The following is a 56,710-nucleotide window of genomic DNA, read 5'->3' as shown; positions in this document are numbered from 1 at the left end:
GCGCTGGCAAGCGACGCCATCCATCTCCTCATCGACTATCAGGGGCCGGGCTACGCGCGGCTCTATATCGACCGTCTGCGGCGCTTCATCGGCAAGCAGGGCGTCGACGATCAGATGCTGGCCGACATTGCCCGCCTGATGGCAGTGCGCATGAGCTATGAGGACCCGATCCGCATCGCGCAGCTCAAGCTGGCCGAGCTGGAAGACCGCCCCAATGCGGCCGGGTCCGTCGATGTCAGGAAATTCAGCCTCGATGAACTGATCGGCGCGCTGCCGGCCGTGATCGCCGAGTACATTCTCGACGCGCTCGACTGGCTGGGCTGGACGCGCCGCATGCGCGTCTCGATCCGTTTCAGCACGAAGAGCCGCTTCAGTATCCGTCGTCTCAAGATGGAGGCCGGGCTGCGGCGCTGGCGGCTGTTTTCGGTGCGCTACGCCAAGGAGCGGGTCTGGGTCGAGCGCTGGCTGCACATGATCGATCGCAGCCTGATCAAGCAGCCCCAGGCGGCGCCGGCGATCATTCGCACCGCGACCATGATCGTGGGATATGGCGACGTCTACCGGCAGGGCATGGCGGACTGGAACGCGATCATCGACGGGCTCGCCAAGCCGACTTTCGACGGCGTGCTGCCACTGTCAGATCTTGCCGGCGCGGTGGCTGAGGCGCGCGATGCCGCCGTGCCTGACCCGCGGCAGGCCGCGCTCAAGCGCAAGATCGCCGAGATTCGCGCGCGGGCGACGGCCAGCGCGTATGCGACGGTGCCGCAGTCCAGTTAGTGGTTGCTCCCACCCTCAAGGACGTCGCCAGGGCGGCTTCGGTTGGAAGCGGGCCTTCAGGCTTTCGACAAAATGCGAAACGCGAGCCGAGACCCCGCGGCGCGTCGGCACCAGCGCCAGGATGTCGGCGCCTTCGAACTCATAGCCGACCAGCAGCCGGCGGAGCTCGCCGCGCTTGACCGACGGGGCCACGTCCCATTCGGACCTGAGAGCTATGCCTAGCCCCGCGACCGCCCACTCGCGGACAACCTCGCCATTGTTACTCGTCAGCGCCGGGCTTATGCGAAGCGCCTCCGATCGCCGGGATGATGCGCGGCCGTCCTTGTAGCGCCACAGGGTCACGTCCTCCTCGTTTTCGCGAACCGAGAGACAGGCATGCTCCGCCAGCTCCCGCGGGTGCGCCGGCGTTCCGCATCGTCGAAGATAGCCCGGACTGGCGCAGACCCAGCGCGCGTTGCGGGCCAGCAGATGAGCAACCCACGAGGAATCCCGGACCGTTCCGATGTGGATGACGACGTCGGCCTCGACATGGCTGTTCCACGGCGCCTCGGAAAGGTCCAGCGTCGCGCGCACCTGCGGGTGGTCCCGAATGAACGCCGCCATGACGGGCGCGACATGGACCCGGCCGAAGCCGAACGGCGCGACAACCCGCAACGGCCCGGCAAATACGCCGCCGCTGAGACTGTCCGCCAGGCTGTCGACACGCGCCAGCAGTGACTGGGCTTCGTGAACGAGCTGTTCGCCTTCCGGCGTGAAGCGCAGCCCGCGGGAGTTGCGAACGACAAGGCTGGCGCCGAGAGCGGCCTCCAGCTTCTTCAATCGCATGGAAAGCGCCGGCGGCGTGACATCGAGCGCCCGCGCCGCCGCGCTCAGCGAGCCGGTTCGGCTCAGGGCGACTACGAACCGCAGATCCTCGAGGGCGATCATTCAATTTTCCTGAAGGAAAGAGATAATCTCACTTAAACACAACTGATCATCGGGATGATAGGGATTTGACATGACCATGCCCCGCGCCGTCCTTTTCGATCTTCTCACCGCTCTGCTCGATTCCTGGAGCGTCTGGAATGACGCCGCGGGATCCGAGGCCTCGGGCCGGGCCTGGAGGGCGGAGTATCTCCGCCTGACCTATGGCTGCGGGAGCTATGTCCCGTATGAGGATCTGGTCCGCCAGGCCGCACGCGCGACCGGTCTCACGCCGTCGGCGGCAGACGCCCTCGAAGCAAATTGGCCGTCGCTCCCGGTCTGGAGCGGCGCGCAGGCCGCGCTCGATCATCTGGCCGGACGAACGCGCCTTGCCGTCGTCACCAATTGTTCGACGCGCCTTGGCCGAATGGCCGCCGCCCGCCTCCGCACGCCATGGGATGTCGTGATCACCGCGGAGGAGGCCGGCTTCTACAAGCCCGACACCCGCCCCTATCGTATGGCCCTTGACAGGCTCGGTGTGCTGCCCGCGGACGCCGCGTTTGTCGCGGGCTCCGGCTACGACCTCATCGGCACCTCGGCCGTCGGACTGCGTACATACTGGCACAATCGCGTCGGCCTCGCGCGTCCCGATGGCGCGCCGGCAGCCGAGCACGAATCTGCTGATCTCGATGGCCTTATTCCGTGGCTGGAGGATTTTTCATGATATTGCGCACGTTGGCGGCCCTGCTTGCGGTCGCACTGAACATCTCCGCGGCAACGGCTGAGGGATTTCCCGAGCGGCAGTTGACGCTGATCGTTCCGTTTCCCGCCGGTGGCCCGAGCGATGCGCTTGGCCGGGCCGTGGCGCAGGCGATGGCTGCCCACCTGAAGCAGGCCATCATCGTGGAAAATGCCGGCGGCGCGAGCGGCACCATCGGCTTGACCAAGCTATTGAAGGCGCCGGCGGATGGATATTCGCTCGGCTTCGGCACCATCGGCACGCATGTTGCGAATGTCGCCCTCTTCAAGCGGCTGCCTTACGATCCGCTCGGCGATTTCGAGCCTGTGGGACTCGCCGGGATGGCCTTCACGCTTCTTGTCGCGAAGCCCGGCTTGCCGGTATCCAATCTGCAGGACTTCGTCACCTATGCCCGTGCCAACCGCGAAAAACTCACCTATGGCAGCGCCGGCGTCGGATCGATCTCGCACTATGCCTGCGTTCTGCTGCTGTCGAACCTGAAGCTGAACATTACCCATGTTCCGTATCGTGGCGTTGCCCCGGCGATGAACGACCTGATGGGCGGGCACGTGGATTTCATGTGCGACCAGACCATCACCGCGCTGCCTCAGGTGCTCGGCGGCACGATCAAGGCAATCGCGGCGCTGAGCGATCAGCCGCTGCCGCAGGCGCCTGAAGTGTCCACTGCGGCAGCGGCCGGCTATCCGGGCGTCAACCTCCGTTCCTGGAACGCGATCTTCGTGCGCAAGGGAACGCCCGCGCCGGTGCGGCAGAAATTGAATGATGCCTTGCGCGCGGCGCTCGCCGACCCGGATGTCATGCGGCAGATGGCGGCGGTTGGCGTCGAACTGCCACAGGGCGCGGATCTCGAGCCTGCCGCGGTCAGCGCGCTGATCGCTCACGGGCTCGAGCACGACGTCCCGGTGCTGCGCGCCAAGGGCGAATATCTGGATTAGGCATGACATCTCTTTCCGATATCGAAACGCCCGCCGCGGTCGTCGACGTCGCGCGTACGCAGCGCAATATCGCCCGCATGCAGGACCGCATGAACGCCCTGGGTGTCAGGTTCCGTCCGCACATCAAGACGACCAAGTGCGTCGCTGTTGCCGACCGGCAGCGCACCGCGGGCGCAAGCGGCATCACCGTTTCGACCCTGCGCGAAGCCGAGGAATTTTTTGCCGCGGGCTACGACGACATTCTCTACGCGGTCTGCATCGCTCCGCACCGGCTCGGCCGGGCGCAAGCATTGCGCGATCAGGGCTGCCGTCTCAAAATTCTGGTCGACTCGCTCGAGGCTGCGCAAGCCGTCGTTGAGGCGCAGGCGCAACGCGACCCTTTCGAAGTCCTGATCGAAGTCGACACGGACGGACACCGTTCAGGTGTGGGCCCTGAAGATGGGCGTCTCATCGAAATCGGCCGCATTCTTCACAGCGGCGGTGCCACGCTTGGCGGCGTGCTGACCCATGCCGGAAACTCCTATGAACTCAACGATCCCGAGGCCTTGGCGCGCCTTGCGGAGCAGGAGCGCGCCTTGAGCGTGCGCGCGGCCGAACGGCTCCGCGCCGCCGGTCTTCCCTGCCCGGTCGTGAGCGTCGGATCCACGCCGACGGCGCTGTCCGCCCGCACACTGGACGGCGTTACGGAAGTGCGCTCCGGCGTGTATGTGTTCTTCGATCTGTTCATGACGAATGTCGGCGTCTGCACGATCGACGATATCGCCCTTTCCGTGCTGACGACCGTGGTCGGCCACCAGGTGAAAAAAGGCTGGGTCATCGTCGATGCCGGATGGATGGCGATGAGCCGGGACCGCGGCACCGCCCGCCAGCGCCGCGATTACGGCTACGGGATCGCCTGCGACGTGAATGGAAAGCCGCTCAAGCAAGAGCTGGTCATGATCGCGGCAAATCAGGAGCATGGAATCCTCGCCGCGGCGAGCGGACGTCTCGCTTCTCCTGAAGAGCGCTTCCCGATCGGCACGCGGCTTCGAATTCTTCCCAACCACGCCTGCGCCACCGGCGCGCAGTTCTCCGAATACCGGGCCGTCACGAAGAACGGCATCGAGACATGGCGAAGGTTCAATGGCTGGTGACATCGATTACCTCAGACCTCGGGGAATGGCGGCTCCTGGCGGGCACTACAGTCATGCCGTGAGAGCCGGCCCTATCAATTGCCGATCGCCGCCGATGGTGCGCGGCTGGCTGACAAGGACTTTCAGACGCAGGCGCGTCAGGCATTGGCTAATCTCGAGGCGGCCCTGGCGGCGGCAAACAGCGCCGCCGACAGGCTCATTCATGTTCGCGTCTACGTCACGGACATCGATGACTGGCCGGCTTTCGACAAACTCTATTCCGAATGGATCGCCGGCCCGCGCGGTCGTTCCGGTTCCTGCGCTGCACTACGGCTTTCGTATCGAGATCGAAGCAGTGGCGGCCACGATTTAACAGCATAGGGCGAGGGCCGAGGTACGGGCGTTGACAGCAATCGCTCGATAGCGACGGCAATCGCTTTGGCGCAGCCGCAGCCTCGATCCGCTACACCGTCACGGTGCCCACATCCAACCGGACGGAGAAAAAGATGATCTGGAACAGCATCGATACCCCCGTGCGATCACGGCGCCTTCCGCGCGCTGGTCTGGTTTTGTCCGCAGGACGACTGCGACGGTTTCCGACTTCGTCGGCATCGTTCACAACCAGGTTCTGGATATCGGCGACAGCTATCGGCCCGAGCTGCACTACATGCGCGGCCCAGGCCCGAAATGGCGCGCCAAGAACAAAGCGTAGGGTTGGCGAAGCACGTATCCGCCGTGCCCGACCCGCGGCAGGCCGCGCTCAAGTGCAAGATCGCAGAGATCCGCGCGCGGGCGACGGCGGGCGCATCTGCCGCAGTTGTATCGAGCTGAGACGCGTAGGGCGGGCGAGTGGAGCGGAGCGCAGCGGGTCCCCGTTTACGGATCGAGTCATTTGGAATCGGCTAGCAACCTTCCGGCGCTCCGCGCGCCACGCGGGGAAACGCCGAAGCGGGCCCGGAATAGTCGGTTGAAATGCGAAATATCGGAAAAGCCGACCTCTAGCGCGATGTCGGAAATTCGCTGCGCACTGCTGTGAGGCTCCATCAGTAACGCGAACGCCCGCTGCAGCCGCAACTCGTTCACGCATTCCGTGAACGAAGTTCCGGACGATGTCATCAGGTGCTGCAGGTAACGAGGAGAAATGCCCTGACAACGGGCGACCACCTCAAGGCTCAGCTCCGGGTCCTGGAAATGCCCCACGATGTGGTCGAGGGCGGCGCTGTGGCGCGCCGCCACAACGGCGCTCGCGCTGCTCTCGCCTAAAGCAGCGCAATCGCTGATTGCGAGTGCCACGAGATCATGGATGTGAGTCACGACCACATCACGCAGCTTGGGGGCAGCCAGAGCGCCCTCCTTCAATGCAGACTTCAGATAAGCCACGAGAAGGCGAAGCGCTTCGGCTCGGCGAGGAATCGGCCGCATGGTCAGGCTGTCGACATTCGTCACACGCTGCGTCAGTGCCTCGCGCGGCACGGACAGACCAAATTGCAGTCCTTCTGCATAGGTGACAACCGCAGGTTCCGAATGCAGAAGCCCGACTGCATCGCCGGCGCGAAGCTCGACGTCCTGGCCGCGCTGCGATAGCTGACTCTTGCTGGGAGAGCAAATGATGAAGCCAATCGAGTCGTCACCATCAGCAATGTTCGTGTGTGAACGCTTGAAGCGCATGGCTGAACCCTGCCATGCGAGCGTGCGCAAACCCGGAAGTGCTTGCAGCGTTGCCTCGACGCGAAACGGAACGCCCGATGAAGGCTCGATGTCGACATGGACGACGCATCGCCCAAACTCCTCGCGCCACATGGGGATGCGCATCCGCTCCGGAATCGCGCGTGTCGAGAATCGAAGTGATGTAAAATCCGCTGTACACGCTGGCATGCTAATCTCCCAGCATTGATAAGCGTTCGTCCAAAGTACCCCGACAAGTTGTCGTCGGTGTCTTTAGTTTGCAATTCGCGCACCGAGCTTCTGTTTCGTCGTGCGCAGAAGTCCAAGAAACGACAGCGTCCGCCTGTTAGTCTCACTCATTATGATAAAGGCCGCATGTGAACTGGCTCACGCCGCGGCAAAACAATCAAGCTAATGTCATTACGAAAGTGATGGTGCTAAAAATCTCTTTTAAGACGAGATCGCCATGATGAACCGATTTCTAGTTGTTACGATCGCAGTCGTTTTTAAGACTTGCTGGTCCAACGGCGCAACCGCAGGGGCCTGCTTCACTCGTTGATCGCAGTCGATCGAAATCAACGATCCGCGGAGCGATCGACCTGCAGCACTTGGATGTTTGGTCCTCTGATATTAACGTTATGCCGTACGTTCGGCATCAGACTGAGATCGTCAGCAACAAATTCCCGCGCGCTATCGATTGTGTGCCGCGGGCGCATTGGTGGGAAACGATCGCCTGGGAAGTGGTAATCAAGCGAGGGTTCGATCATGTCCACGATACTCGACCTGCTTTACCGCGAATATTGCCGTGCCCGCCTCGCCGAAATGCGGAAACAGCTTCTGCTCTCGGCCGCCAACGATGGAACCGCGACAGCAAATTGGGATGCCGGCGGTCTTGACGATCGAGACCGCGCGGGTGAGGACACCGCGAGCAATTCCCAAACATCTGCTATCGGCATCGGCTCGGTCGACGAGGTGCTCGGTATCGGCACACCTTTGGAGCGTCACGGGTAACTTGAAGGCACTGATCGGCGAGCTACTGCCGGACGGGTTCGGCAGCAACCCACGCATCGATGCCTGCCGTGACGGCGTGACGCTGGATCAGGCGCTACGCTTGGGTGTGCCGGTCTTCAACAGGCCCTCGAGTTCCTTGATCGTCTGTTCTTCGGAGATTCCGTCCACCAGCGCGATTTCCCCGCAGAGGCGGTTCAACGCCGACACGTATAATTGTCGTTCGCTGAAGCTCTGCTCGGATTCGCCCGGTCGGAAGAGATCGCGAGCGACCTCCGCGACCGCGACGATATCTCCGGAGTTGATCTTGCCTTCGTACTCCTGCGCAAGCCGGGACCAGTTGCCACGGCTTTTCCGGGGAGATTCGCTCAGAACCCGCTTCGCTTCCTGGACCGTAGAGAGAGCCGATAATTTGCGCATTCCAACGTTCGCAGCTTTCCCGACGGGAACGCGGACGGTCATCTTGCTCTTCGTGAAGTAGATCACGAAGAATTCCAGGCTTGCTCCGGCAACGGTCTGATTTTCAATCGAGAGGATCTGTCCTGCGCCATGCGCTGGATAGACGACAAATTCCGTCGCCTTGAATTGCAATGGAAGACTTCCGTTTTCCCGCGCATCCGATGGCGCCGAGGCTGCGTCCGCCTCCGGGAAACGATCGGATTTCGCTGTTTGACCGTCCAAGCTCATGTCGCGGTTCGACTCCTTCGGATGTTGCACCGACTGATCGCCAAATCACGCGGCAGATTACTTGAACGTTCCAGTCGCTGCGGCGCTTCGCGCCGTCTTCGCTAATACAACCTCATTAAGCCGGCGAAGCTGACATCGCCACGACAATGATCGCGCGCACCGGAATCCCATCGAGTCATGTGGCTTATCGGCAACTTGTTCCGCACAGAAACGAGGCTGTTACCCACAGGCGAGTTCGCTGTTCGATCGCGCAGCAGCGCGAAGCCAGAGTGTCGTGCCTCCGCGATCTTCCTTTTTATGTTCGGGCGGCATGACCGCCCGCATTATCGAGGTTTCCGCTTACCGCTAACGGATGCGCGAACACGTTTGGTTTTGTCCGTGCGCTTCTGCGTGGAGCGCGTGGTGCGAGAGGGACTCGCGCGCTTGGCGCCGGGCTTGTCGTTGCGAACCGGATCGGGTAGCGATTCAACACGCTGGGGCTGCGTATTGCGGACCGCCTCGGCCAACATCCGGAGCAGGTCAGCCTTGGTCGGAGCGGAGGGCTTTGTCATCTGCCGCTATTCCTTTTGAAATCGCGCACGTATCTTGAGCTGACGATACCGCAGCAGCGGCGCGCCGCGGTGAAAACCACCGGTTAAGCTTGCCAATTAGGTTTAATCGACGCCGGTCAATGCGCATACGCGTAAGGTAGACAAGGTAGCGCTGACGACGTGTCCACCAGCTCTATACACGGGCGTATCTGATGTTGTGCACGCCTTCGCTCTTCGAGCTACGGCGGACAAGTCGCTTCGCTGATCCTACACCGACGCTCACGCGCTCTGCGCGGTCTTCACGACCACGACCTTGTCATCCTGCGCGGCGTGGCGCTTGAGATGCTCGCGGCGCAGGGTGATCTCGTCACGGACGAATTCATAGCCGAGTTTGAAGGTATCGAGGCCGTCGCTGGAGATAGTGCCGTCGCGCAGCCCGATCACCACGCCGCGCAGGACGCCTTCCAGCTCGTCCTGCAGCTCGTCGAGTGCATCGAGGGTATCGGCGAATTCCATGCGTTCGCCGATGTCGAGAATGGCGGTGGCGAGCTGGCTGGCTTTTTCCGGTGCGACCCGTGTGACCTTGGCGTAGATCGCCGCAAACATCGTGCCGATGATGCTGAGCGCGGCCAGCGCGACATACATCAAATCGCTGTAGCGCTCGACGAACGACTTGATTTCGTCGTTGATATATTCGGCTGCGCCCGGATGCGCCACGATGAAGGCGTCCTTGTCGGTCGCCGCCGGCTCGATCTTGGAAGCGAAGCCGTCGGGCAGCGCGAGCTCGGCCTTGTTCTCGTAGATGATCCGCGCAAGGTCGCTGACGGTCGCGGTCGGAAGCTTGGATTGGGCGACCAGCAGCCATTCGAGCCCGATCGTGTCGACGTCTTCTGCCGGGAGGGCAGGGGAGGCGGACAGCATGCCGGTCGCCACCGTTTCCTCCGAGATCGCCGGGTATTTTCTGGCGATCGCCTTGGCCGATTCGATCGCATTCAGCGTGAGGCCGCCGCGCCTGGCATATTGTTCGTAGCTCTTGTCCTTTACGATCTGCGAAGCGTGCGCGATCTTGATCACGGCGGTAAAGCCGGCGGCGAATAGATGGTCAAAGCTCTGGTTCGGCGGCGCCGGCTGGACCCGCGTGGTCGCGTCCGGATTGTCCGACAGTTCGAGAAGGTTGCGCACCAGCACGGCACCGCTGTCGCTGTCGGCGACGACAGCGATCTTCTTTTTCTTGAGCTCGGCGATTGATTTGATCTTCTTGCCGCTGGGGCTGACCAGCAGAAGCAGGTCATGCTCTAGGATCGCAATCGAGCGGGCGCGGGGCGGGATGCGGGCGTCGGTGCGCAGGATCGCAAGGTTGGCTTCCTTGCGGTCGAATTGCGACAACGCCTTCGTATTGTCGCCATTGGGCACGATTTTGAGCCGCAGCCGCGAGGAATTATTTTTCAGCACCACCGCCAGCCGGGCGGCGAAGCGCGCCTCGGGGCCGTTGCCGTCGCCGACGGCAAACACCAGCGTTTCGGAATTGCGCAGCAAGGCCCGGCCGCCCCACACAACTGCGGTGGTCAGGACCAGCGTCAGGATGGAAAACAGCAGGATCTGGGCGCGGTTACTCTTGACGGTCCGAACACGGCGACGCGGCATTCTCGGATGCGGCGTTGGGGCCTCAGCGCTCATGGCTCGTACCCGGAGGTAAGGGACGTGCCGCCCGCCGAACTGGCGCCGCGGGCCGTCCGAATGAATTCGTAAATGCCTAGAAAAGAACGATAATTTTGCCCGCCGGGCAATGATAGCCCCCTCCTATCGGATTGCAAACCGGGCCCGGCGGTAACCTTACCCAAGACGTCTGCCAAGACCGGCTGCCAAGGCCCGCTACACGCTTGGCCGCAGTATCGCAGTTCCGCCACACCGTGCGATTTTCAGACTACCAAGAGGTGCATTCCGGTAAAGGAGATGTCATAAATAAAGGCAACGTTCGAATAGTCCGGGTTTGAAAAGAACATTGCGCTGACAGCCTAGGCCCCGGTTTTTTCGCTACCTCGTCAGTCCCAGCCAAAGGGCGTCAGCTTTGCTGTTTCCTTCGATGTCGTCCTCGATCGTGGTAGGTGCGCTGGTCGGATGGATGCTGCTCCTTACGGTGAAGCACGTCATCGCCGACTTCATGCTGCAGACGTCCTGGATGGCGATCGGCAAGGATCAAAAGACAGGCTGGGCGCTGCCGCTGCTGGCGCACTGCCTGGTGCATCTTGCGGTCTCGCTGGTGTTGATCCTGATCGTCTCGCCGCGTTTCTGGTTCGTCGCCTTTATTGATTTCTTCATTCATATCACGGTGGACCGCCTCAAGGGGATCATCGCTTCCCGATTCGGCGTGACGCTGGAGAACGAGCATCCCTGGTTCTGGACCCTGATCGGCGTCGATCAGGCGCTGCACCATCTGACTGGCTTCGGCCTTTCCATCTACATGGCCGCGAACTGAGCCTCGGCATCGGCTTCGCTGTTTCGATTTACCCCTCCGCGCCCGCTCGGCACGCATTCCGTGCCGCGCAAAGCACCTCGCTTCCGATTCGGTTGTGACTGGCAAGTTCCCCGGAATAGTACTGCTGGGCGTGGTTAACTCTTCATTAGAGAATTACGCGGCATCTTTCGGAAAGGGGAGAACCGCAATGTTTTCAAGCCGCGACGCCTTCGAGAACGATTTCTGTCCAGTCCGGGACGAGCTGCTTGGCGAGATGTATCGCGCCAATCCGCACGGTCTTGCGCTGCTGGTGGAAAGCGTCTCGCCCGACGTCCGCGCCATGCTGGCGCTGTTCTGCTACCGCCGCAGCCATCTCCACACGCTGGCGCTCGCGATTGCTGCAAGCTGCGCCGAGCGCGAGCTGGTCCATTTCGGCGGCCGGGTCGGCTCCACGCTGTATGCACTGTCGCGCGAACCCGCCGCGCGTGCAGCCTCGTCGTCCGGCAGCGGCGGCCGCAAGCCGATCACCCTCTCGACCAAGCCGCTCTCGACCTTCAAGCCGATTGAGGATGACGTCGACGACGAAGAGTTTGCGGACGCGGTGACGGTTTAGAGACCCAAACTCTCCGTCGTCCCTGCGAAAGTAGGGACCCATAACCACCGGCCGTGGTTGGTTATCCCTGGGTTAGCCATTCTGCCCTATCGATAGATCACGCGGTATGGGTCCCTGCGTTCGCAGGGACGACAGGAAGTGCCGGCAATCCATGCCGCTTTCGCGCCATCGCGCATTCGGCATCTCCGGGCATGCAGGTGCGGCACACTTCCGGCCGCATCGCATAGATCAGGCATGAGGTCGTCTCGCCGACCTTGCCCGACAGCGCCGAGCAGCGGTCGCCGTCGCAGCGCATTCCAGATAGGCGCTCGTTGACGAATCTTTCCGGGATCAGGTCGAGCGCCGCATCTTCCTCGATGGTGAAGCGCGGCCAGTTCTGCGAGTAGCTGCAGCAGGCGCCGCAGGTCTGGCACGGGCTTTCATTCTCGGCGGCGCTTCGAGGCATGGTGAGCGTTTAGCGCCAAACGGCCGCCGCGACCAGCGCTGGCATCACGTATCCTTCGGCGCTTCCCAGACCAGGCTGCGCCGCCACTTCGCGCGCAGGATATCGCGCCTCTCGGGGTATTTTTCCTCGTGATAGACCGCGTCGACGACGCGGTCAGTTCGAAAACTGCGGAAATCCTTGCGCAGCTCGCACCATGCCGCGAGGATCCGCACCGCCTCGTGATAGCCGACCGCGATCGGCCAGATGGTGCGCTGGCTGTCGCGGCCGTGCTCGTCGCGATAGTTCAGCGTGATCTTCTTGCCTTCGTGGATTTGCGTTCGTGTCCGCACCATGTCGATGCGGTCGGGCTCCCGGTTCCAGGCCCGCCGGGCGCGGCTGGCCGGCTCCAGCACGAATGGCCGCAGCCGCTCCGGCACGGTCTCGGCGACCTTGGCCATCAGGTCCTGCGCCGCGCGCGCCAGCGCCGGATCGGCATGCCCGACCACCCATTGCGCGCCGAGCACGCAGGCCTCGATCTCGTCCGGTGTCAGCATCAATGGCGGCAGGTCGAAGCCCTTTTCCAGGATGTAGCCGACGCCGGCCTCGCCGCGGATCGGCACCCGCTGCTCGATCAGGGTCGTTATATCGCGGTAGATGGTTCGCTTCGACGTCTCCAGCTCGGCGGCAATCGCATCCGCCGTCAGGGGTTTACGGGTACGCCGAAGCACCTGAATGATCTGGAACAGACGGTCGGCCCGTCGCATGGCTCGGTCTCTTTTCTAAAGGGCGTTTGCCCGATGCTGACAGCATGTTGGCAGCAGGGGGTCGGTACATAAGGACAACACCTCAAGTGAAGGGAATTTGTCCATGACGATTTTCAGCGAATTCGGCCCCCTCACAAGCCGCGCACCTCTGGTCAATGCAAGGGGATTTGCCCTGGAACAGCTGGTTTCCATCCACAGCGTCACCACGGACCTGCGCTGGGCGATGGCCGAGCTGGCGTGGCGCTCGTTCGCGGCGATGTGCGCCCTTGCGCATGGCCAGCTCGTCGCCTGGGTGCGCAAGGCGCGTGCACCCCGGGCCGAGCAAGGCCATGGCCGGCACTGCTGCTGCTGACAACACGTTGGCAGCAGCGGGGTCCTAGCCTTCGGGCAGCGTTCTAGGGAAGATCGGGAGATCGGCAAATGATTACGCTTTACGGCTTCGGTGCGGGTTTTGGCCTGCCGGAGATCAGCCCCTTTGTGACCAAGACCGAAGTCCAGCTCAAGATGGCCGGTCTTGCCTACCGCAAGGAGAGGGCCAAGCCGCCGTCCTCGCCGAAGGGGCAACTGCCCTACATCGTCGACGAAGCCGAGACCATCGCCGATTCCACCTTCATCCGCGCGCATCTGGAGGCCAAATATGGCTTCGATTTCGACGCGCCGCTCAGCCTGCAGGCGCGGGCGCAGGCCTGGGCCTTCGAGCGCATGATCGAGCATCACGTCTATTGGGCGCTGGTCGGCGCACGCTGGGTCGACGGCGAGAATTTCGCCAAGGGACCCTCTCATTTCTTCGACAGTGCACCGATGCATCTGCGCGAGAAGATGCGCGAGGACGCGCAATTCCGCGTCGCCGAGAATTATTTGCTCAGCGGCCTCGGCCGCCACGCACCGGATGAGGATATCGATCTCGCGGTCCGCTCGCTGTTTGCCCTGTCGGTCCAGCTTGGCGACAAGCCGTTCCTGATGGGCGAGTCGCCTTGCGGCCTCGATGCCACCGCCTTCGGCATGCTCGCTGGAATCCTCACCCCGTTCTTCGAATCCGTGCTGCGGCAGCGCACCGAGCAGTTCGAAAACCTCACCGCCTATGTCGATCGGATGATGCTGCTATATTACCCGGAATTCGCCTGGTCGCCGGTGCAGCAGGCCGCCTGATTACGGCGCGACCGATGCGGGCTGGCCGCGCAAGGCCGCCAGCTCCGCCTCGAGTTCGGCGATGCGGGCGTCGCGCACGGCCAGTGCCTGTGCGACATCGGCAGCGTCGAACTTCTGCGGGATGTGCTGCGGGCAGTTGGTGTCCCACGCCGAAATCCTGAACAGGATCGCCTGCTCGGGCCGCGCCTTGTAGCCCTTCGGCATCAGCGCTTCCGTCAAGGCCGGATCGTCCTCCACGACGCGCGCCTCGCCCCAGATCTTCACGCGGCGGCGATGCGCGTAGTCCATCACGAAAATATGCGCCTTCGGATTCTCCGACAGGTTGCCTTGCGTGATGTACTGCCGGTTGCCGCTGTAATCGGCAAAGGCGATGGTGTTCTTGTCGATGATCTTCAGAAACCCCTTGGGGCCGCCGCGGTGCTGGATATAGGGCTGGCCGTCGGCGGCCGCGGTCGCGAGATAGAAGCTGCTCGTCTCAGCCAGAAAGCCGGCGAGGTTTTCGTCGATCTCGGTGCGCCAGCCGCCGCGCGCTTCGACATTGGCATAGGCCTCGCGTGAGCCCTTGCGGGCCTGGATCGCCTTCACCGCCGGGGTGAAGGCCACGTCGCTGGAATAGGTGTGAACGTCAGACATCTGGAGCCTCCCGATGGAGCGCCACTATGGTCGTCCTTCGCACGCAAAGATGAGCATTTCCAGAACTTAAACAATAATGAGAGTTGACACTTCACTGTTGCCAGATATGCAATAGTGGCATGGACCGGCTCGACGCTATGCAGGCCTTTGTTGCGGTGACCGATCTGCGCGGTTTTGCCCCCGCGGCGCGCAAGCTCGGCCTGTCGCCTTCGGGTGTGACGCGGCTGATCGCGGCGCTGGAGGAGCGCCTCGGCGCGCGGCTGTTGCAGCGGACCACGCGGCAGGTGGCGCTGACGGACGCCGGCGCGCGCTACCTGGAGCGGGCACGGCGGATTTTGGCCGATGTCGAGGAGGCGGAAGGGGCTGTGGCGGGCGAGCGCACGCGCCCCGAAGGGCAGCTGGTCATCTCGGCCCCGGTCGGGTTCGGCCGGCTCCATGTCAGCGCAATCGTCTCAGCCTACCTGAAACGCTACAGCGATGTTGCCGTCGACTTCCGCCTTTCGGACCGCGTGGTCAACCTCGTGGAAGACGGCGTCGATCTCGCCGTCAGAATCGGCCACCTGCCGGATTCGACGCTGGTGGCGCGCCGTGTCGGCGAGATGCGGCGGATCGTGGTGGCCTCGCCGGGCTATCTCAAGAAACGCGGCGAGCCGAAGCGTCCGGCTGACATTCCCGCCCATGACACGATCCAGTTCGGCGCCATGACCGCGGCGCTCGACTGGCGGTTCGTCGAGGATGGTCACGAGATCCGCGTTGCGAGCACGCCGCGCTTCGCCACCAACAGTTCGGATGCCGCGATCCAGTATGCGGAAGCGGACGGCGGCCTGACGCGGGTGCTGGCCTATCAGGCTGCCGAATCGCTGAAGAAGGGCCGGCTCAGAATCGTGCTCGCGCCGTTCGAGCAGCCGGCGCTGCCGATCCACATCGTCTATCCGACCTCGCGGTTGTTATCAGCGAAGGTACGCACCTTCATCGATCTCGTGGCCGAGCTGGCCGACTGGCATTTTGGGTGACTATCGTGCCCCGGACGCGGCGCACCGCGAAGTGGTGCGCCGCAGAGCCGGGGCTCATCTATCCTCACGGTAACCGGACATATGGGTCCCGGCTCGGCGGAGCGTCACTTCGCGCCGCGCCGCGTCCGGGACACGAGATTGCCGTTACGACACCGGCTCCTTCTTCGGCACCACGCGAAACGTCGCATTGGCCCGCGCGATCACGACGTCGTCGGCCTTGATCAGGCTTTGCACGAAGCAGATTGTCTTGCCGGTCTTGACGACATCGCTCTCGATCGCGAGCCATTGCCCGACCTCGGCGGTGCCGATGAAATCGACCGCAAGCGAGATCGTCACCAGCGACGACACGCCGCCCATCACATGGGCGCAGCTATGGCCCATCGCGTTGTCGGCAAGCGCGGCGATCAGCCCGCCATGGATCAGGCCACGGCCATTGGTGTGCGGCTTTGCCAATCGCAGCCCGATGATGACGGCCTTGTCGGTTGTCTTCGAATACAGCGGCTCCCACGGATCGGTCAGAGGGCTCCGGCGGGTGCGGCGTTCAAAGCCTGCGGGGATGGCGGATGCGGTCATTTGCGGCTCGCGTTGTGATGATGTTTCGCATCATTGAACGCAAGCGGCGAGGCGAAGTCATCGCCTACAAAGTTTTAAACGGCATTACGACGGATGTTTGAAATGCGCACAACTGTCGTCACCCACCTGTGCGCAATTGCGCACTGGGGCGGGTGATCCGGTATTCCAGAGGCGCCGATCATAGAATCGAGAAGCCGCGGCGTACTGGATACCCCGCCTGCGCGGGGTATGACGACGGTGATTTTGGCGTCGCGGAATACCTAAAACGGCAGCCCCACATAATTCTCCGCGAGCGACGCCGAGGCCGCCTTCGAGCTGACGAGATATTCCAGCTCGGCGAGCTGGATGCGTGCGCCGAATTCGCCCTGGTCCGGGAATTTGTGCAGCATCGAGGTCATCCACCAAGAGAAGCGCACCGCCTTCCAGACCCGGGCCAGCGCGCGTGCCGAATAGCCGTCGATGCCGGCGGAGGATTTTTCGTCGTAATATTCGCGGAAGGCATGCGAGAGGTAATGCACGTCGCTGGCGGCGAGGTTGAGGCCCTTGGCGCCGGTCGGCGGCACGATGTGCGAGGCGTCGCCGGCCAGAAACATCCTCCCGAACCGCATCGGCTCGGCGACGAAGCTGCGCAGCGGCGCGATGCTCTTCTCGATCGAGGGGCCGGTGACGAGTTCGTCCGCCGCCTTCTGGTCGATCCGCCGCTTCAATTCGTCCCAGAACCGCTCGTCCGGCCACTGCGCGATATCGTCGTCGAGCGGACACTGCACATAATAGCGGCTGCGCCTGGTCGAGCGCATGGTGCAGAGCGCAAATCCCCGCGCATGGTTGGAATAGATCAGCTCCGGGCTGACCGGCGGGGTTTCCGAGAGGATGCCAAGCCAACCGAACGGATAGACCCGCTCATAGGTCGTGATCGCCGACGGCTTGACGCTGGCGCGGCTGACGCCGTGAAAGCCGTCGCAGCCGGCGATGAAGTCGCATTCGATCTCGTTGACAACGCCGTCCTTGACGTAGCTGACGCGCGGGCGGTCGGTGTCGAAGTCGATCGGCTTGACGTCGGCGGCCTGATAGACCGAGGTCAGCCCGGCGGCCTTGCGGGCGTTCATCAAATCGAGCGTCACCTCGGTCTGGCCGTAGATCATCACGGTCTTGCCGGTGGCGCCGTGCATGTCGATGCGGTGGCGCGCGCCGCCGAAGGCGAGCTCGACGCCATGATGGACGAGCCCCTCGTGATGGGCGCGCGCGCCGGCGCCGACCTCGTCGAGCAGCGCCACCGTGCCTTCCTCGAGCAGGCCGGCACGGATGCGGCCGAGCACGTATTCCGGTGTCTGCCGCTCAAGGATGATGTTTTCGATGCCGTAGAGGTGTAATAGTTGCCCAAGCAACAATCCGGCGGGACCGGCACCTATGATTGCGACTTTTGTCCTCAATACCCGCTCCTCCCCGGTATTATAAGGTCCCTGGCCCAACGGTTGCGGCCAAGCTTGCAATGATAGTTATATCATATAACGGTTTTGGGAAAGATCATTCGCATGTGACTAGACGAGTGTACTTCGCCGCGGTGCACATCGCGGCCAGGGGAGAGACGCAACGCCGCAGCCGAACGTCCGCCTTGAAAAGGCGGACGAGCTAGATAACATGTTAATTAATGGTCGGGCGATCGAACAGCCCGCGTGGAGGGAGAACATGCCGATGAGGAAAGCATTTCTGGCGATGCTGCTGGCCGCCAGCGTGACGCCTGCGATGGCGCAGGAAAAGAACGTCGACCTGAAGATTTCGCACTGGGTGCCGGCCTCGCATCCGCTGCAGAAGTCGCTGGAGGACTGGGCGGCCGCGGTCGAGAAGGATTCCGGCGGCACCATCAAGTCAAAAGTGTTTCCGGCGCAGCAGCTCGGCAAGGCCTTCGATCACTACGACATGGCACGCGACGGCATCGCCGACGTCACCTACGTCAACCCTGGCTACCAGCCCGGGCGTTTCCCGCTGATCGGCGCCGGCGAGTTGCCGTTCCTGATGTCGGACGCCAAGGGCGGCTCGCAGGGCCTCGACGCCTGGTACCGCAAATATGCCGAGAAGGAGATGAAGGACGTGAAATTCTGCCTCGCCTTCGTCCATTCCCCATCCTCGTTCCATTCGCGGACCAAGAAGATCGTCGTACCCGACGACATCAAGGGCATGAAGATCCGGCCCGCCCACGCCACGATGGCCAATTTCGTCACCCAGCTCGGCGGCACCAACGTGCAGTCGTCTGCGCCTGAAGTGCGCGACATCATCGAGCGCGGCGTCGCCGACGCCGTCACCTTCCCCTGGGGCTCGCTCCTGCTGTTCGGCATCGACAAGGTGACCAAATACGACATGGAGGCGCCGCTCTATGTCACCACCTTTGCCTTCGTGATCAACAAGGACAAATACAACGCGATGTCCGACAAGCAGAAGAAGGCGATCGACAACAACTGCAACACCGAGACCGCCGGCAAGGTCGGCGAGCACTGGGGCAAGATGGAGGACGCCGGGATCGACAAGATCAAGGCGGAGTCCAGCCACGAGGTCTATAAGCTCACGCCCGAGCAGATCGGACTTTGGAAGAAGGCCGCCGAGCCGCTGGTCAAGACCTGGGGCGAGGGCGTCAAGAAGCAGGGCGGCGATCCGGATGCGGCGCTGGCCGAGCTCAAGGCATCGCTGACCAAGTACAACGCGCTCGCGCAGTAGACCTCTTCTCCCTCTCCCGCTTGCGGGGGAGGGCCGGGGTGGAGGTGTCTCCACATGGAGAAGCTTCGCGTGGAGAGAGTCCCCACCCGGCGCGTACGCGCCGACCTAAGAGCGGAGCTTCGCTCGTCTCGACCCCGCAAGCGGGAGAGGTAACATCCAAGCCACACCGTTCAATTTGATGCCGTCAAGCGATAGGAACCTGCGGACATGAATCGCGCGTGGATGGATCGTTTCATCGACACGATCGAATGGATCGCCGCCGGCTTCGTCGGCATCGTGGCGCTCAATATCTTCGTCGGCGTCCTGTTACGCAACACGCTGAACTACGCGATCCCTGATTCCTTTGACATCGGGCGCATGCTGCTCGGCATTCTGATCTTCTGGGGCATCGCCGCCACCAGCTATCGCGGCGGCCACATCACCGTGGACCTGATCTGGGCCAATGTCGGCCCGAAATACCAGCGCATGATCGACGTGTTTGCGACGCTGGTGCTGCTATTCGTGGTGACGGTGCAGACTTATACGCTGTTCGACAAGGTGCGGGGAACCTACAACGACAATGTCCTCACCTTCGACATGCACATGCCGACCTGGCCGTTCTTCGCCATCGCCTGGGCCGGCGACGGCGCCGCGGTGCTGTTGATCGCGATCCGCACCTACCGGCTGATTTTCCATCCCGAAGATATCCACGACGCCAAGGTCAAGACGGTAGAGTAGGCCCCATGAGTACAGATGCCGTCGCTGTCCTCGGATTCGTCGCGCTGTTTGCGCTGATGCTGCTCCGCGTGCCCGTAGGTATGGCGATGGGCCTCGTCGGTGTCTGCGGCTTCGGCTACATCACAGGCTTCACGCCGGCGCTAAAGCTGGTCGGTCAGACCTCGATGCGCACGGTCACCGACTACACCTTCGGTGTGATCCCGATGTTCCTGCTGATGGGAACGTTCGTGTCCAATTCCGGCATGAGCCGCGAATTGTTCCGCGCCGCCAATGGCTTTGTTGGCCACCTGCGCGGTGGGCTCGGCATCGCCACCGTTGCCGCCTGCGGCGGCTTTGCCGCGATCTGCGGCTCATCGGTGGCGACCGCCGCGACCTTCTCGGCCGTGGCCTATCCCGAGATGCGCCGCTTCGGCTATCCGCAATCGTTTGCGACAGGCGTGATTGCGGCCGGCGGTACGCTGGGCGCCATGCTGCCACCGTCCACCGTCCTCGCGGTCTACGGCATTATCACCGAGCAGGACATCGGAAAACTCTTCATCGCCGGCATCATTCCCGGCCTGCTGGCGATGACGATGTACATGATCACCATCGCGCTGATCGGCTGGTTCCGGCCAAACTTCCTGCCGACCGGTAAGCAAACCACCTGGCGCGAGCGCTTTGCCGGATTGAAGGACATTTGGGCGCCGGTGCTGCTGTTCATCTTCGTGATCGGCGGGCTCTATGGCCTGCCGTTCCTGCCGCGCTTCACGCCGACCGAAGCCGGCGGCGTCGGCGCTACCGGCGCGTTCCTGATCGGCGTCCTCACCGGACGGCTCAACAAGGACAAGATACTGGCTTCGCTCTTGCAGGCGACGCGCACCGCGGCCGCGGTGTTCACGGTGCTGATCGGCGCGTTGATCTTCGGCTATTTTCTGACGGTGACGCAGACCCCGCAGAAGGTGACCGAGCTGCTCACCGGTCTCGGCCTCGGGCCCTACGGCATCCTCGCGCTGATCATGGTGATGTATCTGGTGCTGGGCTGCCTGATGGACGCGATGGCCATGATCATCCTGACCGTGCCGATCATCTTCCCCGTGATCATGCATCTCGGCTTCGATCCGATCTGGTTCGGCGTGATCATCGTGATGACGGTGGAGCTTGGCCTGATCCATCCGCCGGTTGGCATGAACGTGTTCGTCATCAAGAGCGTGGTGAAGGACGTCTCGTTCTCGACGATCTTCCGCGGCGTGATTCCGTTCGTGGCGACCGATTTGATCCGTCTGGTGATCCTGATCGCGTTTCCGATCCTGGCGCTGTGGCTGCCGCAGCGCATGGCCGGGTAGGGTGGTTCAATGACCCCGCAGCTCGAGACCAAATATGTCTTCACCATCACCGCGCGGATCGGCGAGGTGACCTCGGCGGGCGAGATCGGCACCGGCGTGCGCCGGATCATCCCGATCATTGGCGGCGAAGTCAGGGGCGAGAGGGTCAACGGCAAGGTTCTCCCGTTTGGCGCCGACTTCCAGATCATTCGCCCGAACGAATTGATCGAGCTGGAAGCTAAATACGCCTTCGAAACCGATGACGGCGCCGTCGTTTATGTCGAGAACAAGGGCCTGCGCTTCGGCCCGATCGATCTCCTGCAAAAACTCAAGCGCGGCGAGCCGGTCGATCCAAAGCTGATCTATTTCCGCACCGTGCCGAAATTCGAGACCGGCGCGCCCAACTATCGTTGGCTGATGGAAAACCTCTTCATCGCCTCCGCCGCCCGCCACGCCGACCGCGTCGTAATCGATGTGCATCAGGTGTTGTGAGCGACCGCTCTCGCCGCGTCATTGCGAGGAGCGTAGCGACGAAGCAATCCATCCATCCCCGAGTCGAGGCATGGATTGCTTCGCTGCGCTCGCATGACGCGTAGACAGCGCCACCATACTCAAATGTCATCCCCGCGAAGGCGGGGAACCAGTACGCCGCGGCTTATCGGCTTGATCACTGCTTTCTCTGGAATACTGGGTCACCCGCCTGCGCGGGTGACGACAGCGGAATATGACTTCGCGATCTCGGGCATATCTACCGACGCCTGGATAGTCGGGCTGCGCTCTACCCATTGTTCGCAATCCCGACCGGACGCTCCAACACCCACCTTGACTCCCCCATCCCAAAATCGTTATAAAACATAACTATTCTGGACAGGAAGCAATAAGAGCCCATGGGAAACGCCGACGCTACCGCCGCTGCGGGTCAGTCCGACCTGCTCAAGATCGAGCAGAAGGGCGCGGTGCTGACCGTCGGCCTCAACCGTCCGGCCAAGCGCAACGCGCTGAACGACGGCATCATCCTCGCGATCCAGGATTGCTTCTCCAATCTCCCCGAGGGCATCGGCGCCGTGGTCATCCATGGCGTCGGCGACCATTTCTCCTCCGGCCTCGATCTTTCCGAGCTGACCGAGCACGACGCCACCGAAGGCCTGCGCCACTCGCAGATGTGGCACCGGGTGTTCGACCGCATCCAGTATAGCCGCGTCCCCGTGATCGCGGCGCTGAAGGGCGCCGTGATCGGCGGCGGCCTGGAGCTGGCCTGCGCGGCCCATATCCGCGTCGCCGAACCCTCGGCTTATTTCGCGCTGCCCGAGGGCCAGCGCGGCATCTTCGTCGGCGGCGGCGGATCGGTGCGGCTGCCGCGGCTGATCGGCGTGGCGCGGATGGTCGACATGATGCTCACGGGACGGGTCTATTCGGCCACCGAGGGCTCGTCCTATGGCTTCTCGCAATACCTCACCGACGAAGCCGGCGCGCTGCCGAAGGCGCTGGAGCTCGCCGAGCGCGTCGCCGCCAACGCGCCGCTGACCAATTTTGCCGTGCTGCAGGCGCTGCCGATGATCGCGGAAGCCAATCCGCAGACCGGGCTCCTGATGGAATCGTTGATGGCCACGGTGGCGCAGAGCGACAAGGAAGCCAAACGCCGCATTCGCGCGTTTCTCGACCACAAGACCGCAAAGGTGAAGCCGACCTGACATGAGCGCCCAACCCAGCATGTCCGCCGCCACTGACCCAGCCCGCGCCGCCGACCATCCGCTGCGTCCGATCTCGTTCGGCACGCCCGCCGTGCATGTCGAGCGCCGCGACGACGGCACCATCTATCTGCGTCCGAAAGCGCAACTGCGCGATTATCCGATCCGCATCACCGACCGTCTGCACCATTGGGCCGCCACCGCGCCCGATCGCGTGTTCATGGCGGAGCGCAACGCTGCGCGCGGCTGGCGCCAGATCACCTACGCCGAGCTGCTGGCCTCCTCGCGGCACATCGCTTCCGCGCTGCTGGCGCGCGGCCTTTCCGCTGAGAAGCCCGTCGTCATTCTCTCCGGCAATTCCATCGACCATGCGCTGGTCGCATTCGGCGCGCTCTATGCCGGCATTCCCTTCTGCCCGGTATCGCCGGCCTATTCGCTGGTGTCGCGTGATTACGGCAAGCTCGGCTATCTGATGAAGCTGCTGACGCCGGGCCTCGTGTTCTCGGACGACGCCACGAAATTCGCCGATGCGCTCGCTGCCAACGTCTCGTTCGGCACCGAGATCGCCGCCTCCCGCGGCGCGGTGCCGGGCCGCGACGTCACGACGCTCGCGGACCTGATGGCGACGCCGTTGCATCCGCGCCTCGACGCGCAGCATGAGGCGATCGGCCCGGATACGATCGCAAAGTTCCTGCTGACGTCGGGCTCGACCGGCAATCCGAAGGCCGTCATCAACACCCAGCGTATGATCTGCGCCAACCAGGTGATGCTGCGCGAGACGCTGGCGTTCCTCAAGGACGAGCCGCCGGTCATCGTCGACTGGCTGCCGTGGAATCATACCTTTGGCGGCAATCACAATATCGGGCTGACGCTCTACAACGGCGGCTCGATGTATCTCGATGAGGGCAAACCGATGCCCGGCGGCATCGAGGAGACCGTGCGCAATCTGCAGGAGATTTCGCCCACCGTCTATTTCAACGTGCCCAAGGGTTATGAGTCACTGCTACCTTATCTGCGCGACGACGCGGCCTTACGCAAAAAATTCTTCGCCCGCCTGCATGCGATGTTCTTCTCCGGCGCTGCGCTGTCGGCGTTCGTCTGGAACAGCCTCGACGAGCTCTCGGTTCGCGAAACCGGCTATCGCGTGCCGATGCTGACCGGGCTCGGTGCCACCGAGACCGCGCCGTTCTTCATGTCGGTCAATCCGCACACCAGCCGCTCCGGCCATGTCGGCCTGCCGGTGCTGGGCAATGACGCCAAGCTCGTGCCCAACAACGGTAAGTTCGAGGTTCGCGCGCGCGGACCGAACGTGATGCCGGGCTATTGGCGCCAGCCCGACATCACCGCGAAGTGTTTTGACGAGGAAGGCTTCTACAAGATGGGCGACGCGCTCAAGCCCGCGGACCCCAATGACTTTGATGCCGGCTTCGATTTCGACGGCCGCATCGGTGAAGATTTCAAGCTCGCCAGCGGCACCTGGGTCAGTGTCGGCCCGCTCCGGGCGCGCTTCGTCGCGGCCTGCGCGCCGCTGGTGCGCGACGTCGTAATCGCGGGAATCAACCGCGACGAAATCTCGGCGCTGGTCGTGCTCGATCTCGACGGCTGCCGCCTGATCAATCCCACGCTTCCGCTGGACGATTTGGCTGCAGTGGCATCCGATCCGCTGATCATCGAGGCGTTCCACGAACGGTTCCGGAAATTTCTCGCCGAAGCCACCGGCTCCTCGACCCGGATCACGCGCGCCGTGCTGCTCGATGCGCCGCTGTCGATCGATCGCGGCGAGGTCACGGACAAGGGCTCGATCAACCAGCGCGCCGTGCTGGAGAATCGCAGCGCGCTGATCGAGCAGATCTATTCGCCCGCGCCGCCGGCGCAAGTCATCACGCTGTAACCGTATCAGTATAAGCTTGTCAGGGAGAGCACCATGCAGTTGAAGGGCCAGGCCGCCATCGTCACCGGCGGCGCATCGGGATTGGGCGCGGCGACCGCGCGCCGGCTCGCGGCGCAGGGTGCCAAGGTCGCCGTCTGCGATCTCAACGCCAACCTAGCGGAAGCGGTTGCGGCCGAGATCGGCGGCCTCGCGGTGATCGCTGACGTCTCCGACGCAGCATCGGCGGAAGCGGCCATTGCAAAAGCCGCGGCGGCGCATGGCCCGGCGCGCGTGCTGGTGAATTGCGCCGGCATCGGCGTCGCCAAGCGCGTGATCGGCAAGGAAGGGCCGATGGCGCTCGGCGATTTCGAGAAGGTGATCAAGGTCAATTTGATCGGCTCCTTCAACATGCTGCGGTTGACAACCGCTGCGATGTCCAAGCTCGAGCCGCTGGCGACCGGCGAGCGCGGCGTCGTCATCTCCACCGCGTCCGTTGCCGCCTATGAAGGCCAGATCGGTCAGTCCGCCTATTCGGCCTCGAAGGGCGGCATCGTCGCCATGACGTTGCCGATCGCGCGCGAGCTAGCGCAGTTTGGCATCCGCGTGCTGACGATCGCGCCCGGACTGTTCCTGACGCCGCTGCTCGCCAACCTGCCGCAGGAGGCGCAGGATTCGCTTGCCGCGTCGATCCCGTTCCCGCGCCGGCTCGGCCAGGCCGAGGAGTTCGCCTCGCTGGCGCTGCACATGATCGACAACCCGTACCTCAACGGCGAAGTGGTGCGGCTCGATGCCGCGCTTCGCATGGCGCCGCGCTAGCGCATGATGCCTGGTCGAGGATAGTCCATGTTCGTCAACAAGCGCGATGTGCAGATACAATGGGGTGATTGCGATCCCGCCAACATCGTTTACTACCCGCGATACTTCGCGATGTTCGACGATTCGACCTCGATCATGTTCGAGGCCGCCGGCTTCTCGAAGCAGGACATCATCTGCAAATACGGCCTGGTCGGCATACCCATGGTGGATACGCGGGCGAAATTCCACATTCCATCAACCCATGGCGACTGGATCAGAATCGAAAGCCGGATTGAGAGATTCAAGCGCTCGAGCTTCGAGGTCGTTCACAATGTGTTCAAGGGCGATGCGTTGGCGATCGAGGCGTTCGAGACCCGTGTGCTGGTCGGCAAGCATCCGGACGATCCGGCGAAGCTGAAATCGGCGCCAATGCCGCCGGAGATCGTCGAGCGATTCATGCGGGGCTGACTTTGATGTCCCGCATGATCTAAAGAAGGGGCTGAATTGATCGTCTGTTTTTGCTTTACACGATAAAGAGAAAATCAACGGAGGAATGAATGAAGAAGGCTTTTCTGTCCGCTGCGGCGATTGTGACGGCGCTCGCGCTGCCGGGCTCGCCGGGCCTGGCGCAGACCAACGAGATCACCATCGGCATCTCCATCGTCACGACCGGACCTGCGGCTGCGCTCGGAATTCCCGAACGCAACGCGCTCGATTTCGTGCCGAAGGAGATCGGCGGCGTGCCCATCAAGGTCATCGTGCTCGACGACGGTGGCGACCCGACTGCCGCGACGACGAATGCGCGGCGGTTCGTGACGGAATCCAAGGCCGACATCATCATGGGCTCGTCGACGACACCGCCGACGATCGCCGTATCCACTGTTGCGAACGAGGCGGGCATTCCGCATTTCGCCCTCGCGCCGCTTCCGATCAACGAAGCGCGCATGAAGTGGTCGGTCGCGATGCCGCAGCCGATTCCGATCATGGGCAAGGTGCTGTACGAGCACATGAAGGCGCATGGCATCAAGACCGTCGGCTACATCGGCTACTCCGATTCCTACGGCGATCTCTGGGCCAACGACTTCAAGGCACAGGCCGTGCCGATGGGCATGACGCTGGCGACCGAGGAGCGCTTCGCACGCACCGATACGTCGGTGACGGGCCAGGTTCTCAAGCTGCTCGCAGCCAATCCTGACGCCATTCTCGTCGGCGCCTCCGGCACCGCCGCAGCGTTGCCGCAGTCGACGCTGCGCGATCGCGGCTACAAGGGCCTGATCTACCAGACCCACGGCGCCGCCAGCATGGACTTCATCCGCATCGCAGGTGCGGCGGCGGAAGGCGTAATCATGTCCTCAGGCCCGGTGATGTCACCGGAATCGCAGCCCGACAGCGCGCTGACCAAGAAGCCGGGGCTGGCGCTCAACACCGCCTATGAAGCGAAATACGGCGCCAACAGCCGCAGCCAGTTCGCCGGCCATTCCTTTGATGCCTTCGAAGTGCTCAAGCGCGTGATCCCGGTGGCGCTGAAGACGGCAAAGCCCGGAACGCCGGAATTCCGCGAGGCGATCCGCCAGGCGCTGACGTCGGAAAAGGAAATCGCCGCCAGCCAGGGCGTCTACAACTTCACCGAAAAGGATCGCTACGGCCTAGACGACCGCTCGCGCATCATCCTGACCGTGAAGGACGGGAAATACGTTCCGGCGAAGTGAGGGATGGCAACCTCTCAGTTCGTCAAGAAGTTTGAGTCGGCCCTAACTCTCGGGCCGACTTTTTCTTACCCTCCCCTGGAGGGGGAGGGTCGGCGCGCATCGCAAGATGCGTGACGGGGTGGGGTGATCTCTCCACTCGGGCACTGCTGGACGAGGAGAGACCGTCACCCCACCTCGGTTCGCATTTCATGCGAACCGATCCTCCCCCTCCAGGGGAGGATAAGATCAAGGTCCTAACCACCGGTCGACGCGATCAGCAATGACGGCGTCGGCTGCGAGCGGGCTTCGTCGATGCTTGCGCGCATCATCCGCGCTTGCGTCGCGACGTGATCGATCAGCCATCGCTCGAACGCTTCGGGCGACATCGCGCGCGCATAGAGATGGCCCTGCACGACATCGCAGCCGAGGGCGGCGAGCAGCTTGCGCTGCCCCTCGGTCTCGACGCCCTCGGCGACCACGGCCATGTTCAGGCTCTGCCCGACACGCACCACGGCGGTGGCGATCGCGAGCGCGCTGGCGTCGCGCTCGATATCGCGCATGAAGCTGCGGTCGATCTTCAATTCGCGGATCGGCAGATGCGCGAGGCGACTTAAGCTCGAATAGCCGGTGCCGAAATCGTCCAGTGACAGGCCGACGCCGAGCTCGCGGATCTCATTCATCGTCTCGATCGCCGCCGAGCGTTCGTTGGCGAGCACGCCCTCGGTGATCTCGAGCATCAACGCGTCAGGAGGCAGGCCATGGGCTTTGATCGTCTCGGCCACTACGGCAGCGAGCTTCGCATTCTGGAAGTTGAGCGGCGACAGATTGACGGCCACACAGGGCACGTCCAGTCCGGCGCAGCGCCAGGCGGCCATCTGCCGGCAGGCCTCGCGGATCGACCACAGGCCGATCTGCTCGATCAGGCCGACCTCCTCGGCCAGCGGGATAAATTTCGCGGGCGGCACCTCGCCAAGCTCCGGGTCGTGCCAGCGCGCCAGCGCCTCGACGCCGTAAAGGGTGCCATCGACGGTGCGGGTCTGCGGTTGATAGACGAGCCTCAGGAGGTCGTTGGCAATGGCCCGGCGGAGCGCAGCGCTGATCACGAGCCGCTGCTCTGCCAGCCGGTTCATGTCGGCGCTGAAGAAGCGATGGGTGGAGCGGCCAGCCTGCTTGGCCTTATACATCGCCGCATCGGCCTGCTGCAGCAGCGCGTCGATGTCGGTCGCGTTGTCGGGATAGATGCTGATGCCCATGCTGGCGGAGATCGGCACCTGGCGGTTGTCGATCCACAGCGGCGAGGTCAGCGCTTCGGTGATGTGCGAGGCGACCAGCGAGGCGCGCGCCGGGTCGCAGTTCGGCAGGACGATGACGAACTCGTCGCCGCTCAGGCGGCCCAGCAGGTCGGATGGCTGGATGCGGGCGCGCAGCCGCTTGGCGAATTCGATCAGCAGGGCATCGCCGGCCGAATGGCCGAGCGTATCGTTGACGTCCTTGAAGTGATCGAGATCGAGAAAGATCAGCGCGAGCTGCCTGTCCTTGCAATCGGCGATCGCCTGGTTGGCGAGCTCAAGCAGCTGCGCGCGGTTCGGCAAACCCGTCAGCATGTCGTGATAGGCGAGGCGGGCGATCTGCGCCCGGGCCTCCTTGCGCTCGATCGCCAGTGCGCCGAGGTGAACGCAGGCCTCGACGATTCGCTGATGCCAGCGGCTCGGCGCGCGGCATTCCCGAAAATAGAATGCGAAGGTGCCGATCACGCGGCCGTCCTTGGCCTTGATTGGCGTCGACCAGCAGGCCTTCAGGCCGACCTCGAGCGGCCGCGTCTTGTAGGGCTGCCAGCGCGGATCGGTGTCGAGATTCTCGGCCAGGACCGGCTTGCCATGATAGGCGGCCGATCCGCACGAGCCGACGTCGGGGCCGATCGAGATGCCCTCGAGGGCGCGCGAATAATCCTCGGGCAGGCTCGGTCCGCCGAGCGGATGTACCAGCCCCTCGGAATCGACATGCAGCACCGAAGCGACGACATCGGGCGCGATGGCTTCGACGCGCCGGCAAAGCTGGTCGGCAATCTCGACGAGCGGGAGCTCGTCGGCCAGCGCCCCCATGATGAGCTGCTGCAGCGACCGCAATTGCTTGCTCTCGCTGACGTCGCTCAGAAGCGCGAACACATATTTGATGCGCCCGCGATCGTTGCGGAATGCCTTGACGATGGCCGAGACCCAGATCTCGTCGCCATTATGGTCGTAAGCAAGGATTTCCTCCTCCTGGCCGCGACCATCGCAGATCCGCCGGTGCAGCCTGGCCAGGGTCTTGCGGTCGGTCATCGGTCCGGCGAGCAACTGGTTGACTTGCCGTCCCTGCACCTGTTCGGCCGAATGTCCGAACACGCCGGAGAACGCCGCATTGGTATAGACGATGCGCAGCTTCCGATCGGTGACGACGACGGCGCGGGTGGTCTTGTCGGCCACGAGGTTGAGCAACGCGATCCGCTCGCGCCGCTCGACTTCGGCGGTAACATCGCGAACGAAGATCATGTAGCTATCCCGGCCGCCGGTCTCGATACGCGAGACCGATATGGCTGCGCGAAGCTGGCTGCCATCGGTCCGGCGAATGGTGATTTCGGAGTGCGGACGCAGATCGGTCAGGCCAAGGCAGCCTGTGTCGAGGCCGAGAATATCCTTGCGCGAGAGACCCCAGATCGCCTCCGCCGCCGCGTTGAAATGACTGATCTGCCGCTCTGCATTGACGATGACGACGGCCTCGCTCGCCTGCTCGAGCGCGGCTAGCAGGAATTCGCTGCTGTCTGTCGTGGGGCAATCCGATGTGCGCATCATCCGACCTTGTGACCTGCCAGCCACCATCGGCGCCCGCATCGGGAGCGAAAGTGGCGACATTACCGCAAGGTTAGAAGCCCGCGCGTGTTCACGAAGTTGTACAACTCACACCGCGCCGGCAGGAACTCGCATCATGATTACGATTTCGTTAACGAGGGACTGACCGCCGCTAGACCGCGCTAGCGCCTTCGTGCTGGAAGCCGAGATAGCTCGCCGCGACCCGCTGATTGCCGGCGATCTCCTTGGCCGAGCCCGACAGGATGAATTCGCCGAGCTCCATGACATAGGCGCGATCGGCGATCTTGAGAGCGGCCTGCGCGTTCTGCTCGACCAGCAGCACCGAGACGCCAGCGGCGCGCAGTTCGCCGATGGTGCGGAAGATGTCGGCGACGATGATCGGCGCGAGTCCAAGGCTCGGCTCGTCCAGCATCAATAGCTTCGGCGCGCCCATCAGGGCGCGGCCCATCGCCAGCATCTGCTGTTCGCCGCCGGAGAGCGTGCCGGCCAGTTGCTTGCGCCGCTCCTTCAGCCGCGGAAACAGCGCATAGACACGCTCGAACGATCTGGCGGCCGTCGCCTTCGGAATCCGAAAGGCGCCGAGCAGCAGATTGTCCTCGACATTCATGGTCGCAAACAATTCGCGATGCTCGGGCACGAGGCTGAGGCCCGCCGCGACGCGGTCTTCGATATCGAGCGTGGCCATGTCGGCGCCCGCGAAAGCGGTGGCGCCCTTGAGCGGCAGCACGCCCATGATGGCATTCAAAAGCGTGGTCTTGCCAGCGCCGTTGGCTCCGATGATGGTGACGATCTCGTTGCCCGCGACCTCGAGCGAGACCGAGCGCACGGCTTCGACCTTGCCATAGGCAACGTGGGCGTCGGAGACCGATAACAGCGCGCTCATGCGGTGGCTCCGAGATAGGCCTTGATCACATCGGGGTTGGTCTTGATCTGGTTCGGGGTGCCCTCGGCGATCTTGGTGCCGAAATCCAGCACCACGACACGGTCGGCGAGATCCATCACAAAGCCCATGTCATGCTCGACCAGCAGCACCGACATGCCGCCGTCACGCAGCTGGCGGAGCAGGGCGGCAAGCCGCTGCTTTTCCATGTGCCGCAAGCCGGCGGCGGGTTCATCGAGCAACAACAGCAGGGGATCGACGCACAGCGCGCGGGCGATCTCGACGATGCGCTGCTGGCCGAGCGACAGGCTGCCCGCCAACTGATCGATCTGGTCGCCGAGGCCGACGCGCTCGATCTGGCGCGCCGCTTCCGCCAGCAATCTCGCTTCGTCAGCGCGGTCGAGCCGGAACATGCTAGAGATCGCCCCGGAAGAGCCGCGCAGATGCGCGCCGATCGCGACGTTCTCCAGCACGGTCATGTCGGGCACCAGCTTGACGTGCTGGAAGGTTCTGCTGACGCCGAGCTTGACGACCTCCTGCGGCGGCGCGTTGTCGACCTTGTGGCCGAGCACGGAGATGGCGCCGCCGGTGGTGGTCAGCACGCCGGTGATCAGGTTGAAGGTCGTGCTCTTGCCGGCGCCGTTGGGGCCGATCAGGGCGACGATCTCGCGCGCCCCGACGTCGAAGGAGACGTCGTTGACGGCGATCACGCCGCCAAATTGTTTGCGCGCCTTCTCGATCTGCAGCAGCGTGCCTGATGATGCCTTTTCGCGGACGGGTGCAGCGAGCGGAAGCGAGGCATCCGGCGTCTTGCGGGCCGGCTTGACCGGCAGACGCGCCATCAGCCAGGGCCAGACGCCGGTCGGCGCCAGCTGCAGCAGGACGACCAAGAGGATGCCGAACACGATGGTCTCGAGCTGGCTCTGGCCGCCGAAGACATAGGGCAGGTAGCTCTGCAGGATCTCCTTGAGGATCACGACGATCCCGGCCCCTAACACCCCGCCCCAGACGTAACCGGCGCCGCCGACCACGGCGATGAACAGATATTCGATGCCGGCATGTGCGCCGAACGGGGTCGGATTGGCCGCGCGCTGGAAATGCGCATAGAGCCAGCCGGAGAGGCCGGCCAGCACGGCCGCATAGACGAACACGAGCAGCTTGGCGCGCGGCGTCTGCACGCCGAACGCTTCGCCGGCGATATGCCCGCGCCGCAGCGCGCGGATCGCACGGCCGGTGCGGGAGTCCAGGAGATTCATGGTCAGCAGTGCCGAGACCAGCACCGCGATCCAGATCGCAAAATAGATCGCGCCGGGATCGAGCATCCGGAAACTGCCGATCGAGAGCGGCGGGATGCCCGAAATGCCGTCATTGCGGCCGAGGAATTCCAGCTTGCTGAACAGGTAGAACAGCCCGATGCCCCAGGCGATGGTGCCGAGCGGCAGGTAATGGCCCGACAGCCGCACCGTGATGATGCCGAGCAGGACGGCGGCGATGCCGCTGACCAGCAGCGAGAGCGGCAGCGTCAGCCATGGCGAGACGCCATAGGCCGTGGTCAGTACCGCCGTGGTGTAGGCGCCGAAGCCGCAGAACGCGGCCTGGCCGAACGAGGTGAGGCCGCCGACGCCGGTCAGCAGCACGAGACCCATCGCCACCAGCGCGGCGAGGCCGATATTGTTGAGCAGCACGATCCAGAACGGCGGCAGGCCCGGGATGAACGGGATCGCCGCCATGAGGGCTGCCAAGAGGAGGAGCGGGGTTCGCTGCTTCATCGCCTCAGTCCTTCTCTTCCTCGACCTCGGGCGCTGCGAGCGACCGGAGCATCAATACGGGAAGGATCAGCGTGAAGACGATGACCTCCTTGAAGTTGCTGGCATAGAACGAGGAGAACGCCTCGACGCCGCCGACGATGAGCGCCGCGACCGCGGTCAGCGGATAGCTGACGAGCCCGCCGATGATCGCGGCGATGAACCCCTTGAGGCCGATCAGGAAGCCGGTGTCGTAATAGAGCGTCGTGATCGGCACGATCAGGATGCCGGAAATCGCGCCGATCAGCGACGCCAGCAGGAAGGCGATCTGGCCCGAGAGCGTGGTGCGGATGCCGACGAGACGGGCGCCGAGGCGGTTGACGGCGGTGGCGCGCAGCGCCTTGCCCATCAACGTGAAGCCGAAGAACAGCCACAGCGCGATGATGAAGGCGATGGTCAGTCCATACACCGCAAGGCTCTGCCCGGTGAAGCGCAGCGGACCGACGGTGAGCGCCGCGGTCGACAGCGCCGGACCGCGCAGGCCTTCGGCGCCGAAGAACACGAGGCCAAGGCCCTGCAAAGCGAGATGGCAGCCGACGGACGAGATCAGCAGCACTAGCACCGACGTATGCGCGAGCGGCTGGAATGCGAGGCGGTAGAGATACAGCCCGATCGCCGCGACGATCAGGAGCGACAGCGCGATATTGACGGCGATCGGCGTCGTGGGGCCGGCGAGGCGATAGGTGAGGGCGAGGATGGCGGCCGGCAGCACGATATTGAGCGCCAGCGAGCGCAGGATCCGCCTGAGCCGTAGCGATCGCCGGGCATCGAACAGGTCGAAGCCGAAGGCGGCGACGCCCATGGCCATCGCCAGCCACACCGTGCCGGGCACTTGGCCTGTAGCCAGCATCGCGTAGCTCAGCGCGCCATAGGTGACGAACTCGCCCTGCGGGATCAGGATGACGCGGGTGACGGCAAACACCAGCACCAGCGCGAGCCCGAGCAGCGCATAGATCGCGCCATTGGTAATGCCGTCCTGCAGCAGGAACAGCATGATCGTCGTATTCAAGACTGGCGCTCCCCCATAAAAGCGTCGCCGATCCTGACCTGATGCGGTCTGCCGGCTGTCCGAGATCTCGGCAGTTGAAAGACGCCGATATTTGATATATCCGATAACAATTATCGAATATAACATCAAGGGCCCGGCCGCCGGCCAGGGCCTTTTCAGGGGGCGAGCCTCACGCCATGACGGTCTCCAAATGACAGTTTCCAAGGCAGCGACCGATGCCGTCAAGTCGCCGCGTAGCAACGGCAAGGAAATTGCCGAGGGGGCGTCCGAAATTGCCGGGCTGCAGCTGGGTGAGCTGGCCGACCTGCTCGGCTATTCACTCAAGCGTGCCCAGCTCAAGGTGTTCGAGGATTTCCTGCGCTGCGTCGCACCGCTGCAGCTGACGCCGGCGCAATTCTCGGTGCTGCTGCTGCTTGACCGCAATCCCGGGCGTAACCAGACCGAAATCGCCAATACGCTCGGCATCCTCCGGCCGAATTTCGTGTCAATGCTGGACGCGCTGGAGAGCCGCGGTCTCTGCACGCGGATGCGCTCCACCAACGACCGCCGCTCGCACATCCTGATTCTGACCGACAAGGGAAAGGCGGTGCTGGCGCGCGCCAAGAAGCTGGTCGCCACCAAGCACGAGGCGCGGCTCAACGACCTGTTGGGTCCCGCCAACCGCGTGGCGCTGCTCGAAATGCTGTCGAAGATCGCCGCGGAGTTTTAGGTGGGGTTGTCATTCCGGGGCGCGAAGCGAACTATGGGGCGCCCTTGCGCCCCTGAGAATCTCGAGATTCCGGGTCAGGTCCTTCGGACCATCCCGGAATGACGGTGCCTTGTATCACGCAGCGACGATACGGCCCTGAACTTCCTTCGACCCGCGTCCCGACAGAAACTGCCGCTCGATTTCAGCCGCGGGAAGCGGCTTGCTGAACAGAAAGCCCTGCATTTCCGTGCATCCTTCGGAAGCAATGCTTTGGAGTTGTTCCGCGGTTTCGACGCCCTCGGCGGTCGCCGTCATGCCCATGCCGTTCGCCAGCGCCGCCACTGCCCGCACGATGTTGAGCGAGCTCAAATTCTCGGTGATGTTCTTGACGAAGGAGCGGTCGATCTTGATCTTGTCGAACGGAAAGCTCTGCAAATAGGTCAGCGACGAATAGCCGGTGCCGAAATCGTCCATGGCGATCCGGATTCCGAGCGAGCGCAACTGGTGCAGCACCGCCAGCGTCGCTTCCTTGTTGTGCAGCAGCACGCTCTCGGTGATCTCGATCTCCAGCCGCGTCGGCGAAAGACCGGAAGCGCCGAGCGCGCCGACGATCACCTGCATCAGGCCGGGACTGCGAAACTGGATCGCCGAAATGTTGACGGCGACATGAAGGTGTTCGGGCCATTGCGCCGCCGTGGCGCAGGCCTGCCGGATGACCCACTCGCCCATCGGCACGATGAAGCCGATCTCCTCGGCCAGCGGAATGAAGGTGGCGGGCGAGATCATTCCCTTGGTCGGATGATTCCAGCGGATCAGGGCTTCGAAGCCCGAGATCTCCTTGCTCGCCAGGTTGACGACGGGCTGATAGTGCAACTCGAATTCGCCGGCCGGCAGCGCGCGGCGCAGATCCTGCTCCATGATGCGGCGGGTCTGCATCTGCAGGTCCATCGCGGGCTCGAAGAAGCGGAACGTGCCGCGGCCGTCGCTCTTGGCGCGATAGAGCGCGAGGTCGGCGTTACGTAGCAGCTTGTCCGGGATCGATCCATCGCCGGGGCCGACCGAAATGCCGATGCTGACGCCGATCACCGCCTGCTGGCCGTCGATGTCATAGGGCTCGCTCAAGGCATCGATGGCGCGCTGCGCCAGCGCGGTGGCGTCCGCCGGGTCGGAGATCGCGGCCTGCACGATGACGAATTCATCTCCGCCCATTCGCGCGATCGTATCGGCGTCGGCAGCGAGGGTGCGTAGCCGTTCGGCGACGATCCTCAGCAGCTTGTCGCCGCAGGGGTGGCCGAACGTATCGTTCACGGCCTTGAATTGATCGAGGTCGAGGTGATGGACAGCCACCATTTTCCCGTCCTGAACCCTGGCCAGCGCATGTTCGAGCCGGTCGTTCAGCAGCACGCGATTGGCCAGATCGGTCAGCGCGTCGTGATGCGCCATATATTCGATCTTGACCTCGGACTGCCGCTGCTCGGTGATGTCCTCGTGGGTCGCAACCCAGCCGCCGCCGGGCATCGGCCGGTGACGGATCTTGAAGGTGCGCCCGTTCATCAGCTCGACGATGCTGTCTTTCGGCTCGTTGGAAACCGCGACATTGGTGCGCCAGCGCAGATATTCGTCGCGCGTCATGGCGGGGAAGCTGCCGGCCTCGAACCTGAGGTCGACGATCTCGATCAGTGACATGCCGGGGCTGACGCGCTCGGGCGCGATGTCGTACATCGCGACGAAGCGATCGTTGCACACGATCAGGCGGTGATCGGAATCGAAGAAGCAGAGCCCCTGCGACATGTTGTTGATCGCAGTGTCGAACTGGAAGTTCTTGATCAGCAGGGCCTCTTCCTGCTTGCGGCCGAGTTCGAATTGCTTCTTCAGGCGCGCATTGAGCTCTTCGCGCTCGGTGATGTCCTCATGGGTCGCCATCCCGCCGCCACCGGGCATCGGGTAGACGGTATAGGCGATGATCCGGCCGTCGGCGAGTTCCTGCACGGTGGTGTCGAGCGCGATATCGCGGCCGACGCGCTCACGGATGTAGTCGTCGGGCGCAAGCTGCACCTTCAAGCCGAGATTGAGCCGGTGCCGGATCAGATCGCGGGTCGGAGTGCCCGGCTTCACCTGTTCGGGCGTGAGGCCGTACAGTTCGCGGTAACGCGCGTTGCAGAAAACCACCTCGCGCTTATCGTCGAAGACGACGATGCCAAGCGACAAATGGTCAATCGCCTCTTCGAGCCGCGCCCCTAAGTTCGCCCCCAAGTGCGCCGACCGCGTGGCGGTGATCTGGCCGTGATCCGTCATATAGCGTTTCCCCCGGCCGCTATCGGCGGCTCCCCTCCTTCCAGGAGAGCCCCATTAGAAGCGCAAGCTGGTGAATTGCGTCTTCGAGCCGGGTATGCGCTTGCGTGTTCCTCTTAACATGCTCAACAAAGCGTTAACACGCTTTCGGCACGCCCAGGATGCGGGCGAGAGACTAAAGAACCTGTGCGGGGTCTACCAGGATCACCCTGACGTCGTTGACATTGGTGAGCGTCGGACCGGTCAGCAAGAGATCGCCGGTTGCCGAGAAGAAGGCGGTCGCATCGTTGTTGGCGAGATAGGCCGCAGGATCGAGCCCGAGCGACTTCATTTTCGCAAACGTCGTCTGATCGATCAGCGCGCCGGCCGGATCGCTCGCGCTGCCGGCGCCGCCGTCGGCGCCGTCGGTGTCGGCGGCCAGCGCCACGATGCCTGAGGTGTCCTTCAAAATGTCCGCCAGCGCCAGCGCGTATTCCTGGTTGGGGCCGCCGCGGCCGTTGCCGCGCACGGTTACCGTCAGTTCGCCGCCCGACAGGACGGCGGTGCGCTTGCCCTCGCTGAGCGCCTTCAGCGCCAGCCGCGCGTGATCTGCGGCAACCTCGCGCGCCTCGCCTTCGAGATCGGCGCCGAGGCCGATGACCTCATAGCCGGCATCCTTTGCGACCTTGATCGCGGCGTCGAGCGATGCCTTCGGCTTTGCAATCATCTCGAACCGCGCGCGGGCGAAGGCGGGATCGCCCGGCTTGCAGCTCTCGTTCCCGGCATCGTCGAGCGCGCGTTTGACGGCATCGTCGACCAAGAGATTATACCGTGCGACCAGCGCGCGGGCGTCCGCCAGCGTGCTTGGATCCGGCACCGTCGGTCCCGATGCGATCGCGGAAGGCTCGTCGTGTGGTACGTCCGAGATCGCGAGCGTCACGATCTCGGCGGCGCGCTGTCCGGCGCGGGCCAGACGGCCGCCCTTGATCCGCGACAGATGCTTGCGGACGATGTTCATCTCGCCGATCGGCGCGCCCGATCGCAACAGCGCGCGGTTGACCTGCTGCTTCTGCGTGAACGAAACGCCATCAGCCGGTGCGATCCAGTTGGCCGAGCCGCCGCCGGATAGCAAAACCAGCAGCAGATCGTCGGCGGTCGCCTCCGCGGCGAGACGCAGCGTTTCGTCAGCGGCTTTCAACCCGGCCTCATCGGGTACGGGATGGCCGGCCTCGATGACCCTGATCCGCCGCGTCGGCACGCCGTGGCCGTGGCGCGTGGTGGCAAGGCCGCTCAGCCGCGACGGATCAAGTCCCAGCGTATCGAGGTAGTGCCTTTCGGCCGCGGCGGCCATCGCGGCCGCGCCCTTGCCGGCGGCTACGCAGATCACCTTGCCCTTGGGCACGGGAGGCAGGTGCGCTGATAGCACGACGTCGGGATGTGCGGCCGCGACGGCTGCGTCAAAGATCGCACGCAAGAGGGAACGCTGGTCGGTCATGATGGCAACAGGCTGCTAACGGACGGGAGTTTTGGTTATCCAACCATTTGCCGCAAAAGAAAACCCCCGCGGAAGGTCCGCGGGGGCGCTTGCAGCCGCAAATGGGCCAATCGGGATTCTGAATGACTAGAGCGGCATGACCTTTCTTCGAAAGTCATCCCGCTCTATCTCTATTTGAGCATGATCTTTTCGGAAAACGGGTCCCCACTTTTCCGGATCATGCTCTAGCCGCCGGCGTCGCCGGACAGAATCTCGCCAAAACGTTCCCAGGTTTCGCCCTTGAACTTGATCAGTTGCACCGAGGAGATCGGGGCAAAGTCGGTCGGCGACGTGTTGACCTTGATGCCCGGCAACAGCCCGTCGAGTTCGAGATCCTTGATGCTCGCGGCCTGCTTCATCACGTTCTCACGGGTGAGATTGTCGCCGCAGGCTTTCAGCACATGCACGAGGCCCTGTGCGACGGTGTAGCCGAACATCACCGAGGCATCGGCGCGGTTGGCTTCCGGATAATACTTGTCCAGGAACTCATTCCACGCCTTCATGCCCTTGTCGTCCTTCCACTGCGCATCTGTCGGATCCTTCAGATACTGCGAGGAGATGATGTCCTGGGCATTTTCCATGCCGGCCGGCTTGATGACGCTGCCGATTGAAGCAGAAACGTTGTTGAGGAAGTGCAGCGGCTTCCAGCCGATCTCGGCGTTCTTCTTGATCGCCTGCGCCGCGAATTTCGGCGTGGTGATGTTGATGAACACGTCGGCGCCGGTCGCCTTCAGCTTGACGATGTGGGAATCGATCGTCGGTTCGGAAACCTCGTAGCTTTCTTCCAGCACGATCATCGACGCGGCCTTGGCGCCGAGCCCGTCCTTGAAGCCCTTCAGGTAGTCCTTACCGTAATCGTCGTTCTGGTAGAGAATTCCGATCTTGGCGTTCGGCTTCTCCTTCAGGATGTACTTCGCATAGATCTGCGTTTCGCTCTGGTAGTTGGGCTGCCAGCCCATCGTCCACGGGAAGTTCTTCGGATCGTTCCACTTGGTCGCGCCGGTGGCGACGAACAGCTGTGGCACCTTCTTGCTGTTCAGGTATTTCTGGATCGCGGTATTCGGCGGCGTGCCGAGCGGATTGAAGATCAAGAGAACTTCATCGCTCTCGACCAGCTTGCGGGCCTGCTCCACCGTCTTTGGCGGCGAGTAGGCGTCGTCGTAGCTGATGAAGTTGATCTTGCGGCCATTGATGCCGCCCTCGGCGTTGATCTTCTTGAAATAGGCTTCCTCGGTCTTGCCGATCACGCCGTAGGCGGAAGCCGGTCCGCTGTAGGGCATGATGTTGCCGATCTTGATCTCGGTATCGCTGGCGCCGGGGTCGTATTTCTTCTGTGCGAAAACGTTGCTCGAGGTTGCCACGAGCAATCCGAACGCGGCCGAAACGACCGCAAGGTTTTTCATTCCGGACATTTCTGTCTCTCCCTTTTCATTTCTTAATGTAACCGTCCGGCCCCTTGAGGAGCTCTTGTGACAGCGTCGTGATTAGCATCTTGCCGGAGGCCTCACAACAAAAAGCCCCTGCGGAAAAAGCCGCAGGGGGCTGCATCTTTATTGAGCTGGCGCGCGACTAGCCGCCGGTATCGCTCGAGAGGATTTCGCCGAAGCGTTCCCAGGTCTCGCCCTTGAAGCGGATCAGTTGCAACTGCGAGAGCGGCGCAAAATCCGTCGCCGAGGTATTAACCTTGACGCCGGGCAACAGGCCGCCGGGTTCGAAGTCCTTGATGCTCGCCGCCTGCTTCATGACGTTGGCGCGGGTCAGGTCGTCGCCGCAGGCCTTCAGCACGTGCACCAGCCCCTGCGCGACGATGTAGGCGTACATCACCGACGCATCGGCCCGGTTGGCTTCCGGATAGTACTTGTCCAGGAACTCGTTCCAGGCCTTCATCGCAGGGTCGTTCTTCCACTGCATGTCGGTCGGGTCCTTGAAGTACTGCGACGAGATGATGTCCTGCCCGTTCTCGAAGCCGGCCGGCTTCATCACGCTGCCGATCGAGCCCGAGACGTTGTTGAGGAAATGCAGCGGTTTCCAGCCGATTTCGGCGTTCTTCTTGATCGCCTGCGCCGCGAACTTCGGCGTGGTGATGTTGAAGAAGACGTCGGCGCCGGTCGACTTCAGCTTGACGATGTGCGAGTCGATGGTCGGCTCGGAAACCTCGTAGCTTTCTTCCATGACGATCAGGGAAGCCGCCTTGGCGCCGAGCCCGTCCTTGAAGCCCTTCAGATAGTCCTTGCCGTAGTCGTCGTTCTGGTAGAGCACGCCGATCTTGGCGTTCGGATGGTTCTTCAGGATGTACTTGGCGTAGATCTGCGACTCGCTCTGGTAGTTGGGCTGCCAGCCCATCGTCCACGGGAATTCCTTCGGATCGTTCCATTTGGTGGCGCCGGTGGCGACGAACAGTTGCGGCACCTTCTTGGAGTTGAGGTACTTCTGGATCGCGGTGTTCGGCGGCGTGCCGAGCGAGTTGAAGACGAGCAGGACTTCGTCGCTCTCGACCAGCTTGCGCGCCTGCTCCACCGTCTTCGGCGGCGAGTAGGCGTCGTCATAGCTGATGAAGTTGATCTTGCGGCCGTTGATACCGCCCTCGGCGTTGATCTTCCTGAAATAGGCTTCCTCGGTCTTGCCGATCACACCGTAGGCGGAAGCCGGTCCGCTGTAGGGCATGATGTTGCCGATCTTGATTTCGGTATCGCTGGCGCCGGTGTCGTATTTCTTTTGGGCTAATGCGCCGCTGCTGGTCGCGGCCAGTAATGCGAGGGCAGCCGAAAAGGCTCCCAAACGCAATTTGATGGCGAGCATTTCTTGATCTCCCTGGGATCGATGACTGTGTCATTGTTTTTGCTGAGCACTTGGCGGCTCTTGTGCTTCATTGAATACCTTTCGCCAGCTTCCAGCAACAAAAAGCCCCCCGCGATCGCGTCGCGGAGGGCGATATTTAGTCGGATGCTCCGGGAAACTACCGCCGGGCGGAATATTGGTTAATGGCCGACTTCGCCGCTGATGACGTCGCCGAACATGTCCCACTTCTCACCCCTGAAGCGCATCATTTGAAGTTGCTCGATCGGGGCAAAGTCGGTGGCCGACGTATTGATCTTGATTCCCGGCAGCAGCGTATCGGGCGCGAAGTCCTTCAGGTTCGCGGCCTGTTTCATGATGTTCGCGCGGGTCAGGTCGTCGCCGCACATTTCGAGCATCTTGGTCAGGGTCTGCGCTGCGCCATAGCCATAGATGACCTGGCTGTTGTGGCGGTCGGCGTCCGGATAGTACTTGTCGAGAAAGGCAAGAAACTTCTTTATCCCGGGATCGTCGTGCCATTGCGCGTCGCCGGCGTCCTTGGCGTAGTGCGCCGAAAGCACGCCTTGCCCGTTCTCGAAGCCCGCCGGCCGCATCACGGCGCCGACCGACGTTGAAACATTGGCGACGATCTGCAGCGCCTTCCAGTCGATCTCGGCCATCTTCTTGATGGTCTGCGCCGCGAATTTCGGCGTCGTAATGCTGATCAGGACGTCCGCGCCGCTGGCCTTGAGCTTGACGATATGGTTGTCGATCGTCGGTTCCGAGATCTCGTAGCTTTCCTCGGCGATGATCATCGAAGCCTTGGCGCCAAACCCGTCCTTCAGGCCCTTTAGGTAGTCCTTGCCGAAGTCGTCGTTCTGATAGAGCACCGCGACCTTGGCGCCGGGCTTTTCCTTCATCAGGTATTTGGCGTAGATGCGCCCCTCGCTCTGATAGGAGGGCTGCCATCCAATGGTCCACGGAAAGTGCGTCGGATCGTTCCACTTGGTGGCGCCGGTGGCGACGAACAGCTGCGGCACCTTCTTGGCATTGAGATATTTCTGGATCGCCGTGTTGGAAGGCGTGCCGAGCGGATTGAACACCACCAGCACCTCATCGCTCTCGACGAGCTTGCGCACCTGTTCGACGGCCTTCGGCGGACTATAGGCGTCGTCATAAGAGATGAACTTGATCTTGCGCCCGTTGATGCCGCCGTTGTCGTTGATCATCTTGAAGTAGGCTTCTTCGGTCTTGCCGATGATGCCGTAGGCGGAAGCAGGACCGCTGTAGGGCACGATGTGCCCGACCTTGATTTCGGTATCGGTCGCACCGGTGTCGTATTTCTTCTGCGCGAGGGCGGTGCCGGACGTGAAAACGAATGCGGCGACCGCCGCCCCGAAGGCGGCGGTCCAGCGTGATGCGGACATGATGTCTCCTGAGTTTGTCGTTAGCTTTCTTAGTTCTTCTTGAGCTTGCCCAGATGGTGCTGGGCGATCATCGCGACCTGCCTGGCGCCGTGCGGCACGAGGAAGATGACGAGAAATAGAAGCACCCCGAATACGGCGCCGGAGAGGCCTTTGGAGATGCTTTCAGCGATGTTGGGCACGAAGATGATGAAGGCCGAGCCGACGATCGACCCCGGCAGCCAGCCGACGCCGCCGACCACCATGCCGAGGAACAGTGAGATCGCCAGCGTGATCGTATAGCCGTCGGGCGCCACGAACTGCACCGCGATGGCGCCGAGGCCGCCGGCAACGCCGGTGATGCCGGCCGAGACGCCGAACGCCAGCGTCTTGTACAACGCGACGTCGACGCCCATGGCGGAAGCGGCAATTTCATTGTCGCGGATCGCCATGAAGGCGCGGCCCGAGCGCGACCGCAGCAGGTTCACGGATGCGATGTAGATGCCGATCGTGATCACGAGCGTGAAGTAGTACAGCCACATGTCCTGCGACATCGGCAGGCCGAACGGCGCGTCGGGCTTGGTCACGACCAATCCCTGCACGCCGCCGGTCCAGTGTTCGAAGAAGCCGAGCTTGAGGAGCTGCGGCATCGCAACCGCCAGCGCGAAGGTCGCCAACGCGAGGTACACGCCGGAGAGCCGCAGCGCCGGCTGGCCGAAGATGAATCCGAAGGCAAAGCAGATCAGGCCTGCAATCGGCAGCGTCAGCGCGTAGTTCATGCCGACGTGTTCCATCAGGATCGCCGACGTGTAGGCGCCGACCGCGTAGAACGCGCTCTGGCCGAGCGAGAACTGGCCGCTTCCCCCGGTCAGGATGTTGAGCGCGAGCACCGCGAGCCCGTAGATCAGGAGCATCGTCATCTGGAAGATGATGAAATTCTTGACGAACAGCGGCGCGATGACGAGCGCGGCCAACACGGCGAGCGAGGTGCCCAGCCCGAGCGTCATGGCCCGCTTCGGAACGGCCTCAACGGCCGGTGCTTCTGTGACGACTTCCTCAGCAGCGCTCATGATCAAACTCGCTTCACGATGGGCCGACCCATGAGGCCAGCCGGTTTGACGACCAGGACGGTGATGATCAGCGCAAGCGCGATCGGCAGTTTCAGCTCGTTACCGACGCCGGGAATGTAGGTCCCGGCGAGATTTTCGAAGATGCCGACGAGAAAGCCGCCGACCACGGCGCCGAGCGGCGAGCTCAACCCGCCGAGCACGGCCGCGGCAAAGCCGTAGATCAGGACGCCGCCCATCATGTTCGGCTCCAGGAACACGACCGGTGCGATCAGGATGCCCGCGATCGCGCCAATGGCGGAGGCCATGCCCCAGCCGAGCGCGATCATCCAGGACGTGTTGATGCCGACGAGGCGAGCCGATTCAGGCAGCGAGGCGGCCGCCCGCATCGCCAGCCCGATGCGCGTGAACTGGAAGAAGATATAGAGTGCGATCAGCAGCAGGATGGTGACGCCGATCATGCCGGCCTGGTGGGTCGAGATGAGCTGGCTGCCGAGGAAGGGCGAGGAGCCGAACGGCGAGGGATACTGCTTGATGGTGAAGTCCCAGATCAGGCCGGCCACCGAGTTGACGATCGCAAACAGGGCGATGAAGCCGGCGACGTTGGTCAGTACCGGTGCCTTGGAGAGCGGCTTGAACAGCAGCCGCTCGATCAGGATGCCGCCGGCAAAGGAGATGATCAGCGTGATCAGGAAGGCCCACCAGTAGGGGACGCCCCACTGCATCAATTGCCAGGAGATGAAGGTCGAGAACATCGCCATTTCGCCTTGCGCGAAATTCAGATGGTCGATCGCCTGGTAGATCATCACCACCGCGAGCGCCATGCAGGCATAGATTGCGCCCGTGGCGATGCCGGCCAGGACTTGGTTGGTAAACAGCTCCATTGTCCTGCTCCTTTAGTAGCCGAGATAGGATTTGCGGACGTCTTCGTTGTTCGCGATGTCCTTGGCGTTGCCCGACATCACGATCCGTCCGGTTTCGATCACATAGGCCTGGTCGGCGAGCTCGAGCGCGAGCTGCGCGTTCTGCTCGACCACCAGGATGGTGACCTTGTCCTCACGGTTGATCTTGCCGAGAATCTTGAACAGATCGCGCACGATCAGCGGCGCCAGGCCGAACGACGGCTCGTCCAGCAGCATCAGGCGAGGCCGCAGCATCAGCGCGCGCGCGACCGCGAGCATCTGCTGCTCGCCGCCCGACAGCGTGCCGGCCTGCTGGGTATGCCGCTCCTTGAGCACCGGGAAGTGCTCGTACATCCGCTCGATGTCGGCGACGATGTTCTTCTTGTCGGTGCGCGTGATGGCCCCGAGCTGCAGATTCTCCTCCACCGTCATGGTGGTGAAGGTGCCGCGGCCCTGCGGCACATGGGCGATGCCGAGGCGGACGACGTTCTCGGTCGAGCGGCTGCCGATCGGCTTGCCCTCGAACTCGATCGCGCCGGTGGAGCGCACCATGTTGCAGATCGCCCGCAGCGTGGTGGTCTTGCCGGCGCCGTTCGCCCCGAGCAGGGTGGTCAGCGAACCCTCGCTGAGCGCGAAGGAGAGGCCGTGCAGCGCCTGCACCTGTCCGTAATAGGCGCGCAGATCCTTGACGTTGAGCATCGTGGTCATTGGTCCTTGCTCCCCAGATAGGCCTTGATGACGTCAGGGTCAGCCTGGACTTGGCTAGGGGTTCCCTCGGCGAGCTTGCGGCCGAAGTTGAGCGCCACGACGTGGTCGGCGATCGACATCACCAGACCCATGTGATGCTCGACCAGCAGTACGGTGAGATGACGCTCGTCGCGAAGCTTCTTGATGAGGTCGCCGAGCACATAGACTTCCTCATGGTTGAGGCCGCCGGCCGGCTCGTCGAGCAGCAGGATCTTCGGATCGGCGGCGAGCGCGCGCGCCAGCTCGACGCGCTTCTGCGTGCCGAACGGCAATCCCGACACCACGGTGTGGGCAACCTCCTCGAGATCGAGATAGGCGAGAATCTCGCGAACCTTCCTGTTGACGTCCGCCTCGCTGCGGCGAACCCAGGCGAGCTTCAGCGAGTCCGAGATGATGTCGCTCGAGGTGCGTGAATGGCAGCCGACGCGGACATTGTCCGAGACCGAGAGGTTGGGGAACAGCGCGACGTTCTGGAAGGTGCGGCCGATGCCGATCTCGGCGATCTTGTGCGCCGGGCGCGTCAGGATGCTCGCGCCTTCCATCAGGATATCGCCGGAGGACGGCTGGTAGAGCCGGGAGAGGCAGTTGAACAGCGTTGTCTTGCCGGCACCGTTCGGTCCGATCAGGCCGAGGATGTTGCCCTTATGCATGTCAAAGGACACACCATTGAGAGCGATGATGCCGCCGAACACGACGCTGACGTCGCGAACCGCGAGCAGGGGTGCGTGTCCCTGCGCGAGCTGTGCCTGCGTCATCGCATCCCGCCCGCCCTGATCACGGAGCGGGAATGACCGTACGAAATTATTTGCCGGTCATGATGAAGGCTATTCGATCCCCTCGGCCAAACGTGCAACTCTTCCTCCTGCTTTCGACTTCTTGCTGTCTGTTTTTTTTGTTTGAGGTGCTGCGCCGCCCAGCGCTGCCTCGATTTTTCTTACCATCGTGACCAGGCGAGGTCCAATGTCCGTCATCAGGCGCTCTTCCGTGAAGCGGAATGCCGGCGCGCCGCAGTTGAACGCGTACGGACCGGTTCCGTCATTGAGCTTGAGCGCGACGCCGGCGGCGCCGATGTCGTCGTGCCAGTCGCCGACCGACAGTGCAAAGCCGCATTTCGCGACGGTCTCGCCGGAACGCTCTAATCCGTCGCGCAGCTTGGGCCAGCGGCTGCCGTAATGCTCGCGCAGATCGCGCAGCAGCGCGGCGCGTTCGTCCTCGCCCAGTGCCCAGAAATAGGCGCGACCCATCGCGCTGGTTGCAATCGGCACGCGCGAACCGACGTCAAGTTGAACGCCGACCGTCTCGCTGCCGCGGCTTTGCCCGAAATAGATCATGCTCTGGCGGTCGCGGCCGCCGACGGCCACCGCCCCACCGGTGGCGCGCATCACTTCCTCGCGGAACGGCTCGGACAAATGGCGAATGCCGAGATTGGCCAGTGCCGCATACCCAAGCGCCATGGCCGACGGCGCGAGCTGATACTTTTCGAAACGCGGAACGGGTGTAAGATAGCCGAGCTTGGTCAGGGTGTAGGTCAGCCGGGAAATGGTTGGCTTCGGCAAATTAGTACGGGCGGCAAGTTCTTGATTGCCGAGAAGCCCGTCGTTGGGATGAAATGCGCGCAACACATCCAGCCCACGGGAGAGTGCGACGACGAAGCTGCGATCGGTCGCCACTTTTTTCCCTGAACGCTTCATTACCCGCTACTGCTGCTGATGAGCTCGTTGACAACGGACGTGCTTCAAAATAACCCTCCCTGTCAAGATGTGGAATTAAATTTCGCAGTGCGAAATTAGTAGAATGACCCGTAGCCACTCAACGCAAGTTGCGTGGCATCCAAGAACAAGCGACCAGGGAGAGTCCCGTGAGCGAAGTTGTAAAACTCGAGCGTCATGACGTCATTGCCATCGTCACGGTCGACAGTCCTCCGGTCAACGCGCTGAGCGCTGCGGTGCGCGGCGGCATCTTCGAATGCATGAAGAGCGCGGTTGCGGATGCTGAGGTGAAGGCGATCGTCTTGACCTGCGCCGGCCGCACCTTCATCGCCGGCGCCGACATCACCGAGTTCGGCAAGCCGCCGAAGCCCCCGGGTCTCGCTGAAGTGCTCGACCTCATGGAAAAGTCGCCGAAGCCGATCATCGCCGCCATTCACGGCACCGCGCTCGGCGGCGGCCTCGAAGTCGCGCTGGCATGCCACTATCGCGTCGCCGTCAAGGAAGCCAAGCTCGGCCTGCCCGAAGTGAAGCTGGGCCTTCTGCCCGGCGCGGGCGGCACGCAGCGGCTGCCGCGTGCGGTCGGGCCTGAGCTTGCGGTCAAGATGATCGTCGGCGGCGATCCGATCAGTGCGGCGGATGCGCTCAAGAACGGCCTGATCGAGGAGATCGTCGAGGGGCCGGCGTCGGGCGGCGAAGCCTTTGCCCGCAAGGTGCTGGCCGAGAAGCGGCCGCTGCGCAAGCTGCGCGACGACGACTCCAAGCTCGCCGCGGCGAAGGCCGATATCTCGATCTTCACCAATGCCGTCGCCGCGATGACCAAGAAGGCGAGGGGCCTGGAAGCCCCGTTCGCTGCGGCGGACGCCGTGCGCGCCGCGATCGAGCTGCCGTTCGATGAAGGTCTCAAGAAGGAGCGTGAAGGTTTTCTCAAGCTGGTCGCCAGTGACCAGTCCAAGGCGCAGCGCTATGCCTTCTTCGCCGAGCGCGAGGCCTCAAAGATCGCCGGCGTGCCCGAAGGCACCAAGCCGCGCAAGGTCGACCGCGTCGCCATCATCGGCGCCGGCACCATGGGCGGCGGTATCGCGATGTCCTTTGCCAATGCCGGTATCCCGGTCACGCTGATCGAGACCGGCGAGGAAGCGCTCAAGCGCGGCATGGGCATCATGCAGAAGAATTGGGAAGCGACCGCCGCGCGCGGCGGCATCCCGGCCGATGCGCCCGCCAAGCGCATGGCGCTGATCGACGGCAAGGTTGGCCTCGAGAACGTCAAGGACGCTGACCTTGTGATCGAAGCCGTGTTCGAGACCATGGCGGTCAAGAAGGAAGTGTTCGGCGCGCTCGACCAACACGCCAAGCCGGGCGCGGTTCTGGCGAGCAACACCTCCTACCTGAACATCGACGAGATCGCGAAGGTGACCAAGCGGCCGCAGGACGTGCTCGGCATGCATTTCTTCTCGCCCGCCAATGTCATGAAGCTGTGCGAGATCGTCCGCGCCGAGAAGACCGCTCCGGACGCACTGACGACCGCCGTTGCCATCTCGCGCAAAATCGCAAAGGTGCCGGCGGTGGTCGGCGTCTGCGACGGTTTTGTCGGCAACCGCATGCTGGCGCAGCGCGGCAAGCAGTCGGAAAAGCTGTTGTTCGAAGGCGCGCTGCCGCAGCAGGTCGACGCCGTGGTGACGAAGTTCGGCATGCCGATGGGACCGTTCGCGATGAGCGACCTCGCCGGCCTCGATATCGGCTGGCGCTCGCGGAAGGACCGCGGCATCAAGTCGGAAATCGCCGACGCGCTGTGCGAAGCCGGCCGCTTCGGCCAGAAGACCGGCAAGGGTTACTACAAATATGAGGGCGGCTCCCGCTCGCCGCTGCCCGATCCCGATGTCGAGAAGCTGATCGACGAGACCTTGCAAAAGCTCGGCAAGAAGCGCCGCGTCGTCGGCGACGACGAGATCCTCGAGCGCATGATGTACCCGATGATCAACGAGGGTGCGCGCATCCTCGAGGAGGGCATCGCTGCGCGGCCGAGCGACATCGACGTGATCTGGCTCTATGGCTACGGCTGGCCGATCTATCGCGGCGGCCCGATGTTCTACGCCGACCAGGTCGGCCTCAAGCACATCGCCGACCGTCTCTCCTATTATGCCAAGGAGACCAACGATCCCTCGCTGGAACCGGCGCCGCTGCTCAAGCGCCTAGCCGCGGAAGGCAAGACCTTTGCCTCGCTGGCGCAGGCATCGAAGGCGGCTTGATGGGGCGCCACCCTCCCTCTGCGTCGTTCCGGGACGCGCAACGCGCGGACTCGGAACCTCGAGATTTCGGGTTCGATGCTGCCGCATCGCCCCCGGAATGACGACCTCTAGAACCCTGCGAGCGGCGGCATGACCCATCCCGGCGAACAGTTCTATCCGCAAGGCGTCCGCTGGGACGAGCCCATCAAGCGCTATCCGCTGCCTGATCTGCTGTCGCAGGCCGCAGCCAGCTACGGCGCGCGCACGGCGATCGAATTCCGCGACCGGCCGATCAGCTATGCCGGGCTGGAGGACATGGTCGAAATCGCCGCGAGCGCGTTCCTGCGCGCCGGCTACGGCAAGGACACGTCTATCGCCCTGTTCCTCGGCAACACGCCCGATCACCCGATCAATTTCTTCGGTGCATTGAAGGCGGGTGCGCGCCTCGTGCATCTGTCGCCGCTCGACGGCGAGATCGCCCTGACGCACAAGCTGACCGATTCCGGCGCGCGCGTCGTCATCACCAGCAATCTCTCCGCGCTGCTTCCGACCGCCCTGAAGTTTCTCGACGAGGGACTGATCGACCGATTGATCGTCTGCGAGGACGACGAGTGGGGCAGGGCCGGCACGCCGCAAACGCCGCTGCCCAATAATCCCGCCATCATCACCTACCGGCACTTCGTGGAGGGAGTAAGCAAGCCCACTGCCTGGCCTGCCGTCGGCGTGGATGACGTTGCCCTGCTGCAATATACCGGCGGGACCACCGGGCTGCCGAAGGGCGCTATGCTCAGCCATGGCAATCTCACGGCGGCCGTCTCGATCTACGACATCTGGAGCAGACCGGTGCGTGCAGAGCGCAATGCGGTCGAACGCGTGATATGCGTGCTGCCGCTGTTCCACATCTATTCGCTCACGGTGGTGATGCTCTCCTCGCTCCGCCACGGCAACCTGGTCTCGCTGCACCAGCGCTTCGACGTCGAAGCCGTGATGCGGGACATCGAGGTGAAGCGCGCCACGATTTTTCCCGGCGTGCCGACGATGTGGATCGCCATCGCCGCGCTGCCCGATCTCGACAAGCGCGATTTCTCATCGCTGCGCACCGCCGGCTCAGGCGGCGCGCCGCTGCCGATGGAAGTCGCAAGGATTTTTGAGCGCAAGGTCGGCATGAAATTGCGGAGCGGCTGGGGCATGACCGAGACCTCTCCGGCTGGCACGGCGCATCCGGAAGATGGACCGGACAAGCCGGGCTCGGTCGGGGTGATGCTGCCCGGCATCGAGATTGACGTGGTGTCGCTGGAAGACCCGACAAAGGTGCTGCCCGTCGGAGAGTCGGGCGAACTGCGCGTCAAGGGACCGAACGTCACCAAGGGTTACTGGAATTTGCCGAAGGCAACCGCCGAGGCTTTCGTCGGCGACCGTTTCCTGACCGGCGATGTCGGCTACATGGACGCCGACGGCTATTTCTACCTGGTCGACCGCAAGAAGGACATGATCATCTCCGGCGGCTTCAACGTCTATCCGCAGATGATCGAGCAGGCGATCTACACCCATCCGTCGGTGCAGGAGGTCATCGTGATCGGCATCCCTGACGATTACCGCGGCGAATCGGCGAAAGCCTTCATCACGCTGCGCGCGGGCGCCCAGCCGTTCACCATCGATGAACTGCGCGGCTTCCTCGCGGGCAAGCTCGGCAAGCACGAGCTGCCGGCCGCCGTCGAATTCTCAGCGGAATTGCCGCGCACGCCGGTCGGCAAGCTGTCGCGCCACGAATTGCGCAAGCAGCAGAAGGCGTTGAAAGCCGCCAATGTTAAGAACATCGCTTAGCCGTAATGTAATTCGCTCACAGGAGGATCCGATGGATCTCGCTTTCACCAAGGAAGAAATCGCGTTTCGTGAAGAAGTAAGAGCCTTCTTTCGGGACAATGTGCCGCCGGAGACCCGGCGCAAGATGGTCGAGGGCCGTCATCTCTCCAAGGACGAGATGATCACCTGGTGGCGCATCCTCAACAAGAAGGGCTGGGGCGTCTCGCACTGGCCGAAGGAATATGGGGGCACGGGGTGGACCTCGGTGCAGCACTATATCTTCAACGAAGAGCTGCAGATGCACCCGGCGCCGGCGCCGCTCGCCTTCGGCGTCAGCATGGTCGGCCCGGTCATCTACACCTTCGGCAATGAGAAGCAGAAGCAGCAGTACCTGCCGCGCATCGCCAATGTCGACGACTGGTGGTGCCAGGGTTTTTCCGAGCCGGGCTCCGGATCGGACCTCGCCTCGCTCAAGACCAAGGCCGAGCGCAAGGGTGACAAGTACATCATCAACGGCCAGAAGACCTGGACGACGCTCGCCCAGCACGCCGACATGATTTTCTGCCTCTGTCGCACCGACACCAATGCGAAGAAGCAGATGGGCATCTCCTTCATCGTCTTCAGCATGAAGAGCAAGGGCGTCACAGTGCGCCCGATAGAGACCATCGACGGCGGCCATGAGGTCAACGAGGTGTTCTTCGACGACGTCGAGGTGCCGGTCGAGAACCTGATCGGCGAGGAGAACAAGGGCTGGGACTACGCAAAATTCCTGCTCGGCAACGAGCGCACCGGCATCGCCCGCGTCGGCGTCTCCAAGGAGCGGCTGCGTCGCATCAAGGACCTCGCCTCCAAGGTCGAACAGAACGGCAAGCCCGTGATCGAGGACCAGGGTTTCCGCGAGAAGCTCGCCGCCTGCGAGATCGAGCTCAAGGCGCTCGAACTCACCCAGCTTCGCGTCGTCGCCGACGAGGGCAAGCACGGCAAGGGCAAGCCCAATCCGGCGTCGTCGGTGCTGAAGATCAAGGGGTCGGAAATCCAGCAGACCACCACCGAGCTGCTGATGGAAGTCATCGGCCCGTTCGCCGCGCCCTACGACGTGCACGGCGACGACGGCTCCAACGAGACGATGGACTGGACCGCCCAGATCGCGCCGAGCTACTTCAATAACCGCAAGGTCTCGATCTACGGCGGCTCCAACGAGATCCAGCGCAACATCATCACCAAGGCGGTGCTGGGGCTGTAGGCCGCCACACAACCACTGTCGTCCCCCGCGAAGGCGGGGGACCCAGTACGCCGCGGCGGTCATGTTTACAACGGGCGCCTGCGATTACTGGATCCCCGCCTTCGCGTGGAAGAGACCGAGAACTCGGCAACGGCGTTGCCCGCATTGATTATAGAGAGAGCAAAAGAGCATGGATTTTGATTTGACCGAGGAGCAGCGGCTTCTCAAGGAAAGCATCGACGGTCTGTTGACCGACTCCTACGATTTCGATGCGCGCAAGAAGTACCAGAAAGAGAAGGGCGGCTGGAGCAAGGCTGTCTGGAACAAGCTCGCCGAGCAGGGCCTGCTGGGCCTGCCGTTCGCCGAAGACGACGGCGGCATCGGTGCCGGCGCGGTCGAGACCATGATCGTGATGGAGGCGCTCGGCAAGGCGCTGGTGCTGGAGCCGTATCTGGCGACCGTGGTGATCGGCGGCGGCTTCCTGCGCCATGGTGGTTCCGCCGAGCAGAAGACCGCGCACATCCCCGGCATTATCGACGGCAGCAAGACCTTTGCCTTTGCGCAGCTCGAGAAGAATTCGCGCTACGATCTCGGCGACGTCACCACCACGGCCAAGAAGAAGGGCGACGGCTGGGTGATCGACGGCGAAAAATTCGTCGTGCTCAACGGCGAAAACGCCGACACGTTGATCGTCACCGCGCGTACCAAGGGCGGCCGGCACGACAAGACCGGCATCGGCGTCTTCATCGTGCCGGCGAACGCCAAGGGCGTCACCCGCAAGGGCTATCCGACCCAGGACGGCCTGCACGCCGCCGACATCACCTTTACCGGCGTCGAGGTGGGCGCGGATGCTGTGGTCGGTGATCCCGAGAACGGCCTGCCGCTGATCGAACGCGTGGTCGATGAGGCCCGCACCGCGATGTGCGCCGAAGCGGTCGGCGCGATGGATGAATCGCTGAAGAGCACTGTCGAATATCTCAAGACGCGAAAGCAGTTCGGCGTGCCGATCGGCAGCTTCCAGACCCTGCAGCACCGCGCCGCCGACATGTTCGTCGCGCTGGAGCAGGCCCGCAGCATGTCGATGTTCGCGACCATGGCGGCCGATTTCGAGAACGCCAAGGAGCGCGCCACGGCGGTGGCCGCTGCCAAGGTGCAGATCGGCAAATCCGGCAAGTTCATCGGCCAGCAGTCGATCCAGCTTCATGGCGGCATCGGCATGACCCAGGAAGCCAAGATCGGCCACTACTTCAAACGGCTGACCATGATCGAAAACACCTTTGGCGACACGGATTACCATCTCCGTCGCGTCGCGGAAGGCGGGTTGGTCTGAGGCAAGCTGACTGTCATTCTCCGCGAAAGCGGGGGATCCAGTACGCGGCGGCCTATCGACTCTCGCGCCATCGTCTCTGTAGTACTGGATCGCCCGGCTAAACCGGGCGATGACGACCGAATGAATGGAATGCAGGGAGAGAACAACAATGAAAAACACCCCGTTCGATCTCACCGGAAAAGTCGCCGTCATCACCGGCTCCAGCCGCGGCATCGGCCGCTCTTCCGCGGAGCTGCTCGCCAAGCTCGGCGCAAAGGTCGTGATCTCCAGCCGGAAGGCGGACGCCTGCCATGAGGTCGCCGGGGGCATCAAGAAGGCCGGCGGCGACGCCCATGTCATTGCCTGCAACATCTCGCGCCGCGATGAAGTCGAGGCGCTGATCTCCGGCACGACACAGCATTACGGCAAGGTCGACATCCTCGTCTGCAACGCCGCGGTGAATCCCTATTACGGCCCGCTGCTCGACATCAAGGACGAAGCCTTCGACAAGATCATGGGCAGTAACGTCAAGAGCAACATCTGGCTCTGCGCGCTGGCGATCCCGCAGATGGCGGAGCGCGGCAACGGCTCGGTCGTCATCATCTCCTCGATCGGCGGCCTGCGCGGCTCGACCGTGATCGGCGCCTACGGCATCTCGAAGGCGGCGGATTTCGCGCTGTGCCGCAGCCTCGCCGGCGAATGGGGACCGAAGGGCGTCCGCGTCAATTGCGTGGCGCCGGGCCTGGTCAAGACCGATTTCGCCCGCGCGCTGTGGGAGGACCCGGAGAACCTCAAGCGCCGCACGGCAAGCACGCCGCTCCGCCGCATCGGCGAACCCGACGAGATCGCCGGCGCCGTGGCGTATCTGGCCTCCGACGCGTCCACCTTCATGACCGGCCAGACCATTGTGGTGGACGGCGGCGTGACGACGGCAGCGACGTAAGACGGTGCGCTCCCTCGCCCCGCTCTTCGCGGGGAGAGGGTTGGGGTGAGGGGCTCTCTCCGCGATTCGAGACCGTGGTTGGTCCGGTACGCCCTCACCCGGCGCTACGCGCCGACCTCTCCCGCAAGCGGGGCGAGGTTAAGAAGGGCGTCTCATTCTGCATCCTCCTTCTTCATATTGACGAACCCGGCCCAATCGGATTGCCTCTCTCCCCATCCAACAATCCTCCCCGGGGAAGCAACGTCATGTCCTTTGTGCTGGCCATCGATCAGGGCACCACATCCTCGCGCGCCATGGTGTTCCGCAGCGATATCTCCATCGCTGCCACCGCGCAGCAGGAATTCCCGCAGCATTTTCCGGCCTCGGGCTGGGTCGAGCACGAGCCGGAGGACATCTGGGCCTCGACCATGACGGTCTGCCGCCAGGCGCTAGAAAAGGCTGGCCTGAAAGCCAAGGACATCGCCGCGATCGGCATCACCAACCAGCGCGAGACCACGGTCGTGTGGGACCGCGCCACCGGGCAGGCCGTCCACCGCGCCATTGTCTGGCAGGACCGCCGCACCGCCGACATCTGCGCCAAGCTCAAGGCCGATGGACATGAGCCCACGATTTCAGCCAAGACCGGCCTGATCATCGATCCTTATTTCTCCGGAACAAAAGTCGCCTGGATCCTCGACCACGTGCCGGGCGCGCGCGAACGCGCCGGCCGCGGCGAACTAATGTTCGGCACCGTCGACTGCTATCTGCTCTGGCGGCTGACCGGCGGCAAGGTGCACGCGACCGACGCCACCAATGCCTCCCGCACGCTCCTCTTCAACATCCACACCGGTGAGTGGGACGACGATCTCCTGAAATTGCTGCGCGTGCCGCGTTCGATGCTGCCGGAGGTGAAGGACTCTTCCGCCAAGTTCGGCGACAGCGACGCGGACCTGTTCGGCGGCTCGATCGCGATATCGGGCATCGCCGGCGATCAGCAGGCCGCGACCATTGGGCAGGCCTGCTTCGAGCCCGGCATGATCAAGTCGACCTACGGCACCGGCTGCTTTGCGCTGCTCAACACCGGCACGACGCCCGTCGCCTCGAAGAACAAGCTGCTCACCACCATCGCCTATCAACTAGGCGGCGAGCGCACCTACGCACTCGAAGGCTCGATCTTCGTCGCAGGGAGTGCGGTGCAATGGCTGCGCGACGGCCTTGGCATCATCAAGCAGGCCTCCGAGACCGGCCCGCTCGCCGACAAATCCGATTCCATGCAGAGCGTCTATCTGGTGCCTGCCTTCGTCGGCATGGGCGCCCCCTACTGGAACCCGCGCGTGCGCGGCGCGCTGTTCGGCCTCACCCGCAACACCGGCCCGGCCGAGCTGGCGCATGCCGCGCTGGAAAGCGTCTGCTATCAGACCTACGACCTCCGCGAAGCGATGCGTGCCGACTGGCCCGGCGAAAAGGCCGCCAACGTGCTCCGCGTCGACGGCGGCATGACCGCCTCCGACTGGACCATGCAACGGTTGGCGGATTTGCTGGATGCTCCGGTCGATCGCCCGATGATCCAGGAGACCACGGCGCTGGGCGCGGCGTATCTCGCCGGGCTGTCAGCCGGTGTTTATCCGGAGCCCGCAAAATTCGCCGACAACTGGCGGCTCGAACATCGCTTCAAGCCCGCGATGAGTGCGGCCACGCGTGAGCGGAAGCTTAAGGGCTGGGCGAGGGCGGTGAAGGGCGTGCTGGCAAGCGACGAGGGGGAGTAGCGTCGGATGATCCTGCCCGACGGCTATTCCGACGTCCCCGCCGGCAAGGTTGCCGCCATCGTCACGCATCTGGAGATGACCGCGCGCCCCACGCCGCGCCCCGATCCTGATAAGTCCTGGACGCTGCGCCGGGTCGAGACGCCGCCGCTCGACTGGTTTCGCGATCTCTATCGCCGCATTGGCGAGGAATGGCTGTGGGTCTCACGGATCAGGATGCCCGACGCCCAGCTTGCCGCTCACCTGCATTCGCCGAAGCTCGAGGTCCATGCGCTGGTCGATGCCGGCAGCGACGAGGGCCTGCTTGAACTCGATTTCCGTGAAGCCGGCCAATGCGAGATCGTGATGTTCGGCGTCACCGCAAAGCTGGTCGGCAGCGGCGCCGGCCGCTGGCTGATGAACCGCGCGCTTGACATCGCCTGGTCGCGCCCGATCGAGCGCCTCTGGCTGCACACCTGCACCTACGACCACCCCGCCGCGCTCGCGTTCTACCAGCGCTCAGGATTTCGTCCGTTCCGGCGGCAGATCGAGGTGAGAGATGACCCGCGGCTGGACGGCACCGTGCCGCGCGAGGCCGCGCCGCATGTGCCGGTGATTGAGTGAGGCGCTAAAGCACTCTTATCGTAGGGCTGTCATCCCCGCGAAAGCGGGGATCCAGTATTCCAGAGAACTACGATAGAGCCGAGACGCCGCGGTGTACTGGATACTCCGCCTTCGCGGAGTATGACGACGTGTGCTTGGAGCGCCCGCGACCACTCTCTTCAAAACACCTCCTGCTTCGCCTTCGCCAACGAAATACCTTTGCGCTCCGACTGGAAGCCGACGGGAGTGGTTTGGGCCATCCCCCCGCTGGCTGTCAGCACCAGAATGAGTGCGCTGAGGCCTTGGAATGGAATGCAGGACATGTGTCCTCCACCATAGTCAACCTTGCGCAACATACGTAATATGTCCTTGATGTCATCATCCGCCTTGTGCGCAATGGCGCACTGGGGCGGATGATCCAGTATTCCAGAGACCTGCGAAAGAGCGGCAGCGCCGCGGCGTACTGGGTCCCCCGC

General features: G+C 63.3%; 52 protein-coding genes (1 of these 52 only partly in view). 28 read left to right on the top strand and 24 right to left on the bottom strand.

Annotated elements, in window-relative coordinates; all coding sequences use genetic code 11:
• Positions 1-777 carry the 3' portion of a DUF6537 domain-containing protein gene (locus RX331_RS35625; protein WP_317254239.1) on the top strand. 111 nt of this gene lie to the left of the window's left edge, so 777 of the gene's 888 nt are visible here — the last part of the coding sequence; its start codon lies beyond the left edge, outside the window; it ends in the stop codon at positions 775-777.
• A 15-nt stretch (positions 778-792) separates the two neighbouring features.
• Here RX331_RS35625 and RX331_RS35620 read toward each other — a convergent pair whose 3' ends face one another.
• Positions 793-1,704 carry a LysR family transcriptional regulator gene (locus RX331_RS35620; protein ID WP_317254238.1) on the bottom strand — a complete coding sequence of 304 codons (912 nt, stop codon included), beginning with the start codon at positions 1,702-1,704 and terminating at the stop codon, positions 793-795.
• 70 nt (positions 1,705-1,774) lie between these two features.
• Here RX331_RS35620 and RX331_RS35615 point away from each other — a divergent pair, with 70 nt between their 5' ends.
• The 4 genes from RX331_RS35615 to RX331_RS35600 all read left to right on the top strand — a co-directional run bounded on the left by RX331_RS35615 (position 1,775) and on the right by RX331_RS35600 (position 4,868).
• Complete coding sequence (locus RX331_RS35615; protein ID WP_317254237.1) at positions 1,775-2,404, top strand: HAD-IA family hydrolase; 630 nt, start codon at positions 1,775-1,777, stop codon at positions 2,402-2,404.
• Positions 2,401-3,375: a tripartite tricarboxylate transporter substrate-binding protein gene (locus RX331_RS35610; RefSeq protein WP_317254236.1), complete on the top strand. Its 975-nt coding sequence runs from the start codon at positions 2,401-2,403 to the stop codon at positions 3,373-3,375. Before RX331_RS35615 ends, RX331_RS35610 begins: the two co-directional genes overlap by 4 nt.
• A 2-nt stretch (positions 3,376-3,377) precedes the next feature.
• On the top strand, positions 3,378-4,508 hold the full coding sequence (locus RX331_RS35605) for a DSD1 family PLP-dependent enzyme (protein WP_317254235.1): 1,131 nt from the start codon (positions 3,378-3,380) through the stop codon (positions 4,506-4,508).
• Between the two features lie 78 nt (positions 4,509-4,586).
• The gene (locus RX331_RS35600) at positions 4,587-4,868 is read left to right on the top strand and encodes a Rid family hydrolase (RefSeq protein WP_317254234.1); all 282 of its coding nucleotides are present in this window, start codon (positions 4,587-4,589) and stop codon (positions 4,866-4,868) included.
• A gap of 507 nt (positions 4,869-5,375) precedes the next feature.
• On the opposite strand, the gene RX331_RS35595 is transcribed toward RX331_RS35600, so the two are convergent.
• Positions 5,376-6,362 (bottom strand): AraC family transcriptional regulator, encoded by a 987-nt coding sequence (locus RX331_RS35595; protein WP_317254233.1) that lies wholly within the window; start codon positions 6,360-6,362, stop codon positions 5,376-5,378.
• 555 nt (positions 6,363-6,917) lie between these two features.
• On the opposite strand from RX331_RS35595, the gene RX331_RS35590 reads away from it, so the two are divergent.
• Positions 6,918-7,163, top strand: a complete 246-nt coding sequence (locus RX331_RS35590; RefSeq protein WP_317254232.1) for a hypothetical protein — start codon at positions 6,918-6,920, stop codon at positions 7,161-7,163.
• Between the two features lie 87 nt (positions 7,164-7,250).
• Here the strand turns inward: RX331_RS35590 and RX331_RS35585 are convergent, their stop codons facing one another.
• Positions 7,251-7,877 (bottom strand): CarD family transcriptional regulator, encoded by a 627-nt coding sequence (locus tag RX331_RS35585; protein WP_317254231.1) that lies wholly within the window; start codon positions 7,875-7,877, stop codon positions 7,251-7,253.
• 779 nt (positions 7,878-8,656) lie between these two features.
• Positions 8,657-10,054, bottom strand: a complete 1,398-nt coding sequence (locus RX331_RS35580) for a TAXI family TRAP transporter solute-binding subunit (protein WP_317254230.1) — start codon at positions 10,052-10,054, stop codon at positions 8,657-8,659.
• Positions 10,055-10,499: 445 nt separating this feature from the next.
• On the opposite strand from RX331_RS35580, the gene RX331_RS35575 reads away from it, so the two are divergent.
• Entirely contained in the window at positions 10,500-10,853 is a 354-nt protein-coding gene (locus RX331_RS35575) for a DUF3307 domain-containing protein (RefSeq protein ID WP_317258319.1), read from the top strand.
• Positions 10,854-11,040: 187 nt separating this feature from the next.
• Entirely contained in the window at positions 11,041-11,445 is a 405-nt protein-coding gene (locus RX331_RS35570) for a hypothetical protein (protein ID WP_317254229.1), read from the top strand.
• Positions 11,446-11,542: 97 nt separating this feature from the next.
• On the opposite strand, the gene RX331_RS35565 is transcribed toward RX331_RS35570, so the two are convergent.
• Together RX331_RS35565 and RX331_RS35560 are read right to left on the bottom strand one after the other, a co-directional pair.
• Complete coding sequence (locus RX331_RS35565; RefSeq protein WP_317254228.1) at positions 11,543-11,890, bottom strand: YkgJ family cysteine cluster protein; 348 nt, start codon at positions 11,888-11,890, stop codon at positions 11,543-11,545.
• A 44-nt stretch (positions 11,891-11,934) separates the two neighbouring features.
• Positions 11,935-12,633 carry a YafY family protein gene (locus RX331_RS35560; RefSeq protein ID WP_317254227.1) on the bottom strand — a complete coding sequence of 233 codons (699 nt, stop codon included), beginning with the start codon at positions 12,631-12,633 and terminating at the stop codon, positions 11,935-11,937.
• A 103-nt stretch (positions 12,634-12,736) separates the two neighbouring features.
• Here RX331_RS35560 and RX331_RS35555 point away from each other — a divergent pair, with 103 nt between their 5' ends.
• Both RX331_RS35555 and RX331_RS35550 read left to right on the top strand, forming a co-directional pair.
• Positions 12,737-12,985: a hypothetical protein gene (locus tag RX331_RS35555; protein ID WP_317254226.1), complete on the top strand. Its 249-nt coding sequence runs from the start codon at positions 12,737-12,739 to the stop codon at positions 12,983-12,985.
• A 68-nt stretch (positions 12,986-13,053) separates the two neighbouring features.
• Entirely contained in the window at positions 13,054-13,782 is a 729-nt protein-coding gene (locus RX331_RS35550) for a glutathione S-transferase family protein (protein ID WP_317254225.1), read from the top strand.
• Here RX331_RS35550 and RX331_RS35545 read toward each other — a convergent pair whose 3' ends face one another.
• Entirely contained in the window at positions 13,783-14,415 is a 633-nt protein-coding gene (locus RX331_RS35545; RefSeq protein ID WP_317254224.1) for a pyridoxamine 5'-phosphate oxidase family protein, read from the bottom strand.
• A gap of 119 nt (positions 14,416-14,534) precedes the next feature.
• On the opposite strand from RX331_RS35545, the gene RX331_RS35540 reads away from it, so the two are divergent.
• The gene (locus RX331_RS35540) at positions 14,535-15,428 is read left to right on the top strand and encodes a LysR family transcriptional regulator (protein WP_317254223.1); all 894 of its coding nucleotides are present in this window, start codon (positions 14,535-14,537) and stop codon (positions 15,426-15,428) included.
• 144 nt (positions 15,429-15,572) lie between these two features.
• Here the strand turns inward: RX331_RS35540 and RX331_RS35535 are convergent, their stop codons facing one another.
• Both RX331_RS35535 and pobA read right to left on the bottom strand, forming a co-directional pair.
• Positions 15,573-16,001, bottom strand: coding sequence for a PaaI family thioesterase (locus tag RX331_RS35535; protein WP_317254222.1), 429 nt, complete (start codon positions 15,999-16,001; stop codon positions 15,573-15,575).
• 260 nt (positions 16,002-16,261) lie between these two features.
• Positions 16,262-17,431, bottom strand: coding sequence for a 4-hydroxybenzoate 3-monooxygenase (pobA, locus tag RX331_RS35530; RefSeq protein ID WP_317254221.1), 1,170 nt, complete (start codon positions 17,429-17,431; stop codon positions 16,262-16,264).
• 262 nt (positions 17,432-17,693) lie between these two features.
• Here pobA and RX331_RS35525 point away from each other — a divergent pair, with 262 nt between their 5' ends.
• The 9 genes from RX331_RS35525 (at position 17,694) to RX331_RS35485 (ending at position 26,790) form a co-directional block, all read left to right on the top strand.
• The gene (locus tag RX331_RS35525; RefSeq protein WP_317254220.1) at positions 17,694-18,710 is read left to right on the top strand and encodes a TRAP transporter substrate-binding protein; all 1,017 of its coding nucleotides are present in this window, start codon (positions 17,694-17,696) and stop codon (positions 18,708-18,710) included.
• Positions 18,711-18,917: 207 nt separating this feature from the next.
• A complete protein-coding gene (locus tag RX331_RS35520) occupies positions 18,918-19,427 on the top strand; it encodes a TRAP transporter small permease (protein WP_317254219.1) in 510 nt (169 codons plus the stop codon).
• Positions 19,428-19,432: 5 nt separating this feature from the next.
• A complete protein-coding gene (locus tag RX331_RS35515; RefSeq protein ID WP_317254218.1) occupies positions 19,433-20,749 on the top strand; it encodes a TRAP transporter permease in 1,317 nt (438 codons plus the stop codon).
• Between the two features lie 9 nt (positions 20,750-20,758).
• Positions 20,759-21,220, top strand: a complete 462-nt coding sequence (locus RX331_RS35510; protein ID WP_317254217.1) for a DUF3237 domain-containing protein — start codon at positions 20,759-20,761, stop codon at positions 21,218-21,220.
• 395 nt (positions 21,221-21,615) lie between these two features.
• The gene (locus RX331_RS35505; RefSeq protein WP_317254216.1) at positions 21,616-22,419 is read left to right on the top strand and encodes a crotonase/enoyl-CoA hydratase family protein; all 804 of its coding nucleotides are present in this window, start codon (positions 21,616-21,618) and stop codon (positions 22,417-22,419) included.
• Between the two features lies 1 nt (position 22,420).
• A complete protein-coding gene (locus RX331_RS35500; protein ID WP_317254215.1) occupies positions 22,421-24,307 on the top strand; it encodes a feruloyl-CoA synthase in 1,887 nt (628 codons plus the stop codon).
• 33 nt (positions 24,308-24,340) lie between these two features.
• Positions 24,341-25,102, top strand: a complete 762-nt coding sequence (locus RX331_RS35495; protein ID WP_317254214.1) for an SDR family NAD(P)-dependent oxidoreductase — start codon at positions 24,341-24,343, stop codon at positions 25,100-25,102.
• 27 nt (positions 25,103-25,129) lie between these two features.
• Positions 25,130-25,549: a thioesterase family protein gene (locus RX331_RS35490; protein WP_317254213.1), complete on the top strand. Its 420-nt coding sequence runs from the start codon at positions 25,130-25,132 to the stop codon at positions 25,547-25,549.
• Between the two features lie 89 nt (positions 25,550-25,638).
• Complete coding sequence (locus tag RX331_RS35485; RefSeq protein ID WP_317254212.1) at positions 25,639-26,790, top strand: ABC transporter substrate-binding protein; 1,152 nt, start codon at positions 25,639-25,641, stop codon at positions 26,788-26,790.
• A gap of 233 nt (positions 26,791-27,023) precedes the next feature.
• Here the strand turns inward: RX331_RS35485 and RX331_RS35480 are convergent, their stop codons facing one another.
• From RX331_RS35480 to RX331_RS35465, 4 genes are all read right to left on the bottom strand, one after another.
• Positions 27,024-29,597: an EAL domain-containing protein gene (locus RX331_RS35480; RefSeq protein ID WP_317258318.1), complete on the bottom strand. Its 2,574-nt coding sequence runs from the start codon at positions 29,595-29,597 to the stop codon at positions 27,024-27,026.
• A gap of 172 nt (positions 29,598-29,769) precedes the next feature.
• Positions 29,770-30,501, bottom strand: a complete 732-nt coding sequence (locus tag RX331_RS35475) for an ABC transporter ATP-binding protein (RefSeq protein ID WP_317254211.1) — start codon at positions 30,499-30,501, stop codon at positions 29,770-29,772.
• Positions 30,498-32,267 (bottom strand): branched-chain amino acid ABC transporter ATP-binding protein/permease, encoded by a 1,770-nt coding sequence (locus tag RX331_RS35470; protein WP_317254210.1) that lies wholly within the window; start codon positions 32,265-32,267, stop codon positions 30,498-30,500. Before RX331_RS35470 ends, RX331_RS35475 begins: the two co-directional genes overlap by 4 nt.
• 4 nt (positions 32,268-32,271) lie before the next feature.
• Entirely contained in the window at positions 32,272-33,312 is a 1,041-nt protein-coding gene (locus tag RX331_RS35465) for a branched-chain amino acid ABC transporter permease (protein WP_317254209.1), read from the bottom strand.
• 190 nt (positions 33,313-33,502) lie between these two features.
• On the opposite strand from RX331_RS35465, the gene RX331_RS35460 reads away from it, so the two are divergent.
• Positions 33,503-34,021, top strand: coding sequence for a MarR family transcriptional regulator (locus tag RX331_RS35460; RefSeq protein ID WP_317254208.1), 519 nt, complete (start codon positions 33,503-33,505; stop codon positions 34,019-34,021).
• 114 nt (positions 34,022-34,135) lie between these two features.
• Here RX331_RS35460 and RX331_RS35455 read toward each other — a convergent pair whose 3' ends face one another.
• The 10 genes from RX331_RS35455 to RX331_RS35410 all read right to left on the bottom strand — a co-directional run bounded on the left by RX331_RS35455 (position 34,136) and on the right by RX331_RS35410 (position 46,390).
• Positions 34,136-36,295 carry an EAL domain-containing protein gene (locus tag RX331_RS35455; RefSeq protein ID WP_317254207.1) on the bottom strand — a complete coding sequence of 720 codons (2,160 nt, stop codon included), beginning with the start codon at positions 36,293-36,295 and terminating at the stop codon, positions 34,136-34,138.
• A gap of 172 nt (positions 36,296-36,467) precedes the next feature.
• On the bottom strand, positions 36,468-37,766 hold the full coding sequence (locus tag RX331_RS35450) for a glycerate kinase (protein ID WP_317254206.1): 1,299 nt from the start codon (positions 37,764-37,766) through the stop codon (positions 36,468-36,470).
• Positions 37,767-37,990: 224 nt separating this feature from the next.
• Positions 37,991-39,208: an ABC transporter substrate-binding protein gene (locus RX331_RS35445; RefSeq protein WP_410708343.1), complete on the bottom strand. Its 1,218-nt coding sequence runs from the start codon at positions 39,206-39,208 to the stop codon at positions 37,991-37,993.
• 166 nt (positions 39,209-39,374) lie between these two features.
• Positions 39,375-40,604 (bottom strand): ABC transporter substrate-binding protein, encoded by a 1,230-nt coding sequence (locus RX331_RS35440; RefSeq protein ID WP_317254204.1) that lies wholly within the window; start codon positions 40,602-40,604, stop codon positions 39,375-39,377.
• 179 nt (positions 40,605-40,783) lie between these two features.
• On the bottom strand, positions 40,784-42,007 hold the full coding sequence (locus RX331_RS35435) for an ABC transporter substrate-binding protein (RefSeq protein ID WP_317254203.1): 1,224 nt from the start codon (positions 42,005-42,007) through the stop codon (positions 40,784-40,786).
• A 29-nt stretch (positions 42,008-42,036) separates the two neighbouring features.
• Positions 42,037-43,053 carry a branched-chain amino acid ABC transporter permease gene (locus RX331_RS35430; protein ID WP_317254202.1) on the bottom strand — a complete coding sequence of 339 codons (1,017 nt, stop codon included), beginning with the start codon at positions 43,051-43,053 and terminating at the stop codon, positions 42,037-42,039.
• Between the two features lie 2 nt (positions 43,054-43,055).
• On the bottom strand, positions 43,056-43,934 hold the full coding sequence (locus tag RX331_RS35425; protein ID WP_317254201.1) for a branched-chain amino acid ABC transporter permease: 879 nt from the start codon (positions 43,932-43,934) through the stop codon (positions 43,056-43,058).
• A 12-nt stretch (positions 43,935-43,946) separates the two neighbouring features.
• Positions 43,947-44,660, bottom strand: coding sequence for an ABC transporter ATP-binding protein (locus tag RX331_RS35420; RefSeq protein ID WP_317254200.1), 714 nt, complete (start codon positions 44,658-44,660; stop codon positions 43,947-43,949).
• On the bottom strand, positions 44,657-45,454 hold the full coding sequence (locus tag RX331_RS35415; RefSeq protein WP_317254199.1) for an ABC transporter ATP-binding protein: 798 nt from the start codon (positions 45,452-45,454) through the stop codon (positions 44,657-44,659). Before RX331_RS35415 ends, RX331_RS35420 begins: the two co-directional genes overlap by 4 nt.
• A 69-nt stretch (positions 45,455-45,523) precedes the next feature.
• On the bottom strand, positions 45,524-46,390 hold the full coding sequence (locus RX331_RS35410) for an IclR family transcriptional regulator (protein WP_317254198.1): 867 nt from the start codon (positions 46,388-46,390) through the stop codon (positions 45,524-45,526).
• 167 nt (positions 46,391-46,557) lie between these two features.
• On the opposite strand from RX331_RS35410, the gene RX331_RS35405 reads away from it, so the two are divergent.
• From RX331_RS35405 to RX331_RS35375, 7 genes are all read left to right on the top strand, one after another.
• A complete protein-coding gene (locus RX331_RS35405; RefSeq protein WP_317254197.1) occupies positions 46,558-48,654 on the top strand; it encodes a 3-hydroxyacyl-CoA dehydrogenase NAD-binding domain-containing protein in 2,097 nt (698 codons plus the stop codon).
• 129 nt (positions 48,655-48,783) lie between these two features.
• Entirely contained in the window at positions 48,784-50,457 is a 1,674-nt protein-coding gene (gene pimA, locus RX331_RS35400; protein WP_317254196.1) for a dicarboxylate--CoA ligase PimA, read from the top strand.
• Positions 50,458-50,488: 31 nt separating this feature from the next.
• Complete coding sequence (gene pimC / locus RX331_RS35395) at positions 50,489-51,679, top strand: pimeloyl-CoA dehydrogenase large subunit (RefSeq protein ID WP_317254195.1); 1,191 nt, start codon at positions 50,489-50,491, stop codon at positions 51,677-51,679.
• Between the two features lie 169 nt (positions 51,680-51,848).
• Positions 51,849-52,988 carry a pimeloyl-CoA dehydrogenase small subunit gene (gene pimD / locus RX331_RS35390; RefSeq protein ID WP_317254194.1) on the top strand — a complete coding sequence of 380 codons (1,140 nt, stop codon included), beginning with the start codon at positions 51,849-51,851 and terminating at the stop codon, positions 52,986-52,988.
• A gap of 148 nt (positions 52,989-53,136) precedes the next feature.
• Positions 53,137-53,910, top strand: a complete 774-nt coding sequence (locus RX331_RS35385) for an SDR family oxidoreductase (protein ID WP_317254193.1) — start codon at positions 53,137-53,139, stop codon at positions 53,908-53,910.
• A gap of 245 nt (positions 53,911-54,155) precedes the next feature.
• Positions 54,156-55,655, top strand: a complete 1,500-nt coding sequence (glpK, locus tag RX331_RS35380) for a glycerol kinase GlpK (RefSeq protein ID WP_317254192.1) — start codon at positions 54,156-54,158, stop codon at positions 55,653-55,655.
• 6 nt (positions 55,656-55,661) lie between these two features.
• Positions 55,662-56,255, top strand: coding sequence for a GNAT family N-acetyltransferase (locus RX331_RS35375; protein ID WP_317254191.1), 594 nt, complete (start codon positions 55,662-55,664; stop codon positions 56,253-56,255).
• 158 nt (positions 56,256-56,413) lie between these two features.
• Here RX331_RS35375 and RX331_RS35370 read toward each other — a convergent pair whose 3' ends face one another.
• Positions 56,414-56,590, bottom strand: coding sequence for a hypothetical protein (locus RX331_RS35370; RefSeq protein WP_317254190.1), 177 nt, complete (start codon positions 56,588-56,590; stop codon positions 56,414-56,416).
• Positions 56,591-56,710: the final 120 nt, after the last annotated feature.

This window comes from Bradyrhizobium sp. BWA-3-5, from assembly GCF_032917985.1.
Lineage (GTDB): Bacteria > Pseudomonadota > Alphaproteobacteria > Rhizobiales > Xanthobacteraceae > Bradyrhizobium.
The sequence above is the reverse complement of the archived record's forward strand: the minus strand, read 5'-3'. Positions and strand labels throughout refer to the sequence as shown.

Bases quoted from the DNA above. Each gene is read 5' to 3' on its own strand.
- RX331_RS35620 (WP_317254238.1), bottom strand. From the start codon at position 1,704: ATGATCGCCCTCGAGGATCTGCGGTTCGTAGTCGCCCTGAGCCGAACC.
- RX331_RS35615 (WP_317254237.1), top strand. From the start codon at position 1,775: ATGACCATGCCCCGCGCCGTCCTTTTCGATCTTCTCACCGCTCTGCTC.
- RX331_RS35610 (WP_317254236.1), top strand. From the start codon at position 2,401: ATGATATTGCGCACGTTGGCGGCCCTGCTTGCGGTCGCACTGAACATC.
- RX331_RS35605 (WP_317254235.1), top strand. From the start codon at position 3,378: ATGACATCTCTTTCCGATATCGAAACGCCCGCCGCGGTCGTCGACGTC.
- RX331_RS35595 (WP_317254233.1), bottom strand. From the start codon at position 6,362: ATGCCAGCGTGTACAGCGGATTTTACATCACTTCGATTCTCGACACGC.
- RX331_RS35590 (WP_317254232.1), top strand. From the start codon at position 6,918: ATGTCCACGATACTCGACCTGCTTTACCGCGAATATTGCCGTGCCCGC.
- RX331_RS35580 (WP_317254230.1), bottom strand. From the start codon at position 10,054: ATGAGCGCTGAGGCCCCAACGCCGCATCCGAGAATGCCGCGTCGCCGT.
- RX331_RS35575 (WP_317258319.1), top strand. From the start codon at position 10,500: ATGCTGCTCCTTACGGTGAAGCACGTCATCGCCGACTTCATGCTGCAG.
- RX331_RS35570 (WP_317254229.1), top strand. From the start codon at position 11,041: ATGTTTTCAAGCCGCGACGCCTTCGAGAACGATTTCTGTCCAGTCCGG.
- RX331_RS35565 (WP_317254228.1), bottom strand. From the start codon at position 11,890: ATGCCTCGAAGCGCCGCCGAGAATGAAAGCCCGTGCCAGACCTGCGGC.
- RX331_RS35560 (WP_317254227.1), bottom strand. From the start codon at position 12,633: ATGCGACGGGCCGACCGTCTGTTCCAGATCATTCAGGTGCTTCGGCGT.
- RX331_RS35555 (WP_317254226.1), top strand. From the start codon at position 12,737: ATGACGATTTTCAGCGAATTCGGCCCCCTCACAAGCCGCGCACCTCTG.
- RX331_RS35550 (WP_317254225.1), top strand. From the start codon at position 13,054: ATGATTACGCTTTACGGCTTCGGTGCGGGTTTTGGCCTGCCGGAGATC.
- RX331_RS35545 (WP_317254224.1), bottom strand. From the start codon at position 14,415: ATGTCTGACGTTCACACCTATTCCAGCGACGTGGCCTTCACCCCGGCG.
- RX331_RS35540 (WP_317254223.1), top strand. From the start codon at position 14,535: ATGGACCGGCTCGACGCTATGCAGGCCTTTGTTGCGGTGACCGATCTG.
- RX331_RS35535 (WP_317254222.1), bottom strand. From the start codon at position 16,001: ATGACCGCATCCGCCATCCCCGCAGGCTTTGAACGCCGCACCCGCCGG.
- RX331_RS35525 (WP_317254220.1), top strand. From the start codon at position 17,694: ATGAGGAAAGCATTTCTGGCGATGCTGCTGGCCGCCAGCGTGACGCCT.
- RX331_RS35520 (WP_317254219.1), top strand. From the start codon at position 18,918: ATGAATCGCGCGTGGATGGATCGTTTCATCGACACGATCGAATGGATC.
- RX331_RS35515 (WP_317254218.1), top strand. From the start codon at position 19,433: ATGAGTACAGATGCCGTCGCTGTCCTCGGATTCGTCGCGCTGTTTGCG.
- RX331_RS35510 (WP_317254217.1), top strand. From the start codon at position 20,759: ATGACCCCGCAGCTCGAGACCAAATATGTCTTCACCATCACCGCGCGG.
- RX331_RS35505 (WP_317254216.1), top strand. From the start codon at position 21,616: ATGGGAAACGCCGACGCTACCGCCGCTGCGGGTCAGTCCGACCTGCTC.
- RX331_RS35500 (WP_317254215.1), top strand. From the start codon at position 22,421: ATGAGCGCCCAACCCAGCATGTCCGCCGCCACTGACCCAGCCCGCGCC.
- RX331_RS35495 (WP_317254214.1), top strand. From the start codon at position 24,341: ATGCAGTTGAAGGGCCAGGCCGCCATCGTCACCGGCGGCGCATCGGGA.
- RX331_RS35490 (WP_317254213.1), top strand. From the start codon at position 25,130: ATGTTCGTCAACAAGCGCGATGTGCAGATACAATGGGGTGATTGCGAT.
- RX331_RS35485 (WP_317254212.1), top strand. From the start codon at position 25,639: ATGAAGAAGGCTTTTCTGTCCGCTGCGGCGATTGTGACGGCGCTCGCG.
- RX331_RS35480 (WP_317258318.1), bottom strand. From the start codon at position 29,597: ATGCGCACATCGGATTGCCCCACGACAGACAGCAGCGAATTCCTGCTA.
- RX331_RS35475 (WP_317254211.1), bottom strand. From the start codon at position 30,501: ATGAGCGCGCTGTTATCGGTCTCCGACGCCCACGTTGCCTATGGCAAG.
- RX331_RS35470 (WP_317254210.1), bottom strand. From the start codon at position 32,267: ATGAAGCAGCGAACCCCGCTCCTCCTCTTGGCAGCCCTCATGGCGGCG.
- RX331_RS35460 (WP_317254208.1), top strand. From the start codon at position 33,503: ATGACAGTTTCCAAGGCAGCGACCGATGCCGTCAAGTCGCCGCGTAGC.
- RX331_RS35455 (WP_317254207.1), bottom strand. From the start codon at position 36,295: ATGACGGATCACGGCCAGATCACCGCCACGCGGTCGGCGCACTTGGGG.
- RX331_RS35450 (WP_317254206.1), bottom strand. From the start codon at position 37,766: ATGACCGACCAGCGTTCCCTCTTGCGTGCGATCTTTGACGCAGCCGTC.
- RX331_RS35445 (WP_410708343.1), bottom strand. From the start codon at position 39,208: ATGAAAAACCTTGCGGTCGTTTCGGCCGCGTTCGGATTGCTCGTGGCA.
- RX331_RS35440 (WP_317254204.1), bottom strand. From the start codon at position 40,604: ATGCTCGCCATCAAATTGCGTTTGGGAGCCTTTTCGGCTGCCCTCGCA.
- RX331_RS35435 (WP_317254203.1), bottom strand. From the start codon at position 42,007: ATGTCCGCATCACGCTGGACCGCCGCCTTCGGGGCGGCGGTCGCCGCA.
- RX331_RS35430 (WP_317254202.1), bottom strand. From the start codon at position 43,053: ATGAGCGCTGCTGAGGAAGTCGTCACAGAAGCACCGGCCGTTGAGGCC.
- RX331_RS35425 (WP_317254201.1), bottom strand. From the start codon at position 43,934: ATGGAGCTGTTTACCAACCAAGTCCTGGCCGGCATCGCCACGGGCGCA.
- RX331_RS35420 (WP_317254200.1), bottom strand. From the start codon at position 44,660: ATGACCACGATGCTCAACGTCAAGGATCTGCGCGCCTATTACGGACAG.
- RX331_RS35415 (WP_317254199.1), bottom strand. From the start codon at position 45,454: ATGACGCAGGCACAGCTCGCGCAGGGACACGCACCCCTGCTCGCGGTT.
- RX331_RS35410 (WP_317254198.1), bottom strand. From the start codon at position 46,390: ATGAAGCGTTCAGGGAAAAAAGTGGCGACCGATCGCAGCTTCGTCGTC.
- pimA (WP_317254196.1), top strand. From the start codon at position 48,784: ATGACCCATCCCGGCGAACAGTTCTATCCGCAAGGCGTCCGCTGGGAC.
- pimC (WP_317254195.1), top strand. From the start codon at position 50,489: ATGGATCTCGCTTTCACCAAGGAAGAAATCGCGTTTCGTGAAGAAGTA.
- pimD (WP_317254194.1), top strand. From the start codon at position 51,849: ATGGATTTTGATTTGACCGAGGAGCAGCGGCTTCTCAAGGAAAGCATC.
- RX331_RS35385 (WP_317254193.1), top strand. From the start codon at position 53,137: ATGAAAAACACCCCGTTCGATCTCACCGGAAAAGTCGCCGTCATCACC.
- glpK (WP_317254192.1), top strand. From the start codon at position 54,156: ATGTCCTTTGTGCTGGCCATCGATCAGGGCACCACATCCTCGCGCGCC.
- RX331_RS35375 (WP_317254191.1), top strand. From the start codon at position 55,662: ATGATCCTGCCCGACGGCTATTCCGACGTCCCCGCCGGCAAGGTTGCC.
- RX331_RS35370 (WP_317254190.1), bottom strand. From the start codon at position 56,590: ATGTTGCGCAAGGTTGACTATGGTGGAGGACACATGTCCTGCATTCCA.